The 57,671-nt window shown below is 48.6% G+C and carries 54 protein-coding genes and 1 tRNA gene (1 of these 55 only partly in view); 27 read left to right on the forward strand and 28 right to left on the reverse strand.

Translation table 11 applies throughout. The features are described from left to right. The first annotated feature begins 350 nt into the window (after positions 1-350). The 6 genes from ACJJH9_RS19320 (at position 351) to ACJJH9_RS19345 (ending at position 3,370) form a co-directional block, all read left to right on the forward strand. Positions 351-890, forward strand: a complete 540-nt coding sequence (locus ACJJH9_RS19320; RefSeq protein WP_444887733.1) for a hypothetical protein — start codon at positions 351-353, stop codon at positions 888-890. Continuing rightward, the gene (locus tag ACJJH9_RS19325) at positions 887-1,069 is read left to right on the forward strand and encodes a hypothetical protein (protein WP_152450517.1); all 183 of its coding nucleotides are present in this window, start codon (positions 887-889) and stop codon (positions 1,067-1,069) included. The genes ACJJH9_RS19320 and ACJJH9_RS19325 overlap by 4 nt, the downstream gene beginning before the upstream one ends. Continuing rightward, positions 1,059-1,199 (forward strand): hypothetical protein, encoded by a 141-nt coding sequence (locus ACJJH9_RS19330; RefSeq protein ID WP_444887732.1) that lies wholly within the window; start codon positions 1,059-1,061, stop codon positions 1,197-1,199. Before ACJJH9_RS19325 ends, ACJJH9_RS19330 begins: the two co-directional genes overlap by 11 nt. 515 nt (positions 1,200-1,714) lie before the next feature. Next, positions 1,715-2,167, forward strand: a complete 453-nt coding sequence (locus tag ACJJH9_RS19335; protein WP_444923725.1) for a hypothetical protein — start codon at positions 1,715-1,717, stop codon at positions 2,165-2,167. A gap of 68 nt (positions 2,168-2,235) precedes the next feature. Continuing rightward, on the forward strand, positions 2,236-2,514 hold the full coding sequence (locus tag ACJJH9_RS19340) for a hypothetical protein (protein WP_444923726.1): 279 nt from the start codon (positions 2,236-2,238) through the stop codon (positions 2,512-2,514). Positions 2,515-2,968: 454 nt separating this feature from the next. Next, entirely contained in the window at positions 2,969-3,370 is a 402-nt protein-coding gene (locus tag ACJJH9_RS19345; RefSeq protein ID WP_444925239.1) for a nuclear transport factor 2 family protein, read from the forward strand. 768 nt (positions 3,371-4,138) lie between these two features. On the opposite strand, the gene ACJJH9_RS19350 is transcribed toward ACJJH9_RS19345, so the two are convergent. The 4 genes from ACJJH9_RS19350 to ACJJH9_RS19365 form a co-directional block, all read right to left on the reverse strand. Next, entirely contained in the window at positions 4,139-4,720 is a 582-nt protein-coding gene (locus tag ACJJH9_RS19350; protein WP_444923727.1) for a hypothetical protein, read from the reverse strand. Between the two features lie 335 nt (positions 4,721-5,055). Next, a complete protein-coding gene (locus tag ACJJH9_RS19355; protein ID WP_444923728.1) occupies positions 5,056-6,009 on the reverse strand; it encodes a hypothetical protein in 954 nt (317 codons plus the stop codon). Positions 6,010-6,290: 281 nt separating this feature from the next. Continuing rightward, entirely contained in the window at positions 6,291-6,818 is a 528-nt protein-coding gene (locus ACJJH9_RS19360) for a hypothetical protein (protein ID WP_444883378.1), read from the reverse strand. 845 nt (positions 6,819-7,663) lie between these two features. Then, the gene (locus ACJJH9_RS19365) at positions 7,664-8,239 is read right to left on the reverse strand and encodes a TetR/AcrR family transcriptional regulator (protein ID WP_143729755.1); all 576 of its coding nucleotides are present in this window, start codon (positions 8,237-8,239) and stop codon (positions 7,664-7,666) included. Between the two features lie 135 nt (positions 8,240-8,374). On the opposite strand from ACJJH9_RS19365, the gene ACJJH9_RS19370 reads away from it, so the two are divergent. The 8 genes from ACJJH9_RS19370 (at position 8,375) to ACJJH9_RS19405 (ending at position 13,510) form a co-directional block, all read left to right on the forward strand. Further along, positions 8,375-8,773, forward strand: coding sequence for a GFA family protein (locus ACJJH9_RS19370; RefSeq protein WP_444887722.1), 399 nt, complete (start codon positions 8,375-8,377; stop codon positions 8,771-8,773). A gap of 852 nt (positions 8,774-9,625) precedes the next feature. Further along, entirely contained in the window at positions 9,626-9,889 is a 264-nt protein-coding gene (locus ACJJH9_RS19375) for a hypothetical protein (protein ID WP_444920668.1), read from the forward strand. 103 nt (positions 9,890-9,992) lie between these two features. Further along, the gene (locus tag ACJJH9_RS19380) at positions 9,993-10,619 is read left to right on the forward strand and encodes a class I SAM-dependent methyltransferase (RefSeq protein ID WP_444923729.1); all 627 of its coding nucleotides are present in this window, start codon (positions 9,993-9,995) and stop codon (positions 10,617-10,619) included. A gap of 75 nt (positions 10,620-10,694) precedes the next feature. Continuing rightward, positions 10,695-11,084 (forward strand): VOC family protein, encoded by a 390-nt coding sequence (locus ACJJH9_RS19385; RefSeq protein WP_252084102.1) that lies wholly within the window; start codon positions 10,695-10,697, stop codon positions 11,082-11,084. 275 nt (positions 11,085-11,359) lie between these two features. Continuing rightward, positions 11,360-12,172: an MBL fold metallo-hydrolase gene (locus ACJJH9_RS19390; protein ID WP_444923730.1), complete on the forward strand. Its 813-nt coding sequence runs from the start codon at positions 11,360-11,362 to the stop codon at positions 12,170-12,172. Then, positions 12,132-12,389, forward strand: coding sequence for a TonB family protein (locus tag ACJJH9_RS19395; RefSeq protein ID WP_444923731.1), 258 nt, complete (start codon positions 12,132-12,134; stop codon positions 12,387-12,389). The genes ACJJH9_RS19390 and ACJJH9_RS19395 overlap by 41 nt, the downstream gene beginning before the upstream one ends. Before the next feature lie 135 nt (positions 12,390-12,524). Next, positions 12,525-12,929, forward strand: coding sequence for a hypothetical protein (locus tag ACJJH9_RS19400; protein WP_444923732.1), 405 nt, complete (start codon positions 12,525-12,527; stop codon positions 12,927-12,929). Between the two features lie 182 nt (positions 12,930-13,111). Continuing rightward, the gene (locus ACJJH9_RS19405; RefSeq protein WP_444923733.1) at positions 13,112-13,510 is read left to right on the forward strand and encodes a hypothetical protein; all 399 of its coding nucleotides are present in this window, start codon (positions 13,112-13,114) and stop codon (positions 13,508-13,510) included. A gap of 90 nt (positions 13,511-13,600) precedes the next feature. Here ACJJH9_RS19405 and ACJJH9_RS19410 read toward each other — a convergent pair whose 3' ends face one another. From ACJJH9_RS19410 to ACJJH9_RS19430, 5 genes are read right to left on the reverse strand one after another with little or no spacing between them, the layout of a single operon-like run. After that, positions 13,601-14,425: a peptidylprolyl isomerase gene (locus ACJJH9_RS19410; protein WP_444923734.1), complete on the reverse strand. Its 825-nt coding sequence runs from the start codon at positions 14,423-14,425 to the stop codon at positions 13,601-13,603. 55 nt (positions 14,426-14,480) lie between these two features. Further along, positions 14,481-15,170, reverse strand: coding sequence for a respiratory nitrate reductase subunit gamma (gene narI / locus ACJJH9_RS19415; RefSeq protein WP_252084097.1), 690 nt, complete (start codon positions 15,168-15,170; stop codon positions 14,481-14,483). A 4-nt stretch (positions 15,171-15,174) separates the two neighbouring features. Beyond that, a complete protein-coding gene (gene narJ, locus ACJJH9_RS19420; protein WP_444891628.1) occupies positions 15,175-15,909 on the reverse strand; it encodes a nitrate reductase molybdenum cofactor assembly chaperone in 735 nt (244 codons plus the stop codon). A gap of 19 nt (positions 15,910-15,928) precedes the next feature. Then, positions 15,929-17,476, reverse strand: coding sequence for a nitrate reductase subunit beta (gene narH, locus ACJJH9_RS19425; RefSeq protein WP_444923735.1), 1,548 nt, complete (start codon positions 17,474-17,476; stop codon positions 15,929-15,931). A gap of 2 nt (positions 17,477-17,478) precedes the next feature. Further along, the gene (locus ACJJH9_RS19430) at positions 17,479-21,249 is read right to left on the reverse strand and encodes a nitrate reductase subunit alpha (protein WP_444923736.1); all 3,771 of its coding nucleotides are present in this window, start codon (positions 21,247-21,249) and stop codon (positions 17,479-17,481) included. Between the two features lie 317 nt (positions 21,250-21,566). Between ACJJH9_RS19430 and ACJJH9_RS19435 the strand changes: the two genes are divergently transcribed. The 3 genes from ACJJH9_RS19435 to ACJJH9_RS19445 all read left to right on the forward strand — a co-directional run bounded on the left by ACJJH9_RS19435 (position 21,567) and on the right by ACJJH9_RS19445 (position 24,980). Further along, entirely contained in the window at positions 21,567-23,417 is a 1,851-nt protein-coding gene (locus tag ACJJH9_RS19435; protein WP_444923737.1) for a histidine kinase, read from the forward strand. A 390-nt stretch (positions 23,418-23,807) separates the two neighbouring features. Continuing rightward, complete coding sequence (locus ACJJH9_RS19440; RefSeq protein WP_444923738.1) at positions 23,808-24,482, forward strand: CHRD domain-containing protein; 675 nt, start codon at positions 23,808-23,810, stop codon at positions 24,480-24,482. A gap of 54 nt (positions 24,483-24,536) precedes the next feature. Next, positions 24,537-24,980 carry an SRPBCC family protein gene (locus ACJJH9_RS19445; protein WP_252084091.1) on the forward strand — a complete coding sequence of 148 codons (444 nt, stop codon included), beginning with the start codon at positions 24,537-24,539 and terminating at the stop codon, positions 24,978-24,980. Between the two features lie 244 nt (positions 24,981-25,224). On the opposite strand, the gene ACJJH9_RS19450 is transcribed toward ACJJH9_RS19445, so the two are convergent. The 5 genes from ACJJH9_RS19450 to ACJJH9_RS19470 all read right to left on the reverse strand — a co-directional run bounded on the left by ACJJH9_RS19450 (position 25,225) and on the right by ACJJH9_RS19470 (position 30,988). Continuing rightward, entirely contained in the window at positions 25,225-26,625 is a 1,401-nt protein-coding gene (locus tag ACJJH9_RS19450; RefSeq protein WP_444887708.1) for an amidase, read from the reverse strand. 66 nt (positions 26,626-26,691) lie between these two features. Next, positions 26,692-27,576 carry a helix-turn-helix domain-containing protein gene (locus ACJJH9_RS19455; RefSeq protein WP_444887707.1) on the reverse strand — a complete coding sequence of 295 codons (885 nt, stop codon included), beginning with the start codon at positions 27,574-27,576 and terminating at the stop codon, positions 26,692-26,694. Positions 27,577-27,970: 394 nt separating this feature from the next. Then, positions 27,971-29,131 (reverse strand): slipin family protein, encoded by a 1,161-nt coding sequence (locus ACJJH9_RS19460; RefSeq protein ID WP_252084088.1) that lies wholly within the window; start codon positions 29,129-29,131, stop codon positions 27,971-27,973. Positions 29,132-29,505: 374 nt separating this feature from the next. Further along, positions 29,506-29,574 (reverse strand) — tRNA-OTHER (locus ACJJH9_RS19465). Between the two features lie 184 nt (positions 29,575-29,758). Next, positions 29,759-30,988 (reverse strand): RtcB family protein, encoded by a 1,230-nt coding sequence (locus tag ACJJH9_RS19470; protein WP_444887705.1) that lies wholly within the window; start codon positions 30,986-30,988, stop codon positions 29,759-29,761. A 229-nt stretch (positions 30,989-31,217) separates the two neighbouring features. On the opposite strand from ACJJH9_RS19470, the gene rtcR reads away from it, so the two are divergent. The 3 genes from rtcR to ACJJH9_RS19485 all read left to right on the forward strand — a co-directional run bounded on the left by rtcR (position 31,218) and on the right by ACJJH9_RS19485 (position 35,280). Next, the gene (gene rtcR / locus ACJJH9_RS19475) at positions 31,218-32,816 is read left to right on the forward strand and encodes an RNA repair transcriptional activator RtcR (protein WP_444923739.1); all 1,599 of its coding nucleotides are present in this window, start codon (positions 31,218-31,220) and stop codon (positions 32,814-32,816) included. Positions 32,817-32,876: 60 nt separating this feature from the next. Beyond that, a complete protein-coding gene (locus tag ACJJH9_RS19480) occupies positions 32,877-34,367 on the forward strand; it encodes a C13 family peptidase (RefSeq protein WP_444923740.1) in 1,491 nt (496 codons plus the stop codon). Between the two features lie 133 nt (positions 34,368-34,500). Beyond that, on the forward strand, positions 34,501-35,280 hold the full coding sequence (locus ACJJH9_RS19485) for a TSUP family transporter (RefSeq protein ID WP_444923741.1): 780 nt from the start codon (positions 34,501-34,503) through the stop codon (positions 35,278-35,280). A gap of 106 nt (positions 35,281-35,386) precedes the next feature. Here the strand turns inward: ACJJH9_RS19485 and ACJJH9_RS19490 are convergent, their stop codons facing one another. After that, the gene (locus tag ACJJH9_RS19490) at positions 35,387-37,171 is read right to left on the reverse strand and encodes a DUF885 domain-containing protein (RefSeq protein WP_444923742.1); all 1,785 of its coding nucleotides are present in this window, start codon (positions 37,169-37,171) and stop codon (positions 35,387-35,389) included. A gap of 229 nt (positions 37,172-37,400) precedes the next feature. Then, positions 37,401-38,138, reverse strand: coding sequence for a YopT-type cysteine protease domain-containing protein (locus ACJJH9_RS19495; RefSeq protein ID WP_252084082.1), 738 nt, complete (start codon positions 38,136-38,138; stop codon positions 37,401-37,403). Between the two features lie 644 nt (positions 38,139-38,782). Between ACJJH9_RS19495 and ACJJH9_RS19500 the strand changes: the two genes are divergently transcribed. After that, complete coding sequence (locus tag ACJJH9_RS19500) at positions 38,783-39,640, forward strand: carbon-nitrogen hydrolase family protein (RefSeq protein WP_444923743.1); 858 nt, start codon at positions 38,783-38,785, stop codon at positions 39,638-39,640. Positions 39,641-39,734: 94 nt separating this feature from the next. On the opposite strand, the gene ACJJH9_RS19505 is transcribed toward ACJJH9_RS19500, so the two are convergent. From ACJJH9_RS19505 to ACJJH9_RS19520, 4 genes are all read right to left on the reverse strand, one after another. After that, positions 39,735-40,742, reverse strand: coding sequence for a fumarylacetoacetate hydrolase family protein (locus ACJJH9_RS19505; RefSeq protein ID WP_444923744.1), 1,008 nt, complete (start codon positions 40,740-40,742; stop codon positions 39,735-39,737). Then, on the reverse strand, positions 40,739-41,299 hold the full coding sequence (locus ACJJH9_RS19510; protein ID WP_444887698.1) for a VOC family protein: 561 nt from the start codon (positions 41,297-41,299) through the stop codon (positions 40,739-40,741). The genes ACJJH9_RS19505 and ACJJH9_RS19510 overlap by 4 nt, the downstream gene beginning before the upstream one ends. 15 nt (positions 41,300-41,314) lie before the next feature. After that, on the reverse strand, positions 41,315-42,394 hold the full coding sequence (gene hppD / locus ACJJH9_RS19515) for a 4-hydroxyphenylpyruvate dioxygenase (RefSeq protein ID WP_444923745.1): 1,080 nt from the start codon (positions 42,392-42,394) through the stop codon (positions 41,315-41,317). A gap of 256 nt (positions 42,395-42,650) precedes the next feature. After that, a complete protein-coding gene (locus ACJJH9_RS19520; protein WP_444883352.1) occupies positions 42,651-42,899 on the reverse strand; it encodes a hypothetical protein in 249 nt (82 codons plus the stop codon). Positions 42,900-43,247: 348 nt separating this feature from the next. Between ACJJH9_RS19520 and ACJJH9_RS19525 the strand changes: the two genes are divergently transcribed. Further along, positions 43,248-44,228 carry a calcium/sodium antiporter gene (locus tag ACJJH9_RS19525; protein ID WP_444910943.1) on the forward strand — a complete coding sequence of 327 codons (981 nt, stop codon included), beginning with the start codon at positions 43,248-43,250 and terminating at the stop codon, positions 44,226-44,228. 140 nt (positions 44,229-44,368) lie between these two features. Continuing rightward, positions 44,369-45,358 carry a glycerophosphodiester phosphodiesterase family protein gene (locus ACJJH9_RS19530; RefSeq protein WP_444891643.1) on the forward strand — a complete coding sequence of 330 codons (990 nt, stop codon included), beginning with the start codon at positions 44,369-44,371 and terminating at the stop codon, positions 45,356-45,358. Positions 45,359-45,361: 3 nt separating this feature from the next. On the opposite strand, the gene ACJJH9_RS19535 is transcribed toward ACJJH9_RS19530, so the two are convergent. From ACJJH9_RS19535 to ACJJH9_RS19570, 8 genes are all read right to left on the reverse strand, one after another. After that, complete coding sequence (locus ACJJH9_RS19535) at positions 45,362-45,685, reverse strand: chaperone modulator CbpM (RefSeq protein ID WP_252084074.1); 324 nt, start codon at positions 45,683-45,685, stop codon at positions 45,362-45,364. A 2-nt stretch (positions 45,686-45,687) separates the two neighbouring features. Continuing rightward, positions 45,688-46,641: a DnaJ C-terminal domain-containing protein gene (locus tag ACJJH9_RS19540; protein ID WP_444899358.1), complete on the reverse strand. Its 954-nt coding sequence runs from the start codon at positions 46,639-46,641 to the stop codon at positions 45,688-45,690. Between the two features lie 137 nt (positions 46,642-46,778). Then, a complete protein-coding gene (locus ACJJH9_RS19545) occupies positions 46,779-47,147 on the reverse strand; it encodes a hypothetical protein (protein WP_444887694.1) in 369 nt (122 codons plus the stop codon). Between the two features lie 355 nt (positions 47,148-47,502). Beyond that, on the reverse strand, positions 47,503-48,066 hold the full coding sequence (locus ACJJH9_RS19550) for a TFIIB-type zinc ribbon-containing protein (protein WP_252084071.1): 564 nt from the start codon (positions 48,064-48,066) through the stop codon (positions 47,503-47,505). Positions 48,067-48,194: 128 nt separating this feature from the next. Further along, the gene (locus ACJJH9_RS19555; RefSeq protein WP_444923746.1) at positions 48,195-49,904 is read right to left on the reverse strand and encodes a flotillin family protein; all 1,710 of its coding nucleotides are present in this window, start codon (positions 49,902-49,904) and stop codon (positions 48,195-48,197) included. Further along, a complete protein-coding gene (locus ACJJH9_RS19560) occupies positions 49,905-50,558 on the reverse strand; it encodes a YqiJ family protein (protein WP_444923747.1) in 654 nt (217 codons plus the stop codon). Further along, positions 50,558-51,220 (reverse strand): PspA/IM30 family protein, encoded by a 663-nt coding sequence (locus ACJJH9_RS19565; RefSeq protein WP_444923748.1) that lies wholly within the window; start codon positions 51,218-51,220, stop codon positions 50,558-50,560. Before ACJJH9_RS19565 ends, ACJJH9_RS19560 begins: the two co-directional genes overlap by 1 nt. A gap of 166 nt (positions 51,221-51,386) precedes the next feature. Beyond that, complete coding sequence (locus ACJJH9_RS19570) at positions 51,387-51,842, reverse strand: hypothetical protein (RefSeq protein WP_444923749.1); 456 nt, start codon at positions 51,840-51,842, stop codon at positions 51,387-51,389. Between the two features lie 296 nt (positions 51,843-52,138). On the opposite strand from ACJJH9_RS19570, the gene ACJJH9_RS19575 reads away from it, so the two are divergent. The 4 genes from ACJJH9_RS19575 to ACJJH9_RS19590 form a co-directional block, all read left to right on the forward strand. Beyond that, the gene (locus ACJJH9_RS19575) at positions 52,139-53,521 is read left to right on the forward strand and encodes a nicotinate phosphoribosyltransferase (protein WP_444923750.1); all 1,383 of its coding nucleotides are present in this window, start codon (positions 52,139-52,141) and stop codon (positions 53,519-53,521) included. 208 nt (positions 53,522-53,729) lie between these two features. Then, the gene (locus tag ACJJH9_RS19580; RefSeq protein WP_444923751.1) at positions 53,730-55,361 is read left to right on the forward strand and encodes a TldD/PmbA family protein; all 1,632 of its coding nucleotides are present in this window, start codon (positions 53,730-53,732) and stop codon (positions 55,359-55,361) included. 35 nt (positions 55,362-55,396) lie between these two features. Further along, the gene (locus tag ACJJH9_RS19585) at positions 55,397-56,728 is read left to right on the forward strand and encodes a TldD/PmbA family protein (RefSeq protein ID WP_444883341.1); all 1,332 of its coding nucleotides are present in this window, start codon (positions 55,397-55,399) and stop codon (positions 56,726-56,728) included. A gap of 27 nt (positions 56,729-56,755) precedes the next feature. Then, positions 56,756-57,671 carry the 5' portion of a TldD/PmbA family protein gene (locus ACJJH9_RS19590; RefSeq protein ID WP_252084063.1) on the forward strand. 716 nt of this gene lie beyond the right edge of the window, so the window shows 916 of its 1,632 coding nt (coding positions 1-916); it begins with the start codon at positions 56,756-56,758; its stop codon lies beyond the right edge, outside the window.

A 57,671-nucleotide genomic window follows, 5' to 3' on the forward strand; every position in this document is an offset into this window, starting at 1 on the left:
GTCGTCAACCAAAATGTTTACCAAACGCTTGGGATGACTATTTTCCTAGTAATATCTCTAATCGTAATTGGAAGCTTTTTCGAAGGAACCAGTGGAAGGGGTAGTTATCCACTTTAACAGGACGCTCCTGCTGAAAATCATAAGCTCCAGCTTTGACTCTACTTATGTTTTCAGCAGAGCTTGGTGTTGTATACAACCATGATTCAATTTACGGCGACAGCCACCTTGGGCACCATGAACTGTCCAAGCAAATCTAGAAACTGGATCAAACTTTTCGGCATCTTACCAACTAAGAGAAAATAGCTCTTCAAATATAGTGGAAATATTTTGATTTAAGTATAGGAAATACTATGGAAGATTCAGCTTTTCACAATTACCCTTCTGTTATTGGATACTACCAAGCGCTCAGGGAAGAGGTTTGGTCTATTACACAGGAATCATGGCCCCAGACATCAATAAAAGGCATTAGTTTGAAGACAGCAAGACTGGCTGACTCTTGGAAAGAAATGAGAGGATCAAATCTAAGATCTTCGAGAGCCAGTTGGGACTGGGAGCCAGAATTTAATGCATATCAGAAGAAGCCAAAAAGATATGAAATGTCAGTTTGGTTTGAGAATCAACTTTGCGGGCTTTGTTATGGATTTGCATCCAAGCATGGTACAAAGGTAAGAATGAACCTTATCGAATCTACACCGGTAAGACCAAATCCCTTGGGAGAAGGTGTCTTTCCAATATTATCTTTTGGAGCTACGGTTTATGCCAACTTAATTAGTGCTGACGAGGTTTGGGTATTAGACCCAGTAAAAGGTGCAATTGATTACTACGAAAGCCAAGGATTTTCAGCGCCTGAGATTTACCACGGAAAAAGAGTCGGAATGAAAAAATTATGAGTGGTTATAAATTCTCACAAGAAGAGAAAGATCGAATCAATAAGATTCGATCAAAGATGAAGAAACATGCTGAAGAAGTGAAAAAGAAATCAAAGGATACAACAATAGAAGAACCATCGGGAAAACAAACAAATCCAACTGAGATTGACCGTATGAGAGATCGAAAAAATGACGATTAAAGACAAACAGATTAGCAAGGAAGATATTAGAAAGTTTGTTGAGAAAAACAAGTCTAAAATATTGAAAGAAGCTAAAGAGGTTGAAACAGCCATAAAGTCAAATAGATTAAAGAACCAGCAGAAACTATGAATCTTATATATAGTAGCTCTGTATGACACAAGGTAATAAGCTTGGACATGCATAGATTTGTACATCAACACCTTGTAAGTACATGAAACGAAAGATGTAAAATGTCATTTAGTTACGAAGACCTTACTTATATTAGAGCTTCCATTCAGGCATATGAAAGCATTCTAAACCAAACAAGTGAAGAAGAATGGGAAAACGAAGTCGATAAACAATAGGCATAACTACGAAGGATAGATCACCCGCAGCCACGATCTATCCAGATGTAGGACGCCAGTAGCATCCAGGCAAGTAACCTGTTTGGGTTTAACAAACTGAAATCCAATCTGAATCCTGGTGATAAATATTCATAAGGTAGCTCCTGCTTGTGAATACAGTGATTAATATATTTTTTCCAAATTAAAACGGCTTCCCAATATTAAGCTATGTTTATAAGTGATATTATGCTTCTTCTTTTGTATACCACTGTTAGTGGGCAATATCACTATTGAAGTAGAATATTGGTAAACTCTAAATAAATGAATAAAGATAATTTTAGTATCAATGTAGATCTAGCTGAATTTCATGGTATTTCTGATGAAGATGGCTCAAACCCTTACGCTGCCCCTAAGGCCAACGAGAACTCCTTTATTCATAAGGAACTAGTAAAGTTTAATATATGGAGCTACTTGTCAACATTTATATTACTTTTATGGTTCGGATTTTGGAGTTACATAATAATGTCATCTTTAAGAGGTTATGAAACACAATCTCTATCTTATTCCTTATTGGGCGTGACGACTTTTCTTTTTGTATCTCATCTTCTTATATTATTCAAAATTGAATTAGCACGTAAAATCGTTGTTTTTCACGCGTTCTTACTATTATTCGGTTTCCCTATTGGCACGATTATTGGGATAATAATGCTGAAGACATTCAAAGGTAAAAGCTTTCCAAAGGCTATAAATTTAAAAGGTACCAAAAAAAGCTAACGGACACAGGTTGTTGGCCTGGTTTTATCCTGCGAAAAACCAGCCATAATTACAGGAGCTAACTATCTATGAATCAAGAATATTTTTTAATCATTTCTTTAGTTTTGCTGGCTGCTTTCAACCTTTATGCTACATATAGGTGTATACGTTCTGATTACTCACATAGAGTTCAAAAGGCAATTCAATGCAGTTTGGTTTGGCTATTTCCATTGCTTGGCGGCTTGATGGTCATTCATTTTGCGGCACCAATGGATACAAGTCCAAATTATAAATCGCCTAACGTTGCGCCAGGTCAGGATGCCTACCCAGCCTCCAATGGAGGTATAGGATCATACATCAATACTTAGCATGCGCCGGCACAAAGACAAAACATCACATAAATGCAATCAGTTCAAGCAGATCGTTCAATGCGAGCCAGGTAAGATCGCCCAGCCGGTGGCTGGGCTGTACAGCCTACGCTCCGCCTTGAGACATATGACGCATGGGGAGCTTTCAGGGTTGATAAAAACAGGGTTATGCACGCTTCCCATGGAAATTCTGACTCGAGTTTCATGAACGGGTGCAATGCTAGTGCATTATTCACTTTCAACCTTCGGGACAGCGGTCGTCTTTACTGCCAACCGGCTACCGAAGGTTTGGGCGGACCAACTTGCGCATAACAGAGTACTGGCCCGAAGCCGCTATAATCAAATTCGCAGGATAGGCTTCGCCTAGATTGTTATATTCTTGCGAACTGCATGACGGCTCGATCAACTTTAGCGTTAGATGCTTGGCCATACGTTCGGCCACTATTTGACGCGAATGGAGAAGAACCGAAAAATGAATAGTGAACAGGCCGAAGTGTTTCTGGATGAGATGGCCAAAGCGGTATGTGATCCAAACGCTGATTCTAAGGTCACCGACCGCTACTTTACCGAAGACTTCGTGCAGGTTATCGACGACACAACGATTGGCCGATCGCAACTCGATTCGCGTATCAATTTGTTCCGAATGGAGTACTCAGCCGTCAGGTTCGACTACCTTTCCGTAATTGGCGAGGGCGATCGGATAGCTGATGCGAAGGCGAAAGATGGCCAACAGCTCACAATCAAGGTAATCAGCCTGTACACGCTAAGAGACGGTCGGATCTCTCGCGCCGAATCCCTTAGCCGCCTTATCGAAGGGAATCCGGAGGACCTGCAATTACTCGTGCGTGGCGAGTGAGCCGATAGGCCGGCGCGGATCTCGGTTTCACTGGAGACGATAACGCAAACCGCCTCCGGGTATCGTTTTGGCGAAGTCCGCCAGCGTCCTCTCGAATTGCTTAATCAGCTTAAGAGTCGCCCAGAGCTTTATGATCATCTAAGGCAACACCCAAGTGCTAACCAAAGCATCCCCCTGTCCGGTACTCACGTGCCGGCTGGCATGAAGACATACCACATAACAAATGACTATGGTTACTCGTCAAGCTTTTAAGCAATATTTTCATCCCAATAGGTGTTGTTTTTCACCATGGTAGTCAGGATGATAAATTACTTTCTCAGACATGCAATTAGAGCCACATTCTTAAATTTTCCAACGTCGACTAGACGTTTCTACATTGGCTTTAATATGAAGTGGGACTTGATAGCGACATTATGGAAATACACAGGACCATACGCACACGATGTCGACCTACCCATATATAGTAAGTGAGCGCTCTTCGCACTATAAAGGCTACAGCGATTTAGCTCACGAGAAATGGTTTTGTTTGAACGACTGAGTTGTTGCGCAATGGCTCTGGCCCGTTGAGGACTTAAATCTGATATCGTTCGTTGAGGGTCAGCTGGCTGGTGCAGGTTCCATGGGATTGCTGGCTTATTTGCGTGGAAGTTAACCAGCCTACAGCCAACTTTCCTCCTTGGCTATCACCAAGTGTGTCGCTTTTAGTGGGGTCTAGGATTTATGTACTGCAATATATAGGAAAATACCGAATTACAAAACACGGATTATTTACAAACAAATCATTGGGAAACAAATTTCAAGCCCGCGCTGTCCACAAAAGAACTGTTTAATATCAGTATTCCATATGCAAAGACTATCCAATAAAACAAAGTCGCCCTGCATAATTTTTGCTACTGCCATTATTGAGCTATCTGATTCTGATGCTACTGTTAAGTTTGGTAAATATGGGGTATTGGATTGAAAACCGAATAATGCAAGTATATTGTAGACTTCTGTAGCCGTTGGACCATAGCTAAGTACGCTATAGTCAAATCCAGCTATTCCTCTACTAGTAAAAGTCAAACTATTAATAAATATTTCTCTTTCTATTTCCGATAATGCATTCAAAGGTGATTTCTCAGTTGGAGTAATCTCTAAGTATTTTTCTAATTCTAATTGATTTTTTATTGGAGCAAGCTGGTAATCCTTTTCTCTTTTATCCATCCAATATTTTTGTTTTTGTTTAATTAAACTACTGCGCGTAAATTTTTCGCCTTGACTTTTTAGTGAAGCATCTAGAGAGAACGCTGACTGTAAGAAAAAGAAAGATAGTACTGCAATAACTAAAATAGTTAGTGTGAATGCCTTCATATTATGCCTATTTGTAAACGATGACATTTGGTTCAACGCAATAATAGCGCTAATGATAGATATTAAGTGACTATATTGGCAATCTGAGTGACAAGCTTTAAAGTCTATCTCAAACCTGTTGAAAGAGAGTAATTTTGCTCTTACAAACCTAAAAAATGTGATCAGATCTCTAATTTACTTATTAAGGTATCAATTTTTCAGCCCTAGATGACAGCATTATCATCTACAGGTTTAGCTGTTTTACAATGCTAATGGCATTCTTGATACGTCTACGGGTTTATTTTTCATTACATAGAAATATTGAGTAGTGATGTTATCAATCTCGGTAAAGTCCATTAGCCACCCCTATTCATTACAGATATTTGTTTTTCAGAACGATTCAAACCGACATTCCTGAGAGCATTATTCAGTGCTTCAGGTTCTCCCTCTCGTGGCCAACCAACAAAGTATTCGATAAATTTACCATCAGAAAAGAAATAAAATGCCGGAGTTCCTATGTTGCTACGCAACTCAGGTAACTCAGACCATGGTGGAGTCTCATGCATCAAACCTGTGGGTAAGCTTGGATAATTTCGCGACCAATCTAGGAACCCCTCAATATACAGTTTACCCCTAGGCTCAGTGAGCCAATATGAGTATTCAGAGAAGATCTCTAATAGCTCCTCATCAACAATAATATGTTGAGCTGCTGAAATGGAAAAACTACATAAGGGGTTTGATGCAACCAAAATGAATGGGCCATTGTCTGGTATGCTAAAAGCACTCTGTTTAATAGAGTTCTTCTCGACTTTCCAAATTGTAGGATGCCTAGATGTTTTTTCGCTAACCCTATGAACTTCCGGTATAACTTGTAAATATCCAGAACTTTTTTGTTCAACCATGTTGCTGGCTAATTCAAATTGTCGAGTTGCAATATAGGCCTCCTGCAGAGCAACTAAGTGACGCTCTTTCACAAGATTTTTTATCTTTAAATAATGTAATACTCTAGCCATATCTTTGGCGTAATTGACATCTGGATCATAAGCAATAGCGGTTTTTGTAGCTTGAAATAGGTATTCCAGTTCAATTCCACTAAAATCACTTAAGGCTTCAGAATTTATAATGGGACTAAAGTTATCTGAGTAAAACTTCTTAGGTAATTTGTTCCCACTTGGATCCATTCGTGTATCTTTGTAGATTTGATTTATTTGGTTGTAAAGGCTCTTTATTGGTTTGTTTGTACTTGCCCAAACCTCAAAGCTTGCATTAAAAATTAGCATCACAAAAACCAATATTTTTATATTATTCATTTTTAATCATCTATTTTAAAAAAGGAGATGAGGTTATTATTATTTCTTACTGCGAAATCCTGCATCTACTACAACTGTGAAAATCGAATTGAATGAAGCATGTAAATATTTCAGTAATCTAACCAATAGACCTCCTCATAATGTAAATTTTAGATTCGTAAACCCAAGTATGATTTTGAAATCTCATCCAATTAGATAACAATCTCAATATATAGAGCTAACCCTTCTAGCCTTCTTGATATCCCCACTCAGTTGAGTGGGGATATCAACCTAACTAACTATCAGGTGCACCAAGCAGGAAAGCAAGTTTGAAATGGAGTAAAAAGACAGGAAAATTGGTTAATAGGGCTATTCCACCTACATTGATAATCAAGCAACTGGGATGCGACTGGCATAGTATCGGCCGCATTCATTATCGATTTATCCGGTCCGGATGTTACTGATAAACCTGGTAAAAATGGAGTGACGGATTGAGACCCGAATAGCGCTAAAATGCTATAAACTTCGGTAACACTCGGTCCATAAGTAAGTGCACTGTAATCAAATGAAGCGAGACCTTTTTTGGTAAAGACCAAGCTATTAATAAATATATCTCGCTCTATTTCCGGCAGAACTCTCAGAGGACTATTCTCTATTGGAGTAATAGCTAAATAGTTTTCCAAATCAACTTCATTTTTTATTGGGGCCAATAAAAAATCCATTTCTATTTTGGCTTTATACCCAGATGACACATCTGTAGAAAGTGCTTGGTGAGAGAGAAGCGAGAATAATATTGCAACTACCGATAGGTGTAAGTTTAATTTTTTCATTTAACGCATCCTTACGAAAAAACAAATATTGAAATTGACACAAAATTTACAACATGATTATTTTGCAGTTACTGTTGCTAGTAAGTCAATAAAGGCAAGTTAATTTTTTACCATTTGGCGTATAAAGCATCACATTATTAAACCAGCGATGCTAGATCCAGCAGTAAGTCTCTAATATTAAATTTACTGGTTTTATTGGCGATAACATCGACTTCTTTGCCTCCCTAAAGTGAGCAATTTCGACAGCATCCAGCTGGTCAGCTTTGGCGAGTTGCTCTGTTGACTTTACAAAGTTTCTTACATTTGAATGATTGCAAACAACTATAGGCAGTCCCGCCTTGTGAGCAGCACAGACAAACTCCAATTCAAGCCTTCCGGTGGACTCTATAAGTACTCTTCTGGGTTTAAGGCACTACAGTTGTTGAACGGTGTCCTTAATACCATATTTATCATTGGTAACAGTAAAGAATTGGCCAGTTGATATCACAAAAATATCGAGCTGTATGCTACTAGCATCGATACCGATATTAATCTCTTGAGGTTCCATAAAATATAGGTATTTCGGGCTTGAGTCCCACATGACTATTCGAGTTATGCCTAATGAGTGTCTGTTACGTTCATACTTGTTATCGGCCTTTATGAACCGACAATGCAACGAACTGTGGCAGAAAAGATCTTCGGTGACCGGCGAAGGTGTGTCTCAATTTACCCGTTAGCGAAAAGGGTTTTCAACATTTGAATCGAACTAGAACAACCATACAAACGCAGCTTTCATCTGAAAATAGCGCGGGCTGGGACGATCTATACATCGCTTCGCTCTGTTTCGGCCGCCCATATGCTCAGCGTTATATTCCACCCAATTTCAACCCCGCCTGTTGGCGACACGCTTGCAATAATTTTGTAACGGAACTCTCGTTACCTATGATTCTTGCTATGGCTACTGCACCAATGAGCATTGCAGTTACTGACAAAATATCATCTTCGTCGCAATCAACATAGCTTTTGGCGTATTCCAAAATTGCTTTGTTCATGCCATCGTAGATGCTTGCGTAAGTTGCTTTTGTTTCTTCATCCTGCATGGTTATATCCGTAGCTAAAAATGCAAGTGGACATGGGTATTCACCCCGCACATGCTCTAAGCTAAGGTATCCATCAAGCAGTAGGCATAGCCATTCCTTATCGGTAGTGCCATCTGGTTTAAGTTCGGCAAGCTTAGTGCCATTGACTGCAAATTTTAAGGACTCACGATACAACACCGCCTTGCTGTCAAAGTGAGCATAAAACGCTCCTCTGGTGAGCCCGCAATCTTTCATCACTCCATCCACTGTAACGCCATCAAAACCCTTGACCGTAAAAAGCCTGAACGCGCTTTCAAGAATTCGTCTACGAGTAATTTCCTTATGCTCTTTTGTATAAGGCATGAGTTCTTATGTGCCTACAATTTAATATGATCTGTATCATATATTATATGTCGTTTAACATGTAGCCTTACCTTAAACCGAAGAAAATATAATAAATGAATATAATCAACGGTTATATTTCACGGAGATGCGAAATTGAATAAAATAAAAGGCGGCTGTCATTGTGGTTCTGTAGCATGGGAATTTAATCTTCCTATTAAGACAGTAGTGAAGTGTCATTGCTCTATGTGTAGAAAGTTACAAGGCTCTGATCACAGTACCTATGCTGTTGTTCCAAAAGAACAATTCTCATTATCCAAAGGCGAAGACTCGGTTATCAATTACCAAGCTACCGAAAAATCATACAAAAATTTCTGCTCCACATGTGGAACACCAACCCACCTTATTAACGGGAAGCATTTCCCGGGCGATTTTGTTTTACCATTAGGTATAATTAAAAATTATACTGATGAGCTAGCACCAAAAATCCAAGTGTATACATCAGAAAAGCCTCCTTGGTCGAACATTCATGATGATGTGCCACTATTTAGCTAAGGATATAAATCGGGTAGACGGTAGTTTTTAGCTACCGGCCTCCACACCAGCCATCGTACGGGTCCGCAATGGGCGGCTCCCAGTCCGTAATGGATTTAGGTTCAAGCCTTCACCATGACCAAGGTATTAATCTTGGCATTAGACTACTATGTTGCCGGCTGACTTCTGCCTAATCACCTTGGTCATTACTGACCGAGTCACTGCTATGTTTCACCGCTTCTTTTCCCCGCGATGGTGGCTAGCGGGTTGGGCCTACTTATGAGTCAGCGGCCATGCTGACAGCTTCATACCAGCAGGTTACACAGATCTCCCCTGATACGGGGGTGACTTTCACTACACAACTTCATCATTTACTCTACCCATTAGATCACATGGCTTCAGTGCCCTTGACCACCTCGCCTCTAGGCTAAGCATTAAGTGATGTTTCTATTCGATAATTTGTAGTTTTTCAGTGGCACCCTTACCCAAAGATCTCACCCTGTTGCAGTTGCCATTCGCTGGTAGTTAGCATTTAATGGAATGCCATTAAATGATGATCTTCCTACAGGGGAGTTTCACCCTATTAGTTCACGCCTATGCTGGGCGTACCAAGTGCAAGCAATCTGATCTGCGGTTGCTGTCACCTTTTTTGCCAAAGCTCTGAAAAAAGGCGCCAGTAGCCTCCGGCAATTGAGGCGAGCGTACCTTTCATCGTAATTGGCGCTAATTATTATGCTCTTTCAGGGATCGTGTAAATGTAAGCGTTGGCGGGTTGAAGTTCAGTTAGCTGGACTACTCGAAGGTTTGAATCCGCGCATTTGCGATTGTAATTATTGCCAAGCCAACCCGTCACGTATTATTAGTGATCCGAATATGTCAGTAGTTTTCATTGGTGATGGGATTTTAACTAAACAAAATGGTGATCAGCTTGCTAATTTCTACCATTGCAAAGCTTGTAATGAACTACTAGCCGTAGGCTGCAATATAAATGGTCAACTTCGCGGAGCAGTAAATTCCAATTTATTGCAAGACGTGAATCAACTTGGCAACCCTATTCAAATTCAGCCAAGACTGTTGAGTGCTGATGAAAAGCTTGAACGCTGGGATAAGTTGTGGGGTGTTCTTAATGGGTTTTGAAACTTAAAATGTTAAGGCTTTCGGGCACTGCAGTCCGCAGCTTGAGGCGTAATGAGTCAGGAGTCAGCGCCGATAACGCCTTGGCATTTATATAGGAACTGATATGACTAGGTCTGATAAGTTCTGGGATAGAAAAGCAGAGGAGTATGCCAGGAGCCCTATTTCTGACGAGGCAAGTTATCAGAAGAAGCTCTCAGATACTCAGAAATTCTTTAAGCCTGATATGAATATTTTGGAGTTTGGTTGCGGAACAGGGACTACAGCGATTTGCCACGCTCCACATGTGCAACATATTGAAGCGGTAGATATATCTGAAAATATGCTTGAGATTGGTCGAACTAAGGCCAGGGAAGCCTGCATCGATAATATTAGATTTACCAGAGGTACATTAACCGAATTCAATGCTGAGTCTGCAAGTTTTGATGCAGTATTGGGTTTAAATGTTATTCACTTATTACCAGATAGAAGAGATGTTTTGGCAGAAGCTGCTAGAATCCTCAAGCCTGGTGGCGTTTTCGTAAGTAGTACCGTTTGTATGGGTAATTCCTATATACGGTTTATTAAGCTCTTAGCGCCTCTGGGAAAATTCATGGGCTTAATGCCCGATGTCTTCATCCTAACAAAAGTAAAATTAGAGAAAGAAATTCAAGACGCTGGTTTTACCATTGAAGTTCTATGGCAGCATGGAATGCATGACATGGTAGTTTTCATTATTGCGCGTAAAATATAAATGATCTTTCTAAAACTTCGTTATGTCTCCAGAAATACAAACCATACTTAGATACTTAACAGTGAGGATACTCAAATGAATACAAATGCAGTTTGTTGGTTTGAAATTTATGTAAATGATATGGTTCGTGCAAAGTCATTTTATGAAGCTGTTCTCAAGCAGGAGTTAACTCGATTAGACAATCCTGACGAAGTAAAAGACTTCCCTCAACCCGAGATGTGGGCATTTCCAATGAAACAAGAGCCGGGTGCAAGTGGAGCAATTTGTAAAATGGAGGGTGTTGAAGCTGGAGGTAATAGCACTCTAGCGTATTTTGATAGCGAAGATTGTTCTGTTGAACTGGCCAGAGTCGAGCCAGCAGGTGGGAAGGTAGTAGTGCCTAAAATGTCTATTGGAGAGCATGGTTTTATCGCAATAGCGCAAGATACCGAAGGAAATAATATCGGTTTTCATTCAATGAAGTAGCTAGTTCTCCCCAGCAAACATTAATTCACATTACTGGTTACTTAAATATCATGCATTGCCTTCATCAAGACACTAAGTTGTGCTCAAAATTAAGCCGGCTTACCCTATTGATGAAATTAAAATTAGCGTGGAATAGCTACGGCTAGCAATTATGTGCAGTTAACGTTTTTGGCTAGCCTTACCAAAGTAGCCCAATACCATCCCGTATCCAAAGTGCAACTGACAAAGCCAATACACACTAAAGAACCATTTATTACAATGCAAGAGGATTAGTTTTGAAAGGATTTATAATTCTGACCTCCACTTTATTTCTACTCACCAGCTCTATCGCTTTATCAAGTAGCGTTAGTATGCAAAAAGTATCTGAACGCCTACATATCTTGAGTGGAAAAGAGTACGGAACGAATATTGGCTTAATATCAACGGAAAATGGATTGGTACTCATTGATCCTATGCCAGGAAATAATCAGTTAAGTGCGTTAGATCAAGCGATTCGATCAATTTACGATAAGCCTATCTCCTTCATCTTAAACACACACGCGCATTCTGACCACACCGGTGGAAACGCGCACTTTGAAAAGCAAGGTGGAAAACTGATAGAGAGCAGCTTCAACTTAGATGAACTCACTCACATTAAAGTCAAGTCTCATACAACAATCGACAATATTTATTACCATAAGGAAAGTAATTCTATATTTGTTGGTGATGTATTCGATACCAGCTGGCATCCAACATTTTATGCTGGCGGAATTAAAGGTTTTAATGAAGCCATTGAGGCCATTTTAAATCTGGGTGATGATCAGAGTTTGATAATACCTGGGCATGGTGCTCCAGCAAACAAGTCATCTTTGCTTGAATTCAGGAAAAATACTTTTACATGGATAAATAAAATTCAAGAGCTTCATCAAAAAGGATTGGGTGTGGAACAAATAATGATTGATACACAAGTTAAGGATATTTTGGAAAAGTTCAATATAAATAATAAATCCCCATTCCTACCCCAAAAAGCTTATAAAAGATTTATAGAAAGAACTATTTCAGTGATTAATGAAGAAAATAATAGACAACAAGGAAGCTTATCAGGATAAGTTCATATTAACGCTATTCTTTTTTTTGTCGGAGAAAAACACCACTCCTTGCCCAGAAAATCTTCAGCGCATTGAGGGATATGACCCTAAATATCCAATGAGAGAGTACCGACGACCTGTAGATGGCTGGGTAGTGCTAATTGCCCTGCTTAATCCTGATGGAACTTTGCAAGATATTGAAATTGTAGAGTCAGAGCCGGATAACTTATTTGATTGATCTGCTGTAAAAGCAGTAAGAAGCTGGAAATTTGACTGGTCAGGAAGCTGGTGTAAATCTAAGACTAGATTGAGCTTCAAATTCAATGGCTAACGGTTTACACCTAGGTTGCCCATCAATACACTAGTATAAACCATGAAAAGATATGGCTACAAATTTACCAAGGATGATGGTGGTCTTTCCAGATTAAGCGGACTTAGATTCTTTATCGGGCTGTGTGCTTTTTTCAGTACAATTACCAGCTTGATTTTCTCTGGACAGAGCCAATTAAAGTTATATTTAGCATCACCGTTCGCTTTCTGGCTTGCGGCATTCTTGGCCGAAGTTGCCCCAAAAGTAAGATCCTACCCGGTTATATTTTTCGCAATAACGGCAGGTATAATTTTCTGGATTGATCCGAGAAATGTTTTTATAGTCCGTCAGTGTGAAAATTGGCAGTGTGTTGATATTGAAAATTTGAACGGCAAAATAATATATTTAGGTTTTTGTGGAATAGTAATAATCGCTGCGCTCTGGTCTTTGCGAAGACAGTCACACTAACACATTTAGACATCATGTGACACTTTGATGCTAAAGTACTAGCTGGATATGACACATCAATCAATTACATAGCTTAGGCACCCTATGATAGCTTATAATTTCTGGACGTAAGTTCAAACCAAATCTCTGTGCGACATATACCATCAATCATTGCTGCAAGCCTTATTCCTTCGATAGTACTTTTGTTACTGGCAGGTACGTTAGGATTTTCTAAAATAAACTCAGCCGGCCCAGCATTTATTTTGATTTTTTCAATTCCTATATCGCTAGCACACATGATGATTTATGTACCACTTGCATTAATCATAGAAAGATACTGTGGGTTAAATCTATTTAAGTGTATGTGTCTAGGTTTAATTGTTGGCTCTCTATATCCTGGAATTAATGACTGGCCGTACCCTGATGGCAGTTACATTGGCAGGGTTGAAGATACTTTAATCGGCATAGATGTAATAAAAGCAGTTAATGGCTATCCAACGCTTTGGGGTTGGTTAATTTATCTAACGCATGTACTTACAGTAGGCCTTCTATTTGGGGCTACTAGTGGTTTAGGTTACGGCCTCTTATATAGAAAAGATTAACAAGTGGATTTGTACCTGTACTGGATTAAGAATTCCACTTCAATTTACCCAGTCGCAATCGTGTGCGAACGGTTGGCGAATCTCTGCCCCTCAGTGGGCCTCCCCCGATAAATCCAGGCCGGAGATTTGCGCGGCTTGCACCATTTTTTGCAGATAGTCGCTAGTCATCTGGCGGCGGCGTTTTTCAGTTAGGTATTCCTCGATTCGCTCCGAAACATATTCGTATTCCAGCGGGCGGCCCGACTCGCAGTGTTCCACATATATCAGATGCACACCGTAGGGGGTCTCCACAGGTTCTGCTACCAAACCGGTGCCCTGCTCAAATACTGCGCGCTCGAAGGACGCGACGGTATCACCGCGCCCTACTTGGCCGAGGCTGCCACCGGCTTCGGCGGAGGAACAGGCGGAGTGGGATTGGGCTAACTGGGCGAAGGTCTGTAGCGGATTGGCATCGTTGCGGATCTGCTTGAGCATTTCCTCAGCGGCGGCGCGCGCTTTGGCGCAGGCTTCGGAGTCATCCGGTGCGGCCGGGATCAGGATATGGCGCACTTCGGCGAGGGGATCGGAGCGGAATTTATGTGGGTGGGCTTCGAAATAGGCGCGGCACTCGGCTTCACTGGCCGGGGGCACTTGCAACTCACCTTTCAAAAGATCTGAAACGGCGTGGTCGAAGGCCTCGCTGTGCAGGTCTTCATCGGCGGCGCAAAGCCCCTGCCCTGCGGCCTTTTCCCGTAACAGCCAACCGATAACCAATGCCCGTGCAGCGCGGTAAATTGCTTGGCGCGGGGAGTTGGCGGTCTGGTATTGCATCTCCTGATAAATCAGGTCTGCGGGAATTTCACTGCCGTTCACGGCCACGGCTTCAGCCAGTTCGAATTCGTGCCCGGCGGCGTCGGAAGCTAGTAATGCACTCATGACTCTTCTCCACACAAGGCCCACACTTGGCGGGCCTGGTTAACGATTGCTGGGATTAGCGCGCGGCTTTGGCGCGCACTACCTGGTAATTGCGGCGGAAGTACTGCACTGGAACACTCCATACGTGCACCAGGCGGCTGAAGGGGAACAGCAGGAACAGGGTCATACCGAGGAAAATATGCAGCTTGTAGATGATATTTACGTCGGCGATAGCCGCTGCGGCTGCGGAGCCATCGAGGGTGACAATGGACTGGGCCCAGGTCATCAGTTTGAGCATTTCGGCACCGTCCATATGGCCGGCGGAAACCAGGATACTGATCAGGCCGAGGATTAACTGGGCGTAAAGCATCAGCAGTATGGTCAGGTCCATTTTGGAAGTGGTGGCGCGCACTCGCGGATTGGTGAGGCGGCGCTTAATCAAAATGGTTAGGCCGATAAAGCAGATTACCCCGAAGAAACCGCCGATAACCATTGCCATCATCTGCTTGGTGGAAGCTTCAATGCCGAGTAAGTGCCACACCGCTTTGGGCGTAAGCAGGCCGACAAAATGGCCCGCGAGAATGGCAATCACCCCGATATGGAACAGGTAACTGCCGATGCGCAATTGCTTGTGCTCCAACAACTGGCTGGAGCCGGTGCGCCAGGTATATTGATCGCGGTCATAGCGGATCAGGCTCCCCACCAGAAACACCGTGAGGGCAACAAAGGGATAGATGGCAAAGAGCAGCGTATTCAGATAGTTCATCTTGTTACTCCTGTGGTACGGGCTGGGCAGAATTCTGCGCGGCATCTTTGGCACTGGAGGCCCAGGTTAGGGGCTGGCCGTCGCGCAGCTGCGCAGCGCTGGGCCGCGCTATGGACTGGTCACAATTGTTGGCGCCGGTAAAGCTGACCACCTCTTCCTCCCAGATCTTGTCCAGCGCCTCGGGGGTATCGTCGCGCTCCTCATTGGCGACTTCTTCTTTGAGCGCGGTCAGGTCGACGAAGACTCCGGCCATCTGCAAGAGCGCATCCATCAACAGGTGATAGGGGCTCTCGCGCTTTGAAAGGCGCGCGCTCAACAGGGCAATCACATGGGTGATATCGTGCACCCAACCGTAGGCCGCTTCACCTTGGGTGGCGCAGAACTCTAAGTAGGTGGGCAGGTAATCTGGCAGTTCGCGCTCATTCAGTTCCAGGCCGGCGGCTCTGTAGCGGTTCATCAGATCCACCATGGCCTGGCCGCGATCGCGGGATTCGCCGTGGATATGTTCGAACAGGTGCAGGGACACAGCCCGGCCGCGTTCGAACAGGCCGTCGTATTCACTTTGCCAATCGAGCGCATCCATACGCTCGTAATGAGAGATAAACGCCAGCAGCAAATCGCGCAGGGGCTTATCCAGGTCTTCGGATTCCGCCACCCAGTTGGTTAACTCATCCAGGTGCGCCACCAGCTCATCGGACGGGTAATCCAGCAGGCGGGCGATCAGGTTTAATACTTTCATCGGTACTCTCCCCTCGGCTTCAGTCGACCACTTTGGCCGGTATCACTTCGCGCACTGCATTCTGCTTGCCGCCGAAGATATTGGTGCTGTCGTTGCCAGTGCTGCAGCCGTTGCCGAAGCTGAAACCACAGGAGGACTTCATGTCGTAGGCGTTCTCGGCGTAAGCCTTGTGGCTTGAAGGCACCACGAAGCGGTCTTCGTAATTGGCCAGGGCCATATAGCGGTACATCTCTTCTACCTGGGCTACGGTCATCCCGGCCTCTTCCAGCAACTCGCGTTCCTGCACGCCGTCCACATGGATGCCACGCATATAGGCGCGCATCACAATCATGCGTTCCAAGGCGCGGGCCACTGGCTTTTCGTCGCCGGCGGTGAGCAGGTTGGCCAGGTATTGCAACGGGATACGCAGGGTGGAGAGATCGGGGATCTCGGCGCCGCGCCCCACAGTGACGGTTTCCACTTGGCCGGCCTGCACTGCGTTCTGGATCGGAGACAGCGGCGGCACGTACCAAACCATGGGCAGGGTGCGGTACTCCGGGTGCAGTGGCAGGGCGATCTGCCAGTCGATGGCCATCTTGTACACCGGGGATTTCTGCGCGGCTTCGAGCCAGGCTTCGGGGATACCCTCGGCGCGAGCAGCTTCCTGGACATTGGGGTCGCTGGGGTCGAGGAAGATATCGCACTGGGCTTGGTAGAGGGCTTTTTCGTCTTCTACCGCAGCGGCTTCCTCGATGCGGTCGGCATCATAGAGCAGCACCCCCAGGTAGCGGATACGGCCCACGCAGGTTTCGGAACAGATGGTTGGCTGGCCCGCCTCAATACGCGGGTAACAGAAGATACACTTCTCGGATTTACCAGTTTTCCAGTTGTAGTAGATCTTCTTGTAGGGACAGGCTGACACACACATGCGCCAGCCGCGGCATTTGTCCTGGTCGATCAGGACGATGCCGTCCTCTTCGCGCTTGTAAATGGCACCGCTGGGGCAGGCAGAGACACAGGCTGGATTGAGGCAGTGCTCGCACAGGCGTGGCAGGTACATCATAAAGGTGTTTTCGAACTCACCGTAGATATCCGCCTGGACCTGTTCGAAGTTCTTGTCCTTCTTACGCTTGTCGAATTCGGTACCGAGAATTTCTTCCCAGTTGGGACCCCACTCGATCTTCTCCATACGCTCGCCACTGATCAGCGAGCGCGGGCGGGCCACCGGCTGGTGTTTTTGCTCCGGCGCCTTGTGCAGGGTCTGATAGTCGAAGTCGAACGGCTCGTAGTAGTCGTCGATTTCCGGCATATCCGGGTTGCCAAACAGGTTGGCCAGCACCCGGTGCTTGCTGCCGATCTTGGGCTGCAACTTGCCGTTTTTCTTGCGGGTCCAGCCGCCGTTCCACTTGTCCTGGTTTTCCCACTCTTTGGGATAGCCGACACCGGGTTTAGTCTCGACGTTGTTAAACCAGGCGTACTCGACCCCCTCGCGAGAGGTCCAGACGTTTTTACAGGTCACGGAGCAGGTGTGGCAGCCGATACATTTATCGAGGTTCAGCACCATGCCGATCTGGGCTCTAACTTTCATTGTTACACCTCCTCTCGCGCTGGCTCTTTGACGTCTTCGCCATCCAGCCAGTCGACCTTGTTCATTTTTCTCACCACCACAAACTCGTCCCGGTTACAGCCCACAGTGCCGTAGTAGTTGAAGCCGTAGGACTGCTGGGCGTAGCCGCCGATCATATGGGTGGGTTTCATCACCGCGCGGGTTACAGAGTTGTGGATACCACCGCGGGTACCGGTGGTTTCCGCTCCCGGTGTATTCACGATGCGCTCCTGGGCGTGGTACATCATGGCCATGCCGTCTGGCACCCGCTGGGACACCACCGCACGGGCGGCAATGGCGCCGTTGACGTTGAAGATTTCGATCCAGTCGTTGTCTTCAATACCCGCCAGCTTGGCGTCGTTCTCACTCATCCACACGATGGGGCCACCGCGAGACAGGGTGAGCATCAGCAGGTTGTCGGAGTAGGTGCTGTGGATGCCCCATTTCTGGTGCGGGGTGATCCAGTTCAGCAGGATCTCCTTGTTGCCGTTGGGCTTCTGGTTCAGCACCGGCTGTACGGTTTTCAGGTTGATGGGCGGCTTGTACACACACATGGTCTCGCCGAAGTCGCGCATCCACTCGTGATCCTGGTAGAACTGCTGGCGGCCGGTGATGGTGCGCCAGGGGATCAGCTCGTGCACATTGGTGTAGCCGGCGTTGTAGCTCACATGCTCATCTTCCAGGCCGGACCAGGTGGGTGAGGAGATGATCTTGCGGGGCTGCGCCACGATATCGGCGAAACGTATCTTCTCGTCTTCCTTAGGCTTGGCCAGATGGGTGTGATCGCGACCGGTAATCTTGCCAAGGGCTTCCCAGGCCTTCACCGCTACCTGTCCATTGGTTTCAGGGGCCAGAGACAGGATCATCTCGGCGGCATCTACGGCGCTGTCGATACGGGCGCGGCCATCGCGGGCGCTTTCATCCTTCCAGGTGCGGTTGAGCTTCTTGAGGAAGTCCACCTCGTCATCGGTATTCCAGCTGATGCCCTTACCGCCGTTGCCGAGTTTTTCCAGCAGTGGGCCGATAGAGGTAAAGCGGTTGTAGGTGTTGGGATAGTCGCGTTCCACCTCAATCATGCTCGGCGCGGTAACGCCGGGGATCAGGTCGCACTCACCCTTCCACCAGGCCTTCACCCCAAAGGGCTGGGCGATTTCGGTGGGGGTATCGTGGTGGATTGGCAGGGTTACCAGATCCTTCTCCACCCCCAGGTGGCCGTCAGTCAGTTCGGAGAATTTCTTCGCCACACCTTTGAAGATGTCCCAGTCGCTGCGCGCTTCCCAGGCCGGGTCCACCGCTTTGGTGAGCGGGTGGATAAAGGGGTGCATGTCGGAGGTATTGAGATCGTCCTTCTCATACCAGGTGGCCGTTGGCAGCACGATGTCGGAGTAGAGACAGGTGGTGGACATACGGAAGTCCAGTGTCACCAGCAGATCGACTTTGCCCTCACTGGGGGTATCGTGCCAGGCCACATCTTCCGGTTTCTTGCCGCCGGCTTCACCCAGGTCCTTACCCATCAGACCGTGCTTGGTGCCGAGCAGGTGGCGCAGCATGTACTCGTGGCCTTTACCGGAGGAACCCAGCAGGTTAGAGCGCCAAATGAACATGTTACGCGGGTAGTTCTGCGGATTATCCGGGTCCTGGTTGGCGAACTTGAGCGCGCCGCGCTTGAGCTGCTGTACGGTGTAATCCTTGGCGGACATACCCGCAGCAGCGGCATCTTTGGTGAGTTGTAACGGGTTCATACCCAGCTGCGGTGCGGAGGGCAGCCAGCCCATACGCTCGGCGCGGCTGTTGTAATCGATAATGGAAGCCTGCCACTTGCTCTTGTCGGCTAATGGCGAAACCACTTCGTCCATCTCCAACTTCTCATAGCGCCACTGGCTGGCGTGGTTGTAGAAGAAGGAGGTGCCGTTCATATGGCGCGGCGGACGCTGCCAATCGAGGCCGAAAGCGAGCGGGGTCCAGCCGGTTTGCGGGCGCAGTTTTTCCTGCCCTACATAGTGGGCCCAGCCACCGCCACTCTGACCGATACACCCGCACATCATCAACATATTGATGAGGCCACGGTAGTTCATATCCATGTGGTACCAGTGGTTGAGGGCGGCACCCACAATCACCATGGAGCGTCCACGGGTTTTGTCGGCGGTGTTGGCGAACTCGCGCGCAACCTGGATAACGTTCTCGCGGCGACAGCCAGTGATTTTCTCCTGCCAGGCGGGTGTGTAGGGCTTGTCTTCGTCGTAACTGTGCGCACAGTTGGGATCGTCGAGGCCGTGCTCCACGCCGTAGTTGGCCAGGGTCAGGTCGTAGACGCTGGCAACTTTGAGCACCTCGCCGTCTTTGTTCTGCACAAACTTCACCGGCACCTTGTAGTCGATCACATCGCTGTGGTCGGTGTGCTGGAAGTAGTCGTGCTCGTGGGTCTGGCCACCGAAGTAAGGGAAGGCCACCTGGGCGATTTCATCGGCGCAGTCTTTCAGGCTGAGTTTCAGCTTTACTTCTTCACCTGTGAGGCCATCGCGCTGTTCGATGTTCCACTTACCGCGCCCATCTTTCGCTGATGGCTCCCCCCAGCGATAACCTACGGAACCCTGAGGTGACACCAGCTGACCATCGTGGTTGACGGCGATGGTCTTCCACTCCGGGTTGTTGTCCTGGCCGAGGTCGTCCGCCAGGTCGGAGGCGCGCAGGAAGCGGCCCTGTACCAGCTTGCCGTCGCGCTCTTCCAGGGTCACCAACATCGGCATATCGGTGGTGGTGCGCACATATTCGGTGAAGTAGGCGCTGGGCTTATCGACGTGGAATTCTTTCAAAATCACGTGGCCGAAGGCCATCGCCAGGGCCGCATCGGTACCCTGACGTGGTGCCAGCCAGGTGTCGCCAAACTTGGAACACTCGGAGTAATCGGAAGTGATTACGCAGGTCTTGGCGCCCTTGTAACGCACCTCGCTGAGGAAGTGCGCATCCGGGGTACGGGTCTGCGGCACATTGGAGCCCCATACGATCAGGTAGTTGGAGTTGTACCAGTCGGCAGACTCGGGCACGTCGGTCTGCTCGCCCCAAATCTGTGGAGAGGCGGGCGGCAGGTCGCAGTACCAGTCGTAGAAACTCAGGCAGTTACCGCCGATCAATGACAGATAGCGGGCACCTGCGGCGTAGGACACCATGGACATGGCGGGAATCGGCGAGAAGCCGGTTACCCGGTCGGGGCCGTATTTTTTGGTGGTGTAGACGTTGGCAGCGGCGATTAGCTCATTGGCTTCATCCCACTTAATCCGCACAAAGCCACCCATTCCCCGACGTTCTTTGTAGGACCTGGCCTTGGCCGGGTCCTCGACAATGCTGGCCCAGGCATTCACAGGGTCGCTGTGTCTCAACTTGGCTTCGCGCCAGAGTTTTACCAGGCGCTTGCGGATCTTCGGGTACTTGAGGCGGTTGGCCGAGTACATATACCAGGAGTAGCTGGCACCGCGCGGGCAACCTCGGGGCTCATGGTTGGGCAGGTCCGGGCGGGTGCGCGGGTAGTCGGTCTGCTGGGTCTCCCAGGTGACCAAGCCGTCTTTGACGTAGATCTTCCAGCTGCAAGAGCCGGTGCAGTTCACCCCGTGGGTGGAGCGCACGATCTTGTCGAACTGCCAGCGGCGACGATAGCCGTCTTCCCAGCTGCGGTCGTCATGGGTCTTTTCCCCGTGTCCTCCGGAAAAGGGCTCTTTTTGTTTCTTCAGATATTTCAGTCGGTCCAGGAAATGGCTCATGCGGTACTCCCAGGGCATCGAAATGCAGTTAAAGCATCGGTTTAGCTGGGAATATAAAAGCGCTGTAAAAGAGGATCACCTGACCAAAAAGGGGTAGAAAAGCGCTGAACTACCCATGAGTAGGTAAGAAAATGGCGCCAGTTGTTGGTTGAGGTTGGGCGTAAGTCCCGTAATGACTTAGGCGGTATTTAAAACACAGGCAATAGGTTAAATTTTGTGCAAAACTGGCACTCTTTGGTGGTACTCACAAATTTGAGCGCTTCTAAGCGGCACAATAGAGGCTATCCAACAGCGGCCCGAGATCGAAGTGAACTGATATGTTGAATCGAATCCGACAGTCCATCGTCTATCGAATCGGCACCCTGATGCTGCTCACAGTGTTAGTCGCGCTGAGCTCCATGGTGGCCTCTTACATTATCTCTGACGCCGCGGAAAACGATGCCGCCGCAGTGAACCTGGCCGGTTCCCTGCGCGCTATGAGCTACCGGCTCGCAGCGACAGCACCCTCTGGTGATATGGAAGCCACCGCCACACTATCGAACGAAGTGACTTCGCGCCTGAGCCGTGTATTGAGTATTTCCGACTTCAGTGCCAGCGATAACCTGCGCGCGGCGCGCAACTACCGCAAGGTGATCGGCAGCTGGGAGGAAGAGATTCGACCGCTGTTGGAATCCATCGCCGCCGGTCGCACCAGCATGGATTCCCTACAGTTGGCCACCCACCTGGAACCATTTATTCACGATGTAGACACCCTGGTACTGGACTATCAAACCATCGCCGAGGAAAAGATCAGCCTGCTGCGCCTGGTACAGGTGGCTTCCCTGTTCGCCATAGTGGCGCTTGTTTACCTGTCCATGTACATACTCCATCGCTCCGTGGAGCAACCTTTGAAGCAACTCATCAGCCGATCAATGAGCATCGCCCAGGGGAACTTCAACCAAAATCGCCTAGAGATCGACAGCGAAGACGAGTTGGGGGTTCTGGCGCGCACCATCAATTATATGAGCGACGAGATTCACGCAACCCATCGTGACCTGGCCCACCGCGTCGAACAAAAAACTGCCCAGCTACAGAAGAGCCACGAGGCACTGGATTTCCAATACCGACTGGCACGGCGTATTAGCGAGGGGCCCCTGGCCGGGTCCGAGCTGGGGCAATGGCTGGGCGAGTTCGCCAATGTCGCCGACTTGAACAACCTGGATCTGTGCCTGATGACACCCGAAGGCGAAGCCCCCTACGAACATCTGGTACAGGGGTTTGGCAACAGCCAGTGCAGCGGCAGTGACTGTCGTGTTTGCGTGAGCACCTGCGGTCCCTCCGATGAGGGAGAGTTCCGCGTGTACCGCTTCCCCCTGGAAGTGGATAAGCGCAATTACGGCGTACTGATGTGCACTCTGCCCAGAGGCAACAGCCTCGATGAGGAACAGCAACAACGCCTGGCCACCTTTGCCGACAGCGTCACCGCCGCCATTGCCATCAACGAGCGCGAGGCCCAAGAGCGCCGCGTTGCCCTTCTGGATGAGCGCGCGATCATCGCGCGGGAACTGCACGACTCCCTGGCCCAATCGCTGTCCTACCTGAAAATCCAAGTCACTAGGCTCAATCGCGCCAATCGCAGCGAGCAGGTGGATAAGTCCAAGGTGAAGGAGATTATTACCGAGCTAAAAGAGGGATTGGACTCCTCCTATCGCCAGCTGCGCGAACTGCTCACCACCTTCAGGCTGCAGATAGGCCCTGGCGGCCTACGCAATATCCTCGAGCAATCCATCCTCGCTTATCGCGAGCAACACCCGCAGATCACTATTTTGCTCGACTATCACCTCAATGAAGTACCGCTCACTCCCCACGAGGAAATCCATCTGCTGCAGCTGGTACGCGAAGCTACCCAGAATGCCGTATACCACTCTCAGGGCGATATGGTGCAAATCAGCATGATTCAGGCTAATAACCAATCGCTCAATGTGCGCATCCGCGACAATGGTGTGGGTATCAGCAACGCACCGGAAAAACGCAACCACTTCGGTATGTCAATCATGCAGGAGCGTGCCAGTAATCTGAATGGAAAATTGAATATTCAGCGGCGTACGCAGGGGGGCACAGAGGTACAATTTAACTTTATTCCCCTTTATGCCCGAGAGCGGGAATTAGTTTGGAAGGATGCGGGGTGATAGCGCCCCATCCTAGACAGCAGAGTCACTGGGTACGGATGAGCAATCACTGTATCCAGTATTTTAAATTTAGCGAAAATGCACGTTAATAATTTTTTTCGATAACCCCAATTTTTTTCCGGCTGCATCCTCCCTATACCCATCGCTTCTTGTAAAGCCGGATAGTCCGTTTCCACGAATTCCTTTATTCCCCAAGATACCCAGTAAAAAATACTGTCTCCTAAATTGGCCCTAAACGGCCAGAACCAAGTACATATGCTACAAGTAGTTATCGCCAGCCATCCATGATCTACACCAATCTTCATAGTGAATATGAGCGCTATTAAGCGTCTGGCATTAAATTTCTCGTATAGGTAATAACAAGATCGACTCAATATAGAGGAGAGGTTTATGAAACTCAGTTCATTACCCAAAATCGCTTATTTAATAATGGCGATGTTTTTACTGGCCTATTCCACTTTCACTACTGCAGATAACCACAATAAAAAAGAAAAAGACTCACCAACCACCAAACATGGATCTGGCGAGAAAGCCTGGTCCGATGCCGGGGATGACAAGCGGTTTACCATCTTTAAGGCTGACCTGACCACCGCTAACGAAAATATGCTCGGCAAAAAGGTGAATCCACAAACCCCTAAAGATGCGGGTGGATTCTTTATTGGCGCCTACAATAACCAGACACATATGCTGAGTTTTATGGTTGGCTACAGCGATCTATCACCCGGTGGGGTAGCCATGTCGCATTTCCATATGCAATGCGCTGGCGATGGCAAAGAGCCGCCTATCTGCAAGCCCGGTAAAGCGAGCGGTCCGATTATCCAAACTATCTGTGGAATGCCGACAAACCCCGGAATGGTTCCCGATTGGCCCAAGACCAAAACCGATAAGGATAAACACGGACTGGAAAAGAAATGCTCCGAGGGCACCAGTGGATTTATTATGGGTAAATGGATGGTGGAAGAGCCTTATCGAAAAGCGCTAATGGATGGAAAGGTCTTTATTAATATGCACAGCAAACTAGATCCCAAGGGTGAAATCTCTGGATTGCTAATGAAAGGTAAATAGCATTCTTTACCATGCCTTCCAGACCCAGCTTCGATGACCCTATGGAGAACGGTGATGTCCAACTACACTACATCATTTTTTAGCCCAAGTTCCCGGGAAGATGCTTACAAGGCAGTAACCGAAAAAATGTCCCAGTGGTGGACACCGGTAAGCGCACCCTTCCTAAAGGTCGGTGACATCGCCAAAACCGGTTTCAAAGGTCAATCTTACTGGGTCTTTCGCGCCAAAATATTGAAGCCCGAGAAATTGATTGAGCTTGAATGTACTGAATCCAATATGGTTTCCGATAACGTAGATGACCCCGAGGAGTGGAAAGGCAGTACTCTGCGTTTCGAATTTTCTGAGGAGAATACGGGAACTCTGATTAAATTTACCCATATTGGTCTATCTCCAGAAATGAAATGTTGGGATATGTGTAAAAGTGGCTGGGATTATTACCTGCAGGAAAGTCTTCAGGATTACCTCAAAGATGGGGCCGGCAAGCCAAACAGCTACTAGCGATATAGACGGCCCTATAAGGACAGATTTCACAAAAAAAATCTGGTGAATTCTGCCGTTACCGTTGCAATAGAATATTAACTTAGGGCAATGAATGCCTAAAGATGTAGGGCATCTCAATGCCCTTTTACCTACTGTTGGCACATATTTTTTCAATTTTTACCGGCTACCTCTCGCCACTAACCCTCATCCTCTTACCACAAATCGATAGCCACACCGATTAACTGACACAAAGAAACCACTATTAGCCATTCGTAAACATGGGACACTGGTGTGGTTTCAGAATGTTATGTAAGCGTTTCGCAGTTTCGATAAGATCTTTCTCTTGGCCTTTAAGGCCGATCAGCTGTGCTCCGACCGGAAGCCCGTTCCTATCAAATCCTATTGGTAAGGTCACAACAGGATGACCCGTCAGTGAAATCGGCGTTGTAAAGGCTGCCATCGCATCAAAATAATTTACCGGTTGCTCATTGATATACATAGGGAGGGCGTAATCACGCACACCATTGCGATCGCTGGTTGGCGCCATATGCTTAAACACCGAAGTCGCCGTAACGGGCAACACCCATACACTGTTATCTGCCAAAAAGGCATCAATAGCATCAGACAATATCTTTTTTTCGTCAATTGCATTGCTAAGGCGGCTTTTATTGTGGCGATAGCCAAGCATGACATTCGCGATGAATTCTGGTGAACGGCGCGCACTTGCACGCCCAAGAATGCTGGAAAGAAAACGTACAGGCGCCGACATTAAAGCGCTTGTTTCAAACCCCATAATTTCACCAAATGCGCGACGTGCCCGTTTAAAATCGAAATCTTTTGGTTGAGCCTGTACTACGTGAACCCCAGATTCTTCCCATGCGTTTTTCGCATTTTCAAAACATTTAACGATGCTCTTACAAACTTCAATCCCGCCGCTATCGACACTCCAGTTGACCTTTGGCATTTTAAACTCTTTCTGCCCAACGTCTGGCTGGTTATTCATATGTGTCCATACCAAGTCCAAGTCATCGCAAGTTCTGGCAATCGGCCCTATTCGAGCAAAATGCTTCAGCGGTGCAGCCTGGTTTGGCATAGTCCCATCAATGGGAATGGCATCCTCGCTCGGCAGAAGGCTAAACACCCCACAAAATGAGGCGGGGATACGCAAAGACCCACTCAAGTCTGTACCAATATCGACAAAGCTCATCCCCGCCGCTATCGCAGCTGCGCCGCCACCACTACTCCCCCCCGGTGTGTATTCTAAATTCCAAGGGTTGTTAGTGGTGCCAAATAGAGTATTACTGCACTGAAAGTCCATCGAGAGGGGCGGGAGATTCGTTTTACCCATAACCTGTGCACCGGCATTCAGCAGTCGTTCCACGGCAGATGCGGTTTGGGTAGGGTGGAACCCCTTGAAACGTTCCGACCCGAATGTGCAGGCCATCCCTCGATAGTAAATTTGATCCTTCAGGGTGATGGGCAAACCCGCCAACGGACGCATGTTACTTGTAGGCTGGTTTTCATTAAGTGTTACAACGGCATTGATCACCGGGTTGAGGCGCTGTATACGTTCTAGCTGGTGGTGTATTACCTCTTTGGCCTGGATATCCCCTGCCGACAAGGCTGCACAAATCTGGGTGGCTGGGTATTGATGAAGTTGCATGGCTTAATCCCGAACAATTTTGTTCCGGACGAATTTAGCAAGTAAAGTGGAAACCTGCTGTTCCTATCATGCTTTTCTGAGTGGAATATAAATACGAGTGAGTTGTTTTGCTGGGGCGATGTAGTTCGGTGTTCCCGAATAAGCTTCGAACGGAAATTCATCACGCAGCCTATAGGCTGTCTGAGCAAGCCAGTTGCGATAAATCTGGTTCCAAGTTTGGTAGAGGAATTTGTAATCCCCCCAGTGTTCAAAGACCGCCCATGTTCCAGCGTCGAACATGTGCCAATTATAGCTTTTGTTGTTGTTCGGGCGTTCTGAGTAGGCTCCACCGTACCAAACTGTAACGGTATCATCATTGAGCATCTGGGGCGTGTTAGGAAAACAGCTCATTAAGAATTGATCCGGTGGCACTGTCTCTTTGAGTAGCGCTAAAAAATATGCACCAATATCTAAATCACTCTTGTGGAAAAACTGGCCTTCATAGGTTCCTCTCGACTGCTGAAACCGGAAATAGAATGGTCGTAGAGTGACGATCTCGACTGGCTCAATCACCTGGCGCGGCGGCTGATTGATCAAATACGGGCGGCCCTGTTGCACCCCTGTTTCCGCGGCTTCGGGAGAATTGCGAAAAGCAGAGGGGCTTATTCCGAACTGTTTTTTGAATGCCCGAGAAAAAGCGCTATGGGTTTGAAAACCGCAATTTATTGCAAGCTGCAGTAAGTTGATGTTTGGAGTGTTGGTGAGTTCCAATGCTGCGGTCTCCAGACGGCGCACAGCAATATAGCGATTCACAGGTTCTCCCATATAAGCAAAAAACAATCGTTGAAAATGAAAAGGCGATAGATGGACATGATTAGCAATATCGGTGATTTTCAAATTTCTATGAAGATTTTCCTCAATTAACTGCGCTGCTTGAGTTACTTTATTTCTATTTTTATCTAACTTCTTCATCGGATTACTTTAGTAGCCCTTGAACCGATCTCTCATGAAAAATCTACAGCCAGTATTTATATCTTCGTCCAGCTTCTTTTCCTGCACCCATACGTATTAACGTCGACAAAAAATTCTATTTGGAAAAATCTAAAATGGTTTTTTTATTGTAGACACAGTGTTCAAAGCATAATTTGCTTACTCCACTGGTCAACAATAGCGGTGACAATACGATTTGAAAGGCCAGGCTTTTACGGCCTGCACGAATAGTTTTAATAAGAACCGGCATTCCCAGTCATAAGGACAAAGTAAGGGAAGTCCGCAAAATCTGTCTGCAGCCCTTCCCCTGAGCACCATCTATCTTAGTCACTGCCTAAGTCCTTAAAACTCAAAGCTTACTTGATAGCTTGCTACCTTAAGCTGTTGGACGCAGCTTCACCAAATCATTAAGCACGCCTTCTAGGCCGCCATAAACTGATATTTTATCGATGCGTGTACTGACTTTTTCTAAGGATTCCAATTCTTTTAGACGCAGTAATGTAGGATTGTTATCCATCATCTTGGCAGTGTTATGCAGGGAACGCATAGCCTGGGTCTCTTCACGACGCTTTATTAAATTCGCTTCAGACTCCTTCTGAGCTTCCACTACCTGATTAAGAATCATCTTCATGTCGCCTGGTAAGATAATATCTTTCACTCCGACACTGACAATCTCGATACCATAATGCGCTAGTTTTTTATGGATAGCCGTTGCAATAACAATATTCAGTCGATCTTTATCTGCTAATAAGCTATCCAGAGTCTGGGTACCCACCGCTTCACGCAAACTTAGTTGTAATTCACGATAAATATGGTTTTTATAATCACTGAGCTTCAATGCCACCCGCTGTGGATCTGTAATCTTGAAACTGCCACTTAAGTTGATACGCAGGCTAACTCTATCTTTGGTTAGAATTTCCTGGCCACTCACTTCAATAGTTTGCAGGCGCATGTCTATCAATTTCACTGCGATAGAGCGATTGTATTTCCAAAATCCATAACGACCCGGCTGCAGCGCTTTCTCCAACTTTCCATTGACAACTAAAAGACCCACATGCTCATCGGGGACTTCGTTATAGCTTACTGCCTGAGCAGCGATGCGTATTTGGCTTGCGCAGGCACCGCGACCGAGAAGCCCCAGTACATTGTCATCAATGGTGTATTCCCTGGAAATATCCACAATACCTACACGAACGGTTTCCCCTCCTTTCCATACGGCCCGGTATGAACCAGGGGGAAGGATATCTACCAGGTTACCATCCCGATAGAAAAGTCCGACTTGTTGATCAGACAATTCGTAGGACTGCAAATATTCACCTAACACTTCGCTATAAGTATTCAGCAGGAATTTTGCTTTAATCGCATCAAAAACCACCTCAGTAATATCATAGGTCTCCACCCGTACATCACCTGAGAGCAGCCAAATACGGTGACGCCCTGGTGGCAGCACCCTTTCAAATCGGCTGCGGCGAAACAGTAGTGCTCGCTCGTTATCAGCCACATTGACAATCTTCCATATTTTAAAGAGAGACTTCATTTCTCCGATCTCTTATCATTTTATTCCTTTAGGGTGGGGCCCACTCGATCTCAGAGTGGCCCAACGCTTATACACAGAGGGTGCAAAATACAGCGGTTCTGCAAAGTTCTTCTTGCACCCATCCTGGGTAACGAAGCCAACATCCTTGGCCAAAATAGAATCAATGCAAATGCTGTAATCCACACGCACAGCGTAAACCCACGCAAGGCGACACTGCCGCCGGCGTGCCTTTATGGCTAGCTATTGCTGCAATTCCCAATAACCGAAACCATAAGGCACTGTAGGCCCCGGATAGATTTCAACAAAGAGGGCTTCTTTGTGGGGACTCGAACCCCAGGCTCTCGCCTTCCCTTAAGGTCGCTTTCCAGGCGACGTGACTTTGACAGGAATCGAACCTGTAACAAACCGATTTAACGGTTGCTCTACCAATTGAGCTACAAAGTAGGCGTTTGAAGATTGCCCCAGTGGGTACACCTACCGCCAGCGTCGGGGGTGCCAGGCCGACATACAGAACCGGCTCCGCTGACTGGAACACAAACATTCAAACTTGATTGCGGAGAGCCTGCCCTTTAGGCATAACTTCCGACATTCCTCACTATTAAACGCCTTATCCCTGGCCTGTGCTAACTATCCTTTGACACAGACTACCTGCTTGAGGGTGTAAACGATTTCCACCAGGTCTTTTTGTGCTGCCATAACCTTCTCAATAGGTTTGTAGGCCGATGGGGTTTCGTCGATCACACCTTCATCTTTACGGCATTCCACGTCGACAGTAGCCGCGCGATGCTCTTCCAGGGATACCAGTTTTTTCGCCTTGGTGCGGGACATCACCCGCCCGGCACCATGGCTACAGCTGCAGAAGCTTTCCTCGTTTCCTAACCCCCGCACAATAAAAGACTTGGCCCCCATACTTCCGGGAATAATGCCCATTTCATCAACACGCGCCCTTACAGCGCCCTTGCGCGTTACCAGTACCTCCTTGCCATAGTGTTGTTCGCGGGAAACGTAATTGTGATGGCAGTTTACCGCCTCCATGCGCGCCTCAAAATCCATACCCAGTGCCTGCTTCACCGCGCCAATAGTGCGTACCATCATGACTTCACGATTGATGCGAGCAAATTCCTGCGCCCATTCCACCGCCTGCACATAGTCATCGAAATGCTCGCTACCCTCGGGGAAATAGGCCAAGTCACTATCGGGCAAGTGGATATGCCAGCGTTCCATATCCCGCTTGGCCTTTTCGATAAAGTAGGTACCAATACGGTTACCCACACCACGAGAGCCACTGTGCAACATCAGCCACACGCTGCCTTGCTCATCCAGGCACATCTCAATAAAGTGATTACCGCTGCCAAGCGTTCCCAAGTGATTGATATTATTGGTATTTTTCAATACTGGGTGCTTCTCTTTCAGCGCCTCAAACTGCTCTGCCAACGGCGCCCAGCCGGCAAGTGCATCGTCCGGCGGATTCTCCCAGGCACCCTTATCCCGACCCCTACCCCGGTGTCGACCAGTGCGGCCGTGGGGCACGGCGCGCTCAATGGCACTGCGGACGCCCGCCAGGTTGTCTGGCAGCTGTGCTGCAGTGAGGCTGGTGCGGACTGCCATCATGCCACAGCCAATATCCACACCCACAGCTGCGGGGATTACCGCTCCCAGGGTGGGTACCACACTGCCAATGGTGGCGCCTTTGCCCAGGTGTACATCGGGCATTGCCGCCACCCACTTGTGGATAAAAGGCAACTGCGAAATATTTTTAAGCTGAGCCCTGGCTTCTTCTTCAAAGGGCACACCTAAGGTCCAGGACTTAATCGGTACCCCACCTGCCTGCATCACTTCATACGGCAATGGCTTCATCTCTCGCTCCTTTAAGAATCTCATGAAACCGCGTTACCACTTCACGCGCTTCTTTTGCCATTGATATAGCGAATTGAGTGCCAACTTTTGCAGAAACTTTCCCAATTTCTGTAACTCATTGTTTTTTATGAAAAAATTATTTTATAGGCAGCGTTCTAAGAGAGGGTTAGCCCAGTACGATGTATAGAAAATCTATCTTTTAAGATAGCTATTTATTATTTTAGATAGTATGAAAACAGTAGCTATCAGTATTCTCGGCACGACTAAAGACCGGCGCGGTAAAAGTGACAAGCGTTGGGACAAGTGGCGCCCCAATATCTCTATGTGCCAGCACGATGACCTACTGATCGATCGGCTGGAGCTCCTTTTCGACAACCACTCGAAAAACCTGGCAGACCAGGTCACTGAGGACATTGCACGTATTTCCCCTGAAACCAACGTGGTCCATCACCGGGTCAACTTCAATGACCCCTGGGATTTCGAGAGTGTGTACAGCAACCTGCTGGATTTCGCCCGCGATTACGCTTTTCAGCCGGATCAGGAGCAATACCTGGTACATATCACAACTGGCACCCACGTGGCCCAGATCTGTCTCTACCTGCTCACAGAGGCCGGTTATTTCCCTGGGCGCCTGCTGCAAACTTCTCCTGCACAGAAAAACAGTAATTTGCCGGGTCAGTACCAGATTATCGATTTGGATCTATCCAAGTACGACCAGATTGCCTCACGTTTCCAGCGAGAACACCAGGAGGGCACTACCTACCTGAAAGGCGGTATCGAAACCAACAACCAGGCCTTTAACCAGATGATCGAGCAGTTAGAGCAGGTTTCTATTCGCTCCGATGCGCCCATTCTCATTACAGGACCGACGGGGGCAGGAAAATCCCAGCTGGCCCAGCGTGTCTATGAGTTACGTAAACAACGCGGAAAATTGGAAGGAGGCCTGGTAGCAGTAAACTGCGCCACCCTGCGTGGTGAGAATGCCATGTCCGCCCTATTCGGCCACCGCAAAGGGGCCTTTACCGGCGCCACCACTCACCGCCCTGGGCTTTTAATGGAGGCAGATAAGGGCCTGCTATTTCTTGACGAAATCGGTGAATTGGGACTGGACGAGCAGGCAATGCTGCTGCGAGCCATAGAGCACAAGCGCTTTATGCCCTTCGGCTCAGACAAAGAAGTGAGCAGTCACTTCCAGTTGATCGCCGGTACCAACCGGGATCTTGTACAGCTCAGCCGCGAGGGTAAGTTTCGTGCAGACCTGCTGGCTCGTATCGACTTATGGACCTACCGCCTACCCTCCCTGCGTGAGCGCATTGAAGACCTGGAACCCAATATCGACTTTGAGCTTGAAGCCTTCTCCACAAAGTCTGGCCACCTGGTGAGCTTCAATAAAGCGGCGCGGGAGAGGTACCTGAACTTTGGTCGCTCGGTAGAGGCCAGCTGGTCAGCGAACTTTCGCGATCTTAACGCCAGTATCCTGCGCATGGGCACCCTCGCCGACGGCGGGCGTATCACGACCCAGGTAGTGGAGGAGGAAATTCACAGATTACAGATTAAGTGGCAAAGCCCACAGAGTAAGTCATCACTGCCCTTTGCCCGTATTGAAATGTTGTTGGGCCGTGACCGCATCGAACAGATGGATTACTACGAGCAGATCAAGCTGGCGGGACTGATTCAAGTTTGTGAGGAGTCCAACTCTATGGCGGCGGCCGGGCGCAAATTGTTTCAAGTGAGCCGCACAGCAAAAAAATCCAATAACGACTCTCACCGGATACGCCAACTTTTAGATAAATACGGTCTTAAATTCGACCAACTGAATAAAACATAGAGGCCGCCTGGCACCATTTTTTGTTAGTCTCATTCCTAAACCCTGATGCTGGATCATGGAATGAGATCTATCTACTTTTTCCCGCTTATTTTTTTACTCAGTGCCTGCGAGCCAACTCAGTTTGCAGGCGGAACCGCCTTGCCAGATGGCTCGGTATACAAAGGCGATATGTTAAACGGCCTGTTTCATGGGCAGGGCCAACTCGAATGGCCCAATGGCAGCCTTTATCGTGGCAACTTTCGAGAAGGCCGCATGACGGGCGAAGGCGTATTAACCGGAAATGATGGTTGTACTTATGAAGGCGAGTTTCTCAATGGGGAGCCCCACGGCAAAGGTCGCTATACCTGCAATGGAACTGTGTGGATAGGTGAATTCCTTGAAGGGGAGCTAAAAAACGGTACGTTAAATTGGGATGACGGTGACATTTACAATGGCGAATTTTTGGCTTTTGACCCTCATGGCGAAGGCAAACTCAGTACCGATGATGGCAGCCTTTATCAGGGCACTTTTGAAAACGGCTATTTAATACAAGGCAACTACTCGGATAGCGATGGCTATCGTTATACCGGCGGCTTTGAGTACGGCTCATACTCTGGCGAGGGTGAACTCACTCAGCCTGACGGCACTGTGATCCATGCCACATTCAGCTATGGGGAAGCTGAGGGGGAAGGTAAACAAATTAGTAAGGATGCTGAAGGCAACATTATCGAGAAACCTGGCTATTTCTCCGAAGGTATTTATTACCCTAGCGAAGCTGCTTGGCGCGCACTGGCAAATATACCCGGCGCCCAAGCGGAAACCCGCCTCTACAGTGAGAGTGAACGCTTACGAAATGCTATAAACGCACTGCCCCCACAAAGACCCGGCATCCGTGATATTTACACACTACTAGTAGGTGGTGATGGTACCTCTCCGGTATTTGCAAGGGAGCTGGAGTGGGTGGCAGAACGCCTAGATGAAGCTTTTGATATCGACCAGCGACTGCTGCGCCTTAGTAACGGTGGCGGTTACGGTTTTCCCTTGGCCACTCGAACCAGTATCCAGGAAAGTCTAACAGCTTTAGACCAACTGATGGACCCCAAAGAAGATTTGCTTCTGGTGCATCTTGTAAGCCATGGTGCTCGCAATGGAGACTTCAAAATTGCCGAAGGTGAAATACCACTTAACGACCTATCTCTAAAAGATGGGCAACAGTGGTTAGACAATATTAACGCTCAGCACCAATGGATCATAATTTCGGCTTGCTTTTCCGGACAGTGGATAGAAGCTTTAAATAACCCCAACAGAGTAATCTTTACTTCAGCCGCTGCCGACCGTAGCTCCTTTGGTTGCAGTGACGACTCTCAGCGCACTTGGTTTAGCTCAGCCCTTTACGGTGAGGCCCTTAACCAAGGTGTGGACAATCCTGAAGCCTGGTTTGAAGCTACAAAATTAAAAGTAACCGAAATGGAGCAGGAGCAGGAAATTAGCAGAAGCCGCCACTCCCTGCCCCAGTATTCAGTGGGAGAGGACTTCCTGATGTGGTGGCAGGGGAAAGAGAAAGCAAATTAGACGGGTATTTCTTCGTCAGAAATAAGTTATTTCTTATTAGTTTGGCGGGAAATTTATAAATTCTTCTTCCTGTAAAAAATATTCAGGCTTTATTAGCTAATAAATCTAACAGTAGGCGAAAGGAGGTATCTTTTTGGATTTCGCTAGCTTCTCTACAGAGTTATTACTTATCTTATTTTTCGTTGCTATTGTTGCCGGCCTACTCGATACATTAGCAGGTGGCGGCGGCCTGATAACCGTTCCGGCCTTAATCTTAAGCGGTGTTCCACCACTATCTGCCTTAGGTACCAATAAATTACAAGGCAGTATCGGTACAGCAACAGCCACTTATATGATGATTAGGGGTAAAAAAGTAAGCTGGGATGGGGTTAGGAGGTTGATGCTATCCGCCTTTATTGGAGCCGCTATTGGAACCATATCCGTACAACTTATCAATACTGACATCTTATCTTTTATTATCCCTATAGTACTGTTATTTATTGCTATTTACTTTCTGATTTCTCCGGCTATAGCCCAGAATAATGATGAACCAAAATTATCTAGCAAGAAATATCAATATGGGGTAATCCCATTTATTGGATACTACGACGGCATGTTTGGGCCTGGGACTGGGTCATTTTTCACTTTGTCAGGCATTGCTTGCCGAGGACAAGATTTATTGACAGCCACCGCAATGGCAAAGCCTCTTAACTTCTCCACCAACGTAGCCTCTTTATTGGTATTTTTAGTTGCAGGGCAAGTGGTATGGGTTATAGGTATCCTGATGATGGCTGGACAAGTCATAGGTGCATGGATAGGGTCACACTGCCTTTTTAAAATCAACCCCACCTATTTGAGAGGGGTAGTCGTACTGATGTGTAGCGGAATGCTAATAAAATACGCACACGCTATGGGATGGATAGGTTTTATCTGAAAACAAGCTGCTTTACCGCTTGTATCAATAATTTTCCGGTTATACGCTGGCTTATTCTGGCAATCCCGCTCTAACAATGAAGAGCGGGATTGCAAAACAAGACACTTTAAGAGGCTTTCTGCTCCGCAATAAACCGTTGCATCTGCTCTTCCAACATGGAAAGCGGTAGGGCTCCATTTTTTAACAGTGCATCGTGGAAAGCACGCAGATCAAATTTTTCTCCCAACTCCTTTTCCGCTTGAGCGCGTAACTGGCGGATCTTAATTTCTCCCATTTTGTAAGAGAGGGCTTGGCCCGGCCAGGATATATAACGATCCACTTCTGCGCGTACATTCGCGGGAGATAGCGAGGTATTACTGGAGAGGAAATCGAGCGCCTGCTGGCGAGTCCAGCCCTGAGAGTGAATACCGGTATCGATCACCAAACGTGCCGCACGCCACATTTCATAGCTGAGACGACCAAAATGTTCATAAGGCGTTGTATATAAGCCCATCTCCTTGCCAAGGCGCTCGGAGTAAAGCGCCCATCCTTCACCAAAAGCACTTAAGTAAAGTTCTCGGCGGAAGTCCGGTACATTCTCCAGTTCCTGAGACAAAGCACCTTGCAAGTGATGACCGGGTACCGCCTCGTGTAAAGTCAGTGCAGGCAGTTCATATAAGGGGCGCTGATCCAGGCCGTGTGTATTCAGCCAATAGGCCCCACCACGGGTGCCACCGATAGCGGCAGGATTATAGGAGGCCGTAGTGTAGTTGGGCGCGATTTCGCTGGGTACCGGAACGACGCCATAGGGAGTGCGTGGCAGCAGATTAAAGAACTCCGGCAACACATAGTCGATTCGCTTAGAGATATAGGCAGTCTCCTTTAGCAGCTCTTCCGGCGTTTTGGCATAGAACTGGGGGTCCGTACGCAGAAAGTGAGTAAATTCCGCAAAGCTACCTTTAAAACCAGATTCCTTTATTAACGCTTCCATTTCTGCACGAATACGCTTCACCTCGGCCAAACCTGTGCGGTGAATTTCCGCTGGATCCATATCCAAGGTGACGTAATAGCCGATGTTGTAGCGATAGTAATCCTTACCACCACGCAGCTGTTCAGCCCCAAGGGTCTCACTGGCGGCTTTCAGATAATCCCCTTCCAGGAAGTTTGCTACACGGTCAAAAGCCGGAATAGCGACCTGTTCAATGGCTTCTTTGCCGGCATTGCGCAGGCGCTGCTGCTCTTCAGTAGTAATTGCAGCAGGCATCTCCGCAAATGGCTTATACAAGCTGCTTTTAGTTGGGTCTTTATAAACCTGGGCTCGCACCGTAGGGGCTATGCCTTGCACCACTATTTTGGGCAAAACAAAACCTGTGCGAATACCCTCGCGCATATTGGCAATATTCTCATCGAAGAAGCGGCCAAACTCGCGGATACGAGCGATGTAATCCTCATAATCCGCGACGCTGGTCATCGCCAGGCCACTGTGCGCATCCAGGGCCGTGCCGAAAAAACTAGAGAAGGTATTGAGCGGTATACGCTTCAAGAATAACTGATTGGCCTCGATGGAATTTTCCAGTACCCAGGCGAGCAACTCCCGATTAACCTTGTCCGAATCCGCTAACTCGCTAGCGTCTATCGTTTGCAAGCGCTGCAGCAATTTTTGCTCGGACTTCAACCGACGCGCTCTATCCTCAGCAGTCACCCCCGGCAACTGGCGGTTATAGTCCGACACCCCCATACGTCCCGCAGTAATTGGATCCTCGCGCAGACGATATTGCCAGTGGTCTTCGATCACATCCTGGAGCTGTTCTGTTGCCGTTGTGGCCCAAGATACTGGGGTTAGTACACAAGTGGCCAAGATAACGCCAGATAGCCGCTTAAAGTGTTTTGCCAGGGCCTTGCCGGATTTCACGCTGCTCTCCATTTAATCGCTAAGTTTATGCTCATCGAAATTGATATTCGTTATGACCGGCCAACCTTAACATGAGTGACACACTGCAAGATTGTTTTCCGTGACTCTGAAACCGAGATAGTTCGTGACTTGAGGACGAGGTGGTTGAAGATTGATTACATAAAAGGGTGTGAATTGAGAGGGCTGTGGGAGCCGCAGTGGCTGCAACTCCCACACTATTGGTGACTAATCAGCCCCTGCGCGCATAAGAGCGAATAGCAAAGCCACCACTCAAACCGGCGGAATACATGGACTGATACCAGAAGGATTGGGTAAACCAATTAAAGAAAGAAGCGCGGGATTCAAACCAGAATTCGCCAAAGTTCGGATCAAAGAAAGCGATGTCTTGCGCTACCCAGGCAGCCATGGTGTGACCGGCGAAAGTGCCATCCAGGCTGATTTTTTTATAGCAGCCCGCTCCGCCCGTTTGATCGAGAATAATTTCCCGAGCCAAGGCATTGGGAGAGAACAAACCGCTCTGCCCATTGGCTCTGCGCGGATTATTAATACCACGAATCGTATTACCACCACGCCCATTGGGGAAAGCCCCCCCAAAAATATTCTGACTGACAGGATACAGGTTTTGCACCCCCAACCAGGCTTCGGTAATCCGATCCTGATCATCGTGCATGCCTGCCTGTTGTAAAGTCATCACATGATAGAGATGGCGCTCATCGAGCGTGTTATTGGGGTATAACCAGCTCCACAAAGTACCGCCTTCAGAGTGATACTTCATCCAAAAAGCCGAGAGGGATTCACACACACCACCAGCAGTATCTTCATGCATGGTGATCAACCCCTTCACCGGATCGAAGCATTGGCTAAAGTCCTTGACAATTACTCCATTGTATCTGGGCACCGCCTGTTGCACGGGCTGTACACGTGTACCAGTTACGGTAAGAATGGTTTTGTCGACCCAAATAGGCATTTTTATTCTCTCACTTCTACTAGGCAAGAAAAGCGCTTTTAAAATCCCTTTTAAAAATTTCGTGGAATTTTTCTACGCCACTTATCAGATTGGGCCGGCATTGAAGCAGAAAAGTTTCAGCGCCAACAGGAAATAGAAAAGCTTTTTAAATCGACTCTGGCACTCTTTTTCCAGGCCGCATAAATACTTATTTTGAAGGGAGGTTTTAAGTGGTGCTGGCCAAATTTTATTGGCTATAGTGGTATTTTTTTTGTTCAACCACGATAAAAACAGATAGTAAGATTTTAAAAATTACTGCTGAAATTTTAATTGGTAGGGTTTTCCCTCGGAATTACCATTTCTGCTAAGACCATATACAAAACCACCCAGTTTTTTAATTGCTTAAAAAGTATAAAGAAAAAATGGAGAGGGAAATTTTTGCAGAAAACTATTGAGAAATTTCAGTAGCCATCCCCCTACGAAACTGGACCTACACTAAAAAAGAGCTTGTTAAACCAATATGGGGTTCACCCTATCCAAAGTTCGCCTCAAGATAAGTGGGGCTAGCAAAGTGAGAATTATCATTCTGTTACATTTCATTCTCATTATCAGGTTTTAGCTTTATCAATACTCCGTAATAAAACTGGAGAAAAAGGAGACCCTTAGTGAAAAGCCTTTGTGTTGCAGCAGTGCAAATGGTCAGTGGCGAGAGCGTTACAAATAATCTTTCACGGGCCTACAAACTGCTTGAGGAAGCAGTCGGGCACGGCGCGCAACTGATACTACTGCCGGAAAACTTTGCGCATTTCTCGGATAAAGGTAGTTTTTCCGTGGCCGAACCTTTTTGCATTTCTGGTAAAGCCAACGCAGACAGACAACCCATTCAACACGCCCTTGCAAATTGGGCAGAGGAGCTGGGTATCTGGCTGGTCGCAGGCTCGATACCCTTACTGGAGCGAGCCGACGGTAGCCCTACTGAGGGGAAGCGCAGCCGCTCAGCGTGCCTGCTATTCGACGATCAAGGCACTTTGCTGGCTCGCTACGACAAAATACATTTATTTGATGTGGAAGTTGAGGACGCTACCGGCAGCTATCGTGAATCCGCCAGTATTGAACCCGGCAACGAGCCCTGTGTGGCGACATCGCCCTGGGGGGCTCTGGGGCTCAGTATCTGTTTTGATCTGCGCTTTCCCGAACTCTACCGCCAGCTAGCCATAGCCGGTGCTGAGATTTTTTTGGTGCCTGCGGCATTTACCCACACCACAGGGCGGGCACACTGGATGACCCTGTTGCAAGCACGTGCGATTGAGAACGGCTGCTTTGTAATTGCAGCCAATCAGGGGGGGACCCACTCGGTGAAAAGACGTACCTGGGGACATTCCGCAATTATTGATCCCTGGGGTGAAATCCTGGCCGAAGCCGGCGAGGGTGAAGCAGTCATCACTGCCACATTGGAAGCTGAAAAGTTGGCCAATATACGGCGGCAAATGCCATTACTTTCCATGCGTCGGCTTGGGGTCTAAATAAAAGGAATCTAAACAGAAGGTATCTAAATAAAAAAGGGGCACCTAACGGTTGCCCCTTTTTTACGACATAGACTGTGGCAAGAAGGTGATATTAAACCTTCTCCACTGTCTGCTCGATACGCCCAAAAATAGATTGACCTTCACCATCGAACATCTCGATAGCGATAGTGTTGCCGAAATCCATAAACGGTGTACTAGGCGAACCATTCTGGATGGTTTCGATCATGCGGATCTCAGCGATGCAGCTGTAGCCAACTCCACCCTCTGCTACCGGTTTGCCGGGACCGCCATCCAGCTTATTGGATACGGTACCGGAACCGATAATAGTACCCGCACAGAGTGGGCGGGTCTTCGCCGCATGGGCGATCAACTGGCCAAAATGGAAGGTCATATCCACACCAGCATTGGGCTCACCAAACTTCTCACCGTTCAGTTGTGAGACCAGTGGCAGGTGCAATTTGCCCTCACGCCAGTTTTCACCCAGCTGCTCTGGAGTCACGCATACCGGTGAGAAAGCACTGGAGGGTTTGGACTGGTAGAAACCAAAACCTTTAGCCAATTCCGCAGGAATCAGTCCACGCAGGGAAACGTCATTCACCAACATCACCAATTTGATATGGGAGAGCGCATCCTCGGCGGATACTCCCATGGGTACATCGTCAGTGATTACGGCGATTTCCGCCTCGAAATCGATACCAAAGCCCTCACTTTGCGGCATGGTCACCGGCTCGCGCGGGGCCAGGAAGGTATCAGAGCCCCCCTGGTACATGAGCGGATCGCTGTAAAAGCTCTCAGGCACCTCGGCACCACGAGCCTTGCGCACCAACTCAACATGGTTCACATAGGCACTGCCATCGGCCCAGTGATAGGCGCGCGGTAGAGGCGATGCACACAGGCTCTGCTCGAATGGCTCTCCGGCAATCTCGCCGTTGTGCAAACGCTCGTGCAGCTTCTCCAGCTCGCCACTGACGGCTGCCCAGTTGTCCAATGCACTCTGCATAGTGGGAGCGATATCGCCGGCCGGCACCATACGGGTAAGATCATCGCTAACAACAACCAGTTGGCCATCGCGGCCGGATTTAAGGCTGGCTAACTTCACTGTGCCTCCCCTTCAGTTTTTTCCACAAACTCTTCTTCCCCGTGCATCCAGGCGGCGTGCCTTGGGGCTTTTTTAGTACGCGACCACTCTTCCAACATATCCTCAGCAACCCGCTTCAGCTCTTTGTGCATACCAGGCTTGGCGGTATTGGCAGCCAGCTCAATGCGATGACCGTTGGGGTCGAAGAAATAGATAGACTGGAAAATCGTGTGATTGGTAGGGCCGAGTACGTCGACCCCGGCCGCTTCCAGTCGCGCTTTGGTCGCGAGCATTTCTTCCATGGACTCCACTTCGAAAGCGATATGCTGCACCCATTTGGGTGTGTTCTCATCGCGCCCCATCTCCGGGGAGTTGGGAATTTCGAAGAAGGCAAGTACATTCCCCATACCCGCGTCCATAAAGACATGCATGTAAGGGTCCGGCTCACCGGTTGAGGGTACCTCGTTTTCGGCAATGGCCAGCTGGAAGTCCATACCGAGAAGATCGCGGTAGAATTCCACCGTCTCCTTGGCGTCCCTGCAGCGATACGCCACGTGGTGAATGCGCTTAATGCCCATTGAAGCCTCCGATTGTTATTCCTTTTCTTTAATGACGCCACGCTTGAGCTGGTCGCGCTCAATGGATTCGAACAGGGCTTTGAAGTTGCCCTCGCCGAAACCTTCGTCTTCCTTGCGCTGGATAAACTCGAAGAATACCGGGCCGAGCATATTGGCAGAGAAAATTTGCAGCAGCAGACGCGGCTGGCCGCCCTCGGTGGTGCCATCCAGCAGGATGCCGCGGCTCTGGAATTCCTTGGTAGGTTCGCCATGCCCTGGCAGGCGCTCTTCCAGCATTTCGTAGTAAGTATCCGGCGGCGGGGTCATAAACTCCATACCGCGCTCTTTCAGGCGATCCCAACAGGCAATTAAGTCATCACAAGCAAAGGCGATATGCTGGATACCTTCGCCGTTGTACTTCATCAGGAACTCTTCGATCTGGCCACCGCCACCAGCTGCTTCTTCGTTCAGCGGAATACGGATCTTGCCATCCGGTGCAGTCATCGCCTTGGACAGCAGGCCGGTATATTCGCCTTTAATGTCGAAGTAACGGATCTCGCGGAAATTAAACAGATCTTCGTAGTACTTGGCCCAGTAATCCATGCGGCCGCGATACACGTTGTGGGTGAGGTGATCCAGAGTGTGGAAGCCGCAACCTTCCGGACGACGGTCAACGCCCTCTTCCCAGATAAAGTCGATATCGTAGATGGACTCACCATCTTCGTAACGGTCGATCAGGTACAGAGTCGCACCACCGATACCCTTGATAGCCGGCAGTTTCAGCTCCATAGGGCCTGTCTGTACATCTACCGGTTGAGCGCCCTTGCGCAAAGCTTCTTCGTAAGCAAACTTGGCATCTTTCACCCGGAAGGCCAGGCCACAGGCAGAGGGACCATGCTCCTGGGCATAGTAGTAGGCGTGGCTGTTGGGCTCGTAGTTGGTGACAAAGTTGATATCACCCTGGCGCCACAACTCCACGGCTTTAGAGCGGTGGCTGGCCACCTTAGTAAAGCCCATGGCGCTAAACACAGTCTCGAGAATGCCTTTCTCCGGCGCAGTGAATTCTACAAATTCGAAGCCATCCAAACCCATCGGGTTCTCAAATAAGTCGGCCATGCAGTCCTCCGTCTCTTATCATCGCGGCGCCATTTATCGGGGCTGCGCGCTGGTTAATTTCTAGCGCAAAGGAAGTTAGTTGCAGATGTAACTAATGTCAAGGGGGCCAGGAATACGTACCCAAAGGCAGCATTCAGTCACTAAATATGAGGAGATTATGCATTCACGTGAATTGTAAGAAAGACCGCTAGATAAGCGATTCAGGTGAGAAAGAGAGGCGCAGCACAGGCTTGTACCGCACCCTCAGCAGCAGATGCTATTTACGAGCGCACTTGCCAGTATCGGTGCGGCACATATGCTCTTTATGAAACTTGCCGCTCATCTGGTCGCACTGGGATTTGGTAACATCCCCGGCGCAGGCACTTTCTGCATGCTGGCAGCACCCGGTTTCAGCAGTACCCATCCCGCCTTTGTCCATGGTCTCTTCCTTTTTCCTCTGTTCACAAGCGGAGAGGGTCAGCACCAGCGCAGCCGCCAGTATTCCGATTGAAGCTTTGAATTGCATATAGGCCTCCTAACTAGCCGGCGAGTGGCCGGTGACATGGATGTCGCGGAATCCGCCGCCCATGGCTCTGTGCGACCCGCGTAAACATACCCGACATCTCCACCAACTGAGCGGGCTTCGCACCGGGGCACAGAGCCTCTCAGCCATCCCGTAGATTTACCGGGCCATGCATTGACTGTAGCCCACACTGGCAGCGGAACCATCTGACTGGCGGGACACTTTCGATTTTTTACAGATATCGCGCCTACCTTTTCAGCAATTCACTGATTGTGACGCCGAGAGCCGGTACAATCGCTGACCGTTTGTCGGGCCATGCCCCAATCCGCCTGTATCTTTTGAGGACTGCCTATGCTTCTCGCCGCTCTCGCCATTATCGCCGGCTTTATTGTGCTGGTCTGGAGTGCTGACCGCTTCGTGGAAGGCGCCGCTGCCACAGCCAAGCACGCCGGTATGCCCACGCTGTTGATCGGCATGGTGATTGTCGGTTTCGGTACTTCTGCCCCAGAGATGGTAGTTTCAGCTATTGCCGCGCTGGATGGCAGCCCCGGCCTGGCCCTGGGCAACGCCTATGGCTCCAATATCACCAATACCGGCCTGATCCTTGGTCTCAGCGCCCTGATAATTCCCTTGAGCGTACATTCGAAAATTGTGCGCAAAGAGCTACCGCTATTAATGGCCATCACTCTTCTGAGTGGCGCCTTCCTATGGAATGACAAGCTGGAGCGCTGGGAATCAATCATTCTGTTACTGGGTTTCTTCGGCTTGATCGGTTGGAGTGTATTCTCCGCCCTGCGCGGCAAAGGCGATAATCTGGAAGGTGAGGTCGCTGAGGAGCTGGAAGAACACGCCATGCCCCTGGGCCGGGCTCTGTTCTGGGTAATCGCCGGCTTGGTACTTCTGATTGTCAGCTCGCGGTTGTTGGTTTGGGGCGCAGTGACCATCGCCGAATCGCTGGGCGTTAGCGATCTGATTATCGGCCTTACTATTGTCGCCCTCGGTACTTCTCTACCAGAACTGGCTGCCACCATAGTAGCCGCGCGCAAAGGCGAACACGATATTGCGATAGGCAACGTGGTGGGTTCGAATATGTTCAATCTGCTGGCCGTGGTGGGGATTGCCGGCACTATCGCTCCCATGTCCAGTGTGCCACCGGAAGTACTCACCAGAGACTGGCCCATGGTGATCGGCTTGACCCTGGCCCTATTTGTCTTCGCCTATGGCTTTCGTGGCCAGGGTCGAATCAACCGCTGGGAAGGCGGTGCTCTTTTGACAGCTTACCTTATCTACACTGGCTACCTCATCACCACCATTACTAAAGCCGCACTTTGACCGTACTTGGGGTGGCTTCACACCACCCCAAGTTTACCGCCTGAATTCGCCATAATTTGCCCCCAAAAAGCCCGTTCTTCCAGACCAGTGCCAGCTAGTATTGGCAGCACCTCAAGGGAAATAATGACGGAGATGCTTTTATGAGGCGGAGCTTTTTTGCCAAAGTTGGCATGTTGGGTTCTTTATTCGGCTTTGGAGCTATTTACCTATTAAATGCTTCCTGGTTGGCTCCAACACCCCAGGGCGAGCCCGTTCTTATTTCCCATCGCGGTGTCTACCAAACCTACAATCGCGATAATCTAGGGCGTGACGATTGTACGGCTATTCGCATATTCCAGCCTGAGCACCGCTATCTTGAAAACACCATTCCCTCCATGGAAGCAGCATTTGCGCATGGCGCGGATATTGTCGAACTCGATATCCATCCCACAACCGACGGTGAATTTGCCGTATTTCATGACTGGACTTTGGATTGCCGTACAAATGGAAGAGGCGTCACTCGGAAGCATGCCATCACTGACCTAAAGAAGCTCGATATCGGCTATGGGTACACCTTCGATGGCGGAAAAAGCTTCCCTTTTCGCGGCCAGGGCATTGGACTGCTACCCACATTGAAAGAAGTTCTGCAACACTTCCCAGATCGACAATTCCTGATCAATATAAAAAGTAATGACCCCAAAGAAGCAGACCTACTAAATAACTATTTACGCCAACACCAACTACTCTCCGATTCGCGCTTAATGGTCTACGGCGGCCCCCGCCCAGTCGCAAGAATACGGGAGTTAAGGCCCAAAGCTTTGGCCTTCAGTAGGGACAGCGCAAAAAGTTGTGCACTGGGATATTTGCTGATTGGGTGGAGCGGCTATATCCCCGAGGCTTGCCGCAACAGTATTGTTATGGCACCCAATACCTGGCAATGGGCACTCTGGGGTTGGCCGAACCGATTTATCGACCGGGTAGCCCGAAGCGGCAGTTTAGTCATAGTGCTGGATCATCGAGACAAAAAGGGCGGCCTTACCGCTATCTACCGACCAGAGGATTTAAATTTCCTGCCTAAGAATTACAACGGTGTTATCTGGATTGAGAAAATTGAAGTCATTGGTCCACTGTTACAAGCCAGCCATGAATAAACACTAACGTTTTCGCCGCTGTTCTAATCGCGCCAGCTGTGCTTGTAACCGCTCTATCTCTTCGAGTAATTCCAGCGCCAGCGCAGCACCGGCAAGATTGACTCCAAGATCCCGCTCCAGCGTGTAGACACGACGAACCCTGCGCACGCAAATACCACTAAAGCGCCAGCGGGGTTTGCGCGCACGTGGCTCGATAATACCTTCCTCCACCAGTGCCAATATACGTTCAGCAGGAAGCTCACAGGCGCGACACAATTCGCTCAAACTCAGTTCACTCTCTTCATCAAGCAGCACACCGGTGACCTGTTCGGCCTTTCTAACTCTCATTATCAGCTCCCCATGGATTGGCGCGGATTAAAGTCAAAGGCCTTACTGAATTGACGATAGGCCTCGCGCTGGGCATCGCTAGTGGCAGAGGGGGTAACTGTCTGCAGCACGATGTACATATCACCAGGTTGTTTGGCAGGGATACCCCGCCCCTTGAGGCGAAGCTTCTTGCCGTTATCACTATTGGCAGGGATGGTAACTTTCAGGGGCCCGCTCGGTGTTGGTACCTGCACTTTGGCCCCCAAGGCCATCTCCCAAGGAGCCATGGGTAAGTCCAGGTAAACCGTTGGGCCCTCGGTATGATAGAGACGGTGAGAGTTGAACATGATCTCGAGATAAAGGTCACCGGGTTTACCGCCGCCAATGCCTGCTTCACCCTGCCCGGCCAGACGAATTTGCTGACCTTCAGTAATCCCTTTTGGAATCTTGACGTTTAGTGTGCGCTCCTGCAGTTGCGGGCGCCCATCCTCCCCCAACACCGTGTGTTTAAGGGTAATCTGCCGACTGCTGCCGCGATAACTGTCTTCCAGATCTATGGCGATTCGCGCGTAGGTGTTTTCCCCCTGAGCACTGTACTGGCGCCGCTGCCTGCCGCCATAGCCCTGACTAAATCCGCCTCGCCCAAATAAGCTCTCAAAGAAATCGCTGAAGGCCTCACTATCGGCATCGGTATAACCACCACCGTGAAACTCAAACCCCTGATCCCAATTAGGGGGCGGCCGGAAATCCTGGCCGGACTGAAAGCCACTACCCAACTGATCATAGGCCGCACGTTTCTCTGGATCCTTAAGCACTTCGTAGGCCTCATTCACCTCTTTAAAGCGCTCCTCGGCATCCTTCTCACTACTGACATCGGGGTGGTATTTACGTGCCAACTTTCGATAGGCACGCTTGACCTCCGCCTGATCAGCATTCCGCTCCAGACCGAGAATCTTGTAATAGTCCTTGTATTCCATGGCTTTAATAAAAGCCGATGATGAGAGGGTTCGCCACGTATTTAAAGTGAGAAAATCGACGCGAGTATTATCTGGTTAAGTAGATGTCCACTGGTAAATAGAAGCGCCGATAGAACAATCGGCGCCTTAGTACTAACTTAATGCCCGGTTTCGTACCACATGTTGGCTGTTACATATTCGATACTTCCATCTTTGTAATGGATATAGGCCTGCGCCTCGTTGGGTGAATAAGCTCTGACTGTCACACCGCATGACAGCCCAGAATTACAACCTTTTATCCAATGGACCCGGTCAATAGATTTAGAGATATTGGTAATACTCCAACTTCCAGAAGTGGAGCTTCCAAAACTGAAATCTATTCCATTACAGTGGGAAGTGCCATTTCCAAACACTTGGCCGCCAGATTTAACATTTAGTTGGCAAACAAGATTGGCAGAAAAAGCCGGCACGGCTAAAGAAGAGGCAAAAATTAGGGAACTCGCTAATAGAATTTTTTTGATAGTCATTTTCCTAACCTAGTTATTTTTATATATTAGTTGTCGCAACAAACCAAATTAGCGACCTTAATCAGGTTAACATCCAGATTTTAATCTTCAAAGGCGCTTCCAGAAGCCTAACGAAAAAAATTGAGAATCTTTTATCAATTTTATACGATTTTTCTTCATTATTAATAGATCAGTTTATTAAACCCAGATACGGATAATTTAAATGTCGATTCAGCCTTTAAAGACGACATCAAAAAAAGAGTATTGATGCGCCATTTAAATTAGCGACTTAAATAGCACATAAACATCAACTACTCAGCTAAAGGAAACATTAATGAATCATGCTCCCAGAGTAACATCACTACAAAACTGGTAATTATCGCTCCGCAGAATAAGGATCTTCCGCGGTCAAATAGGCAAGAATATCTGCTTTCTTTTCTTGGGAATGTAACCACTCTCGAATTTCTTTTACTTTGTCATATAGCTCTTCGCCAAATCTGCTTCTATAAACCTCAGAAAAAGTCTCTTGTGCCCTAGTATCCCTAACCTTTTTCTGCCACTCATGGGTAACCAATGAGTTCAAAGAAGCAGCAAGCCCCTCAGCTCGCAGAAGCTCCCACTCTCCTTTATCCAGCCAAATACCACCAACTGTCGGGCTATAATCTAAACGGTGTTCACTAGCCGCAGTAATTTTTAACTTCTGCATGATCATGCCTGTTACCGGACATAAAATAGCTTTCTTGGTATCTTCAGCCACGATTTCATTTAGCACAGCTATATTATCGGAAAACTGGTACTCGGGATTTTTTCTTTTCCAAGTCAGATAGTCTTCAACCAAAATCCAGTTCCCACCACAACTTGAGCAGGTATGTGCACGAAACAACTGCTCAATGACAACTGGTTTGAGCACACCTTTTTTACAACTGGTACAACGTTTCATAATTTCTTTTCCCTAAAAAATAACCCAGATCTTTTTTAAAGACCTGGGTTGCGAGATTAGAGTTTTTATCAGATAAATAACTAGTAAATAAAGCCCAAATATCGTTTATCTACCAAATCTGAAAAATATTAACTCTCTGTCTCAACGGGTTTACTTAAGTTGCCAACACCCGCTTCTTTCAAGAGAGAATCCACTAAGGGGGCCATCGCACGGTGCTTCAGAGCACTGCCGACTAAAGCTTCCGGCAGGCTTTGGCCTTTAGATTCCGATTCTCCATCCAGAATTCCACTAGATGCACGACCATCCACACCATTTAAACCTTCAACAGAAATAATTTTCATGCCATCAATACTTTCCATCGGTTTAACACTTTCACGGATAATATTGGGCAGATTCTCATGCAGACTCAGCACTTTCTTCAACGCAATCTGAGCTTCATTGAGACTGTTGTATGCCTCGTTCATCAGACGCTGACCTTCAGCATCCACCGCGTATTTCTCGCGATCTGCTTCAACCTTAATACGAATTGCCTCTGCCTCTGCAGAAGCCTGCAGGCGAAGTGCCTCGGCTTTATCTTCTGCAGCTGACTTCTCCGCTTCGGCCATTACTTTAATACCGGTAGCCTGACGCTCAGCCACTTTCTGGGCTTCGATAATCTCGATGCGCTTATCACGCTCTGCCACTTCCACGTCCTTGGCAGTGCGCACCTGCTCTTCCGCTTTTACCGCTTCAGCCAGTGCAACGTTGGCCTGCTGGTCTGCCTGGGACTGCTCTTTGGATTTTTCTGCAACGGCAATTGCCCGCTCCTGCTCCGCAATCTCTACAGATTTCTCTTTGGAGATACGCTGCTCATCGAGAATACGCTCGCGCTCAATTTCCTGCTCCCTCAGGCGGCGCTCCTTTTCAATCTCCAGCAGTTTAGTCGCCTGCTCAGCGGCAATCTGGGATTGACTAACCTCACGCTGGGCTTCAATTTCTGCCTGACGCGCAGCCCTGTCTTGAGCGGCCAGTTCACGAGCAATATCAGCTTTTTGTGCGGCCTCGCGATTTTCCAGCTCGCGTTGTTGCTCCAAATGGGCGTAACGTTTTTCCTTATCGATTTCCAGTTTCTGGCGCTCGGCTTCGAGATTTTTCTTCTCGATCTGCACCATAGTTTCCTGTTCGACGTCGTTCACTTCCTTGCGGCGCGCTTCAATGGAGCGGGTCATGCTGGCAAGGCCTTCGGCATCGAAGACATTATCCTGGTTAAAAAACTCTTTGTGAGTCTGGTCCAGACCGGTCAAAGAAACAGACTCCAGTTCCAGTCCGTTTTTCAACAAATCCTCGGAAACTACCTGTTGTACTTTTTGTACAAACTGACTGCGTTGTTCATGCAACTCTGCCATTTCCATTTCGGCGGCCACAGAGCGAAGCGCATCGACAAATTTGCCCTCAATCATTTCCTTCAAGGCTTCGGGGTCCAGAGTGCGTAGGCCCAAAGTCTGTGCCGCATTGGCAATCGCCTCGGCATCGGGCTTCACGCGCAAATAGAATTCCGCAAGTACATCCACACGCATGCGATCCTTGGTAATCAGCGCCTGGTGCTCTTTGCGGGACACCGCAAGGCGCAGGGTATTCATATTCACCGGAATAATTTCATGTAACACCGGTAATACCAGTGCACCACCATTCATAATAACTTTTTGCCCACCCATACCGGTACGCACAAAAGAACGCTCTTTAGAGGCACGGGTATAAAGCCGTGCAAAAATAGTCCCAATAACAATCAGGGCCACTAATACAGCCCCGGCAATAAATACCATAATCGGAAGGTTTCCTATCACTGCTAGATTCTCCATTTAGTTATTCTCCATAAGATGTATACTGCTGGGGCGAGTTACTCGAAAATGTGCTCCCAGCTCTTCAACCAGTAACACCTTATCCCCCTGATTAAATATTTCACTCTCATCCGGCTCCACCATTACATAGTGTGTGGTTCCGTATTCATCACTAAAACGCGCCTCTGCCGGTGAACCGATTTCTGCTCTGCCGATCGTAATAATCCCTACACGGCCAATAAAGGAGTTTCTCTCAACCGCCTCAGATTCATCACCCACGGCAAAGCGTCGCATGATATTGCCAACAAAACGTACCTGGGGGAGAGCCAGGAAAAGGACTCCGACAGCAAGTAAACCGCCCGGCAATAGATACCCAAAGAATGACTCCATGAGTATTTGGATTAATAAGCCCGTTACTCCAAAACCAACCAAAAAAGTAACTAACAGGATAAGTGCAGGCACTTCCCCAAAGCGTAACCATCCGAGTAGTTTAGTCATCCCCCCTGATAACCCTGTGTCTGGTACGTCAACATTAAAATCTGGTAGTACGTTATCCAGTAAGTCTGAAATACCAACACCAATCAATGTCATCACGCCTTCAAGAAGCGCTATCATAAACATTAAAAATAGCGCGCCAGTGAAGATCAGGTTTTGATCTTGCAACAAGAATATCATCAGCCCCCCGATTTAATTTTGGCTAAACGTTCTTTCACACGATTATTTCGTGCAAACTCCTCAAGCTCTGCTAACTTGCTGGCATCTATTTCGGAATCAAATGTCGATATAGCTGTACTACCTATTGCTCGATTAAATGCATCTGTAGCTTGTTCTACCTGGGCTTTCGACTTTCTATCCCTACCATATTCATCAGTAACAACGCTACCTCTTGCATTTTTATTGACTGCAATAAATTCCTGTAATTGCTCACGCATTTCACGCTTCTTACCTTGCAGAGCAAGAATATAAGAACCTAGTTCCTTTATTTCTATCTCATTTTCACTGATCGCTTTCTCTAAAATTGGAAGCTGCACCTCAATATCCATTTGCTTGGCGATGGCGACTTCAGCCAAATCATCACGACCTTCATTTACAGCGATGGTAATTTGTTCAGCTAAACGTTTATGACGTGTTTTTTCTTCGTTTAACGTTCTACTATTTAGATATTTAGATGCTTCTGCTTTCCCTAGCTGATCTCGCACATCCTTAATCGCATCATCCACATCCCGGATTGCCTGTTCCATCACTGACTCTGGCGCAGCAGCTTCAACTGAGTCCACAACTGCATTCGCAGACACAGAGATTAAGCGTGAAATGCGCTTAATTAATCCTTCTCTCAAAATTTTCTTTCCTTTTACTGTTTAATTTCCACCAAAGCCAGACCAAGTCCCTCAAGATCTGACAAACTCTATTAAGTACTTACCACAACAGACTGTGGATTTACCGTTTTTATTTCAACAGTAATTCTGCCGCTTGCTTAACCATAAAACTCATTTGCGCAGATACTTATTCCGCAGTTTCACTTTCAAGGCTTTCACGAATTCTCACGGCGGAATCACGGTGAATGCTGCGTGGACTGCTCTGTTGTGACAACAGCAACATTTTTTCCAGGAAAGCCTCGACACTTGGCAACAAGTCTTTCTCTAATTCCGGTGCCATTGGCTCTTTACCGGCCACATTTTGGATAATGGCGGCACCTTCTGTGAGCAGGTCCATTACCGCCTCAATCAACAGGCTCCGCTGGTTTTCCTCCAGATAACGAGCCTTTAACGGCAGCATGGCCTCTGCAGAGGAGAGATAGCTGCGGGAAAGACAATCCCCGCCAATAGACTCTCTCGCCAGTGCAATAATTTCGCGTACTTTTTCACTTTGGGTCACCGCCCCATTGCGATCAATCGACATCAAATATGCATAATCTTCCGCCGATAGGCGTGCCGATATAGATTGTGTTTTATTGAGCATAATGATCCCTTGCTTGCCATGTATACAAAAGTACACACCACTATGTGTAGGGTCAATTAAAACTCGCATGACCTATTGGTACGACAGAACCAGCCGGTGTGGAAAAATAATCTTTTGTTGATTGTGCTATCTATAATTCAGGGGATTTTTGTAAGGAATTGTTCTGATTACCGCCAGTTGTTTTAAATTACACATCCTTACAGGGATAAATTCCCGCAAAAATATTTTTGTTTTTCACACCCAGAAACAGGCTTTTGGCGACACACCCATAGTTCCATCGCCAACTGACGGATGTAATGTCGATAGAAAACCTGATTCTCAATGTCGATAGCTATAAAGCCAGCCACTACCTGCAGTATCCACCAGGTACGGAATTTATTAGCAGCTATATCGAGTGCCGCGGCGGGGAATTTTCTGAAACGGTATTTTTTGGTTTACAAGCTTTTATTAAACAGTACCTACAAAGACCTATCACATTTGCCAATATTGAAGAGGCAGGAAAGCTACTCAAGGCCCACGGTTTGCCCTTTAATCGCGCGGGCTGGGAACATATCGTCAGTAAACATCGAGGGCTGCTGCCTTTAGAGATTTGTGCTGTAGAGGAAGGAGGCATTATTCCTTTACACAATGTTATGGCACAAATTGTTAATACCTGCCCATCCTGTTTCTGGTTGACCAGTTATCTTGAGACCGCACTGGTGCGCGCTCTCTGGTATCCCTGTACTGTCGCCACACAGAGCCGGGAAATCAAAAAAATCATTGCGCATTATTTACAGCAAACGGCCGACAGCCAGAAGAGTCTCCCCTTTCAATTACACGATTTCGGCGCGCGTGGGGCCAGTAGCTTGGAAAGTGCCACGTTGGGTGGTATGGCTCATTTAGTGAATTTTTACGGAACAGATACTCTCTCAGGAATATTAGGTGCGAGAAATTTTTACCATGCCGATATGCCTGGATTTTCTATTCCGGCTGCGGAGCATAGCACCATTACCGCCTGGGGCCGGGATGGGGAAGCATTGGCCTATCAGAACATTCTGCAACATTTTTCCGGAAAAAATAAAACCGTTGCGGTGGTCAGTGATAGCTATGATTTATGGCATGCAGTGGAAAGTATCTGGGGTGGCCAATTAAAAAACACGATTCAAAACAGTGGTGGGACCTTGGTTATCCGCCCAGACTCCGGCAACCCTGTACAGATTGTTGTCGATTGTATAGAGCGATTGATGCATATATTTGGAGCTCACACCAACAGCAAAGGTTACCGTGTTTTGCCTGAGTATATTCGTGTTATCCAAGGAGATAGTATCTCCCGCTTCACTATCCCCAAAATACTGCAGGCAATGCAGAAGCATAAACAGAGTGCCGAGAATGTCGCTTTCGGTATGGGCGGCGGACTGCTGCAAAAAGTCGACAGGGACTTAATGAGCTTTGCCATGAAAGCCAGTGCTATTCGCATCAACGGTATCTGGCGAGACATCTACAAGGACCCGCGCACAGGGCCAGAGAAAAAATCCAAGCGCGGACGCCTGGCCCTGATTCAATGCGAGAATGGCGACTTCAGAACCATTCGTCTGGAGGATGTAAATCAATACAAGAATTTTCTGAGACCAGTGTTTCGTAACGGCAATTTGCTTATAGAAACGACTTTTGCTGAGGTGCGCCAGCGCGCAGCCATTTAGCAACTTGATTCATCCCCCTCCTCTTTCCGTAACCATTTGCCCCTAGCAAACCTCATTTCACCGAACCAACACTTTACAAAAGCAATCATGGCCTGTTACCTGTATAGGTTTGTTGTCTGGACAAGGCGCCCGGCCGGGCCTCTTGTATGTATCGGGCACAATAACAATAAGCACACCCCCAAACGCTATGGGGGGATAAAGGTAGCCAATGGAAAGAAGAAAATTCCTCAAGATCGCCGGCGTCGGCTCCAGTGGTATTTTATTACCACTGCAGAGCATTCAGGTCAGCGCCGAGCAACTGCTCAATGAGGGCATGCACAGCTCGCACAAACGACACCTGGCAGATGTCGCCCTGAATACGGCGCGCAAAGCCGGTGCCAGTTATACCGATGTGCGCATCGGTCGCTATCTCAACCAGTACGTGATGACCCGCGAAACCAACGTGGAGAATATCGTCAATACCGAATCCCTCGGCGCTGGTATCCGCGTAATCGCCAATGGCACCTGGGGTTTCGCCGCCACCAACGATCTGACTGCCGATGGCGTTGCCCGCGCCGCACGCCAGGCGGTTGCCGTTGCCAAGGCCAACGCCAAATATCAGACCGAGCCCGTGCGCTTGGCACCGGTTAAAGGCGCAGGCGAGGTTTCCTGGCAGACACCGATCAAACAGAATGCCCTGCAGGTGCCCATCAGTGAGAAAGTCGATTTCCTGATGGATGTTAACAATGGGGCACTTAAAGCCGGAGCCAGCTATATTCGCTCTTCCCTGTATTTAGTCAATGAGCAGAAATACTTTGCTTCCAGCGACGGCTCCTATATCGACCAGGATATCCACCGCCTGTGGGCGCCCATGCAGGTGACCGCTGTGGATAAGAAAAGTGGGGCCTTCAAAACGCGTAATGGCCTCAGCGACCCGGTGGGAAGGGGTTATGAATACCTGGCTGGCCACGACAAAGACAAAATTCGCGGACAGACCACGCTCTACAAAGCCTCCTACGATATGGCCGAGGATGCTGTGCTCGCGGCCGAGCAGGCCAAGGCCAAGCTTTCGGCCAAATCCATCGATCCGGGCAAGTACGACTTGGTACTGGAACCCTCGCACCTATGCCTGACCATCCATGAATCTGTGGGCCATCCATTAGAACTGGACCGCGTGCTGGGCTACGAAGCCAACTATGCGGGAACTTCCTTCGCCACCCTGGATAAGTGGCGCAGCGGTAAATTCCAGTACGGCAGCGACAAAGTCACCCTGTTTGCCGACAAGGTACAACCGGGCTCCCTCGGTGCCGTCGCCTATGACGACGAAGGGGTTAAAACCAAGCGTTGGGATCTGGTGAAAGATGGCATCCTGGTGAACTACCAGGCCACTCGCGATCAGGTGCATATGATCGACCAAAAGGAATCCCACGGCTGCAGCTACGGCGATAGCTGGTCCAGCGTGCAATTCCAGCGCATGCCCAATGTCTCTCTGGCTCCGGGAGAGAAGAAGTACTCAGCCAAAGACATGATCCGCGATGTGGAAAAAGGCATTTACATCGTCGGACGCGGCTCCTACTCCATCGATCAGCAGCGCTACAACTTCCAGTTCGGCGGACAGCTGTTCTATGAGATCAAAAACGGTGAGATCGTCGGCCAGGTTGAGGACGTCGCCTACCAGTCCAACACGCAGGAATTCTGGAATTCCTGCTCGGCGATATGCGACAGCAGCGACTACCGCCTGGGCGGAACCTTCTTCGATGGTAAGGGCCAACCCAGCCAGGTAAGTGCGGTATCCCACGGCTGCTCCACCACCCGTTTTGACAAAATTAATGTAATCAATACCAAGCGCAAGATTTCCTGAAGGGCGCACAAGAATAAGTAATTGGAGAAAAGGCAATGGCAATTCTGAGTAGAAGTGAAGCGAAGCGTATTCTCGACAAGGTTTTGAAATACAGCCGCGCCGATGAAGCCAGCGCACAGCTGGCCGGCAGCGAGACAGGCAATATTCGCTATGCGCGCAACAGTGTTTCCACCAGTGGCATCGTCAACGATATCGAGCTGGCGGTAGAGGCCCGTTTCGGCAAGAAATCCGGTGTAGCCACCATCAACGAATTCAGCGATGCCTCCCTGGAAAAAGTGATGCGTCGCGCGGAAGAGCTGGCCAAGCTGTCTCCAGAAAATCCTGAAGCCATGCCGATGCTGGGACCACAGAAATATGTCAGCGTGGACGGTTTTGCCAAGTCCACCGCAGATATCACTCCAGACCAGCGCGCCAAGGCAGCCGCAGATTCCATTATTGCAGCCAAGGAAAAGAAAGTGGTTGCCGCAGGTTACCTGGAAGACGAGCGCTCTTTTGCCGCGGTCGCCACCAGCAAGGGGCTATTCGGCTACCACGCCTCCACTTCAGCCAACTTCACCGTAACTATGCGCACCGAGAATGGCCTGGGTTCCGGTTGGGCCGAAAGTGATGTTACCGATTTCGGCGCCATGAATACTGGCAGCACTTCCTCTGTCGCCATCGACAAAGCGGTCCTATCCCAGGAAGCCCGCGCCCTGGAACCGGGCAAGTACACCGTGATCCTGGAGCCCAATGCGGTGTCCGGCCTGGTGGGTTACATGATGAGCGGCTTCGATGCGCGCAGTGCCGACGAAGGCCGCAGCTTTATGAGCAAAAAGGGCGGCGGCAACCGCACCGGCGAGAAGATGTTCGACAAGCGCGTAAATTTCTACTCTGACCCCACCAGTCTCGATGTGCCGGCCCAACCCTGGACCGACGGTGACTTTATGCAGCTGGGGCGCACCGAATGGGTGAAAGACGGCGTAGTGAAAAACCTAGCGCGCAGCCGCTACTGGGCCGAGCAAAGCAAAGGCGAAGTGGTCCCCGAGCCCAAAAACCTGATTATGATCGGCGGCGATAAAACCACCGAAGAACTGATCAAAAATACCCGCCGCGGTATTTTGGTATCCCGCACCTGGTATATCCGTATGGTCGATCCGCAGTCCATGCTGCTCACCGGCCTCACCCGCGACGGCACCTTCTATATCGAAAACGGTAAGATTAAATACCCGGTGAAGAACTTCCGCTTCAACGAGAGCCCGGTAATCATGCTCAACAATATCGAAGATATGGGCGTCCCCCAGCGAGTGGGTATGTGGGGCATGTCCGCCATGATTCCCGCACTGAAAGTACGCGACTTTACTTTCAGCAGCCTTTCTGACGCCGTTTAACCGCCAGCACCACTTGAGGATAACGAAATGGATAGAAGAAAATTTCTCCAGCTCAGCGGTGCCGGCCTGGGTGTTTCCATGTTGCCGCTGTCCGGCAATCTGGTGGCCGAGAGCAAACTGACGCAAAGCGGTATTGATCTCTCGGTAAAAAAAGAATTTGCCGATGTCGCCCTGAATACCGCCACTAAACTCGGCGCCACTTATGCCGATGTGCGTATTGGTCGCTACCTGAATCAATACGTAATCACCCGCGAGATGAAAGTGCAGGACGTGGTGAACACCGAATCTATCGGCATGGGCATTCGGGTTATTGCTAATGGCACCTGGGGCTTTGCTGCCACCAATGACCTGACCGCCGATGGCGTCGCCCGCGCCACCCGTCAGGCAGTAGCCACGGCCAAGGCCAACTCCAAGTACCAGCAGGAGCCAGTACAACTGGCCCCGGTGAAAGGTCATGGCGAAGTCAGCTGGCAGACACCGATCCAGAAAAACGCTATGCAGATCCCCCTGGCCGACAAGGTGGATCTGTTGATGGATGTAAACAAGTCTGCCCTGGATGCCGGCGCCAGCTATATCAACTCCATGTTGTACCTGGTGAATGAGCAAAAGTATTTTGCCTCTACCGACGGCTCCTATATCGACCAGGATGTTCACCGTTTGTGGGCGCCCTTCTCGGTCACTGCAGTGGACAAGAAAACCGGTGGCTTCCGCACGCGCCAGGGCCTCAGCCAGCCGGTAGGACGCGGCTTTGAATACCTGGATGGCCGCGCCGAAGACAAGATCCAAGCGCAGACGGTGCTCTATCGCGATTCCTACGATATGGCCGAAGACGCACGCCTGGCGGCGCAACAAGCCAAGGAAAAGCTCACGGCTAAATCGGTCAAACCAGGCAAGTACGACCTGGTGCTGGACCCAAGCCACCTTTGGCTCACCATCCATGAAT

Source organism: Microbulbifer mixtoriginis (SeqCode) (assembly GCF_052466715.1).

Coding starts and splice junctions, on each gene's coding strand:
- ACJJH9_RS19320 (WP_444887733.1), top strand. CDS start 351: ATGGAAGATTCAGCTTTTCACAATTACCCTTCTGTTATTGGATACTAC.
- ACJJH9_RS19325 (WP_152450517.1), top strand. CDS start 887: ATGAGTGGTTATAAATTCTCACAAGAAGAGAAAGATCGAATCAATAAG.
- ACJJH9_RS19330 (WP_444887732.1), top strand. CDS start 1,059: ATGACGATTAAAGACAAACAGATTAGCAAGGAAGATATTAGAAAGTTT.
- ACJJH9_RS19335 (WP_444923725.1), top strand. CDS start 1,715: ATGAATAAAGATAATTTTAGTATCAATGTAGATCTAGCTGAATTTCAT.
- ACJJH9_RS19340 (WP_444923726.1), top strand. CDS start 2,236: ATGAATCAAGAATATTTTTTAATCATTTCTTTAGTTTTGCTGGCTGCT.
- ACJJH9_RS19345 (WP_444925239.1), top strand. CDS start 2,969: ATGGAGAAGAACCGAAAAATGAATAGTGAACAGGCCGAAGTGTTTCTG.
- ACJJH9_RS19350 (WP_444923727.1), bottom strand. CDS start 4,720: ATGAAGGCATTCACACTAACTATTTTAGTTATTGCAGTACTATCTTTC.
- ACJJH9_RS19355 (WP_444923728.1), bottom strand. CDS start 6,009: ATGAATAATATAAAAATATTGGTTTTTGTGATGCTAATTTTTAATGCA.
- ACJJH9_RS19360 (WP_444883378.1), bottom strand. CDS start 6,818: ATGAAAAAATTAAACTTACACCTATCGGTAGTTGCAATATTATTCTCG.
- ACJJH9_RS19365 (WP_143729755.1), bottom strand. CDS start 8,239: ATGCCTTATACAAAAGAGCATAAGGAAATTACTCGTAGACGAATTCTT.
- ACJJH9_RS19375 (WP_444920668.1), top strand. CDS start 9,626: ATGTCAGTAGTTTTCATTGGTGATGGGATTTTAACTAAACAAAATGGT.
- ACJJH9_RS19380 (WP_444923729.1), top strand. CDS start 9,993: ATGACTAGGTCTGATAAGTTCTGGGATAGAAAAGCAGAGGAGTATGCC.
- ACJJH9_RS19385 (WP_252084102.1), top strand. CDS start 10,695: ATGAATACAAATGCAGTTTGTTGGTTTGAAATTTATGTAAATGATATG.
- ACJJH9_RS19395 (WP_444923731.1), top strand. CDS start 12,132: ATGAAGAAAATAATAGACAACAAGGAAGCTTATCAGGATAAGTTCATA.
- ACJJH9_RS19400 (WP_444923732.1), top strand. CDS start 12,525: ATGAAAAGATATGGCTACAAATTTACCAAGGATGATGGTGGTCTTTCC.
- ACJJH9_RS19410 (WP_444923734.1), bottom strand. CDS start 14,425: ATGAGTGCATTACTAGCTTCCGACGCCGCCGGGCACGAATTCGAACTG.
- narI (WP_252084097.1), bottom strand. CDS start 15,170: ATGAACTATCTGAATACGCTGCTCTTTGCCATCTATCCCTTTGTTGCC.
- narJ (WP_444891628.1), bottom strand. CDS start 15,909: ATGAAAGTATTAAACCTGATCGCCCGCCTGCTGGATTACCCGTCCGAT.
- narH (WP_444923735.1), bottom strand. CDS start 17,476: ATGAAAGTTAGAGCCCAGATCGGCATGGTGCTGAACCTCGATAAATGT.
- ACJJH9_RS19430 (WP_444923736.1), bottom strand. CDS start 21,249: ATGAGCCATTTCCTGGACCGACTGAAATATCTGAAGAAACAAAAAGAG.
- ACJJH9_RS19435 (WP_444923737.1), top strand. CDS start 21,567: ATGTTGAATCGAATCCGACAGTCCATCGTCTATCGAATCGGCACCCTG.
- ACJJH9_RS19440 (WP_444923738.1), top strand. CDS start 23,808: ATGAAACTCAGTTCATTACCCAAAATCGCTTATTTAATAATGGCGATG.
- ACJJH9_RS19445 (WP_252084091.1), top strand. CDS start 24,537: ATGTCCAACTACACTACATCATTTTTTAGCCCAAGTTCCCGGGAAGAT.
- ACJJH9_RS19450 (WP_444887708.1), bottom strand. CDS start 26,625: ATGCAACTTCATCAATACCCAGCCACCCAGATTTGTGCAGCCTTGTCG.
- ACJJH9_RS19455 (WP_444887707.1), bottom strand. CDS start 27,576: ATGAAGAAGTTAGATAAAAATAGAAATAAAGTAACTCAAGCAGCGCAG.
- ACJJH9_RS19460 (WP_252084088.1), bottom strand. CDS start 29,131: ATGAAGTCTCTCTTTAAAATATGGAAGATTGTCAATGTGGCTGATAAC.
- ACJJH9_RS19470 (WP_444887705.1), bottom strand. CDS start 30,988: ATGAAGCCATTGCCGTATGAAGTGATGCAGGCAGGTGGGGTACCGATT.
- rtcR (WP_444923739.1), top strand. CDS start 31,218: ATGAAAACAGTAGCTATCAGTATTCTCGGCACGACTAAAGACCGGCGC.
- ACJJH9_RS19480 (WP_444923740.1), top strand. CDS start 32,877: ATGAGATCTATCTACTTTTTCCCGCTTATTTTTTTACTCAGTGCCTGC.
- ACJJH9_RS19495 (WP_252084082.1), bottom strand. CDS start 38,138: ATGCCTATTTGGGTCGACAAAACCATTCTTACCGTAACTGGTACACGT.
- ACJJH9_RS19510 (WP_444887698.1), bottom strand. CDS start 41,299: ATGGGCATTAAGCGCATTCACCACGTGGCGTATCGCTGCAGGGACGCC.
- hppD (WP_444923745.1), bottom strand. CDS start 42,394: ATGGCCGACTTATTTGAGAACCCGATGGGTTTGGATGGCTTCGAATTT.
- ACJJH9_RS19520 (WP_444883352.1), bottom strand. CDS start 42,899: ATGCAATTCAAAGCTTCAATCGGAATACTGGCGGCTGCGCTGGTGCTG.
- ACJJH9_RS19525 (WP_444910943.1), top strand. CDS start 43,248: ATGCTTCTCGCCGCTCTCGCCATTATCGCCGGCTTTATTGTGCTGGTC.
- ACJJH9_RS19530 (WP_444891643.1), top strand. CDS start 44,369: ATGAGGCGGAGCTTTTTTGCCAAAGTTGGCATGTTGGGTTCTTTATTC.
- ACJJH9_RS19535 (WP_252084074.1), bottom strand. CDS start 45,685: ATGAGAGTTAGAAAGGCCGAACAGGTCACCGGTGTGCTGCTTGATGAA.
- ACJJH9_RS19540 (WP_444899358.1), bottom strand. CDS start 46,641: ATGGAATACAAGGACTATTACAAGATTCTCGGTCTGGAGCGGAATGCT.
- ACJJH9_RS19545 (WP_444887694.1), bottom strand. CDS start 47,147: ATGACTATCAAAAAAATTCTATTAGCGAGTTCCCTAATTTTTGCCTCT.
- ACJJH9_RS19550 (WP_252084071.1), bottom strand. CDS start 48,066: ATGAAACGTTGTACCAGTTGTAAAAAAGGTGTGCTCAAACCAGTTGTC.
- ACJJH9_RS19555 (WP_444923746.1), bottom strand. CDS start 49,904: ATGGAGAATCTAGCAGTGATAGGAAACCTTCCGATTATGGTATTTATT.
- ACJJH9_RS19560 (WP_444923747.1), bottom strand. CDS start 50,558: ATGATATTCTTGTTGCAAGATCAAAACCTGATCTTCACTGGCGCGCTA.
- ACJJH9_RS19570 (WP_444923749.1), bottom strand. CDS start 51,842: ATGCTCAATAAAACACAATCTATATCGGCACGCCTATCGGCGGAAGAT.
- ACJJH9_RS19575 (WP_444923750.1), top strand. CDS start 52,139: ATGTCGATAGAAAACCTGATTCTCAATGTCGATAGCTATAAAGCCAGC.
- ACJJH9_RS19580 (WP_444923751.1), top strand. CDS start 53,730: ATGGAAAGAAGAAAATTCCTCAAGATCGCCGGCGTCGGCTCCAGTGGT.
- ACJJH9_RS19585 (WP_444883341.1), top strand. CDS start 55,397: ATGGCAATTCTGAGTAGAAGTGAAGCGAAGCGTATTCTCGACAAGGTT.